A 50,182-nucleotide genomic window follows, 5' to 3' on the forward strand; every position below is an offset into this window, starting at 1 on the left:
CGGCGCGGCCGGCTCAGGCCGCCAGTTCGCGCAGCACGGCCTCGAACTGGTCGACCGCCCAGTCGAGTTCCTCACAGGTCACCACGATCGGCGGCGCCAGCCGGATGGTGGAGCCGTGGGTGTCCTTGGCCAGCACGCCCCGTTCGGCGAGCAGCTCGCAGACCCGGCGCCCCGAACCCAGCCGGGGATCGATGTCGATCCCCGCCCACAGCCCACGCACACGCACGGCATCAACTCCCTGACCGACCAGGGCTTCGAGCCGGCGTCGCAGTTGCTCGCCCAGTTCGCGCGCCCTGGCCTGGTACTGCCCGGTCTCCAGCAACTCCACCACTGCCAGGCCCACGGCGGCCGCCAGCGGGTTGCCGCCAAAGGTCGAACCGTGCTCGCCGGGACGCAGCACGCCCAGAGTGCGTGCGTCCCCGACCACCGCACTCACCGGGACGATGCCACCGCCCAGGGCCTTGCCCAGCAGATAGAGATCGGGCACCACGCCCGCGTTGTCGCACTCGAAGGTGGCGCCGGTCCGTCCCAGCCCCGACTGGATCTCGTCGGCGATGAACAGCACGTTGCGCTCACTGGTCAGCCGTCGGACCTCGGCGAGGTAGCCGTCCGGCGGCAGCACCACCCCGGCCTCGCCCTGGATCGGCTCGACCAGGACGGCCACGGTCTGGTCGGTGATCGCGGCGGCGAGCGCCTCGGCGTCCCCGTACCGGACGCTGACGAAACCCGGCGTGAACGGGCCGAAGTCGTCGCGGGCGGTGGGGTCGGAGGAGAAGCCAACGATGGTGGTGGTACGGCCGTGGAAGTTGCCCTCGGCGACGATGATGGTGGCCTGGTCCTGCGGCACCCCCTTGACTCGGTAGCCCCAGGCGCGGGCGACCTTGATGGCCGATTCGACGGCCTCGGCGCCGGTGTTCATCGGCAGCACCATGTCCTTGCCTGCCAATCGGGCCAGCCGGGCGAGGAACTCCCCGAGCCGGTCGTTGTGGAAGGCCCGGCTGGTGAGGGTCACTCGATCCAGTTGCTCGCGAGCGGCGGCGACCAGGTCGGGGTGCCGGTGCCCGAAATTCACCGCCGAGTAGGCGGCCAGGCAGTCCAGGTACTTGCGGCCGTCGACATCGACCACCCAGGCGCCCTCGCCACCGGCGATCACCACCGGAAGCGGGTGGTAGTTGTGGGCGCCGTAGCGCTCGGCCTGCTCGATGTAGGCGGCGGTCTCGTTCTTGACTGTGGTCACTTTCTCAACTCCAGGGTGCAGCACTTGACCCCGCCACCGCCGAGCAGGAGTTCGGACAGGTCGACCGGGTGGGGGACGTAGCCACGGTCGCGCAATTGGCGCTCGAAGTCCTTCGCGGCCGCGGCGATGACCACATTGTGCCCGTCACTGAAGCTGTTCAGCCCCAGAACGCCGGCGTCCTCCACACCGACATGGATCGCCTCGGGGAACCGCTCGGCCAGCACCGTCCGGGAGGCCTCGTCAAAGGCCTGGGGGAGATAGGCGATGGCCCCCGGCCCACCGGCAGGCTGCAGGACGGCGACAGCAGTGTCGAGGTGGTAGAACCGCGGGTCGACCAGGCGGAGCGACAGCACCTCGCGGCCGAAGACGGCCCGCAGTTCGTCGTGGCTGGCCAGCGAACTGCGGAAACCGGTCCCGGCCAGGATGACGTCGCCGACCGGCAGGAAGTCGCCCTCGCCCTCGTTGACCTCGACCGCCTGATGCGGACGAAAGCCGTGCGCAGCCAGCCACTCCAGGTAGAGCGGGCCCTCTGGTGCGCGTTGCGGGTACTGGAAGCGCGCGCCGTAGGCGATGCCGTCCATCGTGAAACCGCCGTTGGCCGCGTAGACCATGTCCGGCAGGCCGGGGGCCGGGTCGATCAGGTGCACCTGGTAGCCGAGGTCGAGGTAGGTGCGATAGAGCTGCTCCCACTGCCGCACCGCCAGACCGGTGTCGGTCGGCAACTGCGGGTGCATCCACGGGTTGATCCGGTAGCGAACGGTGAAGTGATCGGGACGGCACATCAGGACCGTGGGACGGGTGGCGGTGCCGACGGAACTGGACAGCTCAGGCTCGATCATGGTCATGCCTTCCAGTTTCACAAAGATTCGACGCGGATACTCGCGACCACGCGCAAAATCTTTGCTCGCTCGCGGCTAGTGCGCATGATATCGGCGTACCATGCCACTATGGACGAGCTCGACCGGGGAATCATCAAGCTGCTGCGCGGCAATGCCCGGGCCGGGTACGGCGATCTCGGGGACGCGGTGGGACTGTCGGCCTCCGCGGTCAAACGCCGGATCGACCGCCTCGTGGCAGACGGCGTCATCCGCGGCTTCACCGTGGAACTGGACCCCGGCTACGACGGCCTGGCCATTGAGGCACATGTGGAGGTCTTCTGCCGCGGCATCGTCGCACCCGACGCCCTGCGCCGGATCCTGACGACCATCCCCGAGGTGGTCGAGGCCAGCACCGTCACCGGCGAAGCCGATGCGGTCGTCACCATCCGCGCCCGCGACATGCCCAGCCTCGAACAGGCGCTGGAGCGTCTCCGGGATGCCCCCGGCATCGACCACACCCGCAGCGCCGTGGTGCTCTCGCCGCTGCTGCGGCGCACACCGCGATAAGAACCCGTCGTTACCAAATCGTGAGGAAAGCGCACGTGTAAGCGCTTGCAATTTCCCTATGCAAGCGCTTACCTTAGTGCTGTCCAGGACCACGACGAAGTGGAGGTCTTCCATGTCACACCGACGTCATCTCTCAGTTCCCCTGGCTGCCGGCCTCGCTCTACTGCTCCCGCTGGCTGCTTGTTCGAGCACGACTCCGACTCCTGAGCCGGCCCAGCCATCATCGTCGGGTGCGAGTAGCCCCAGCGGCGATCCCACCTGTGCGGCCTTCGAGCAGTACGGCGATCTGACCGGCAAGACCGTCTCGGTCTATGCGGTGTTCATCGACACCGAGGGGCAGCAGTACGAGCAGTCCTTCGACCTGTTCGAGAAGTGCACCGGCGCCACCGTCGCCTACGAGGGCTCCCGCGACTTCGAGGCCCAGCTCCCCGTCCGGGTGGCCGCTGACGCGCTGCCCGACATCGCGATCTTCCCGCAGCCCGGCCTGCTGAAGACCACCGTCGCCTCCGGCAAGGTGAAGGCTGCCCCGGCGAGCGTCGAGTCCAATGTCGACCAGTACTGGTCGGACTCGTGGAAGGCCTACGGCACAGTGGACGGCACGTTCTACGCCGCGCCGCTGGGCGCTTCGGCCAAGTCCTTCGTGTGGTACTCGCCGTCGATGTTCGCCGACGCCGGGTACACCGTCCCGACCACCTGGGACGAGCTCATCACCCTGACCGAGAAGATCGCGAACGACGGCAAGGCCAAGCCGTGGTGCGCCGGCATCGAGTCCGGCACCGCCACCGGCTGGCCGGGCACCGACTGGGTGGAGGACATGGTGCTCCGCTTCGCCGGCGGCGAGACCTACGACAAGTGGGTGTCCCACGAGATCCCGTTCAACGATCCGGCGATCGTGAACGCGCTGCAGGAGATGGGCAAGATCCTGCGCAACGACAAGTACGTCAACGCCGGCATCGGCAACGTCCAGTCGATCGCCACCGAGCCGTGGACCGACGCCGGCTACCCGATCGTCGACGGCGAGTGCTACCTGCACCGGGCGGCGTCCTTCTACCAGACCAACTGGACCACGCTGGACGAGTCGATCAAGGTCGGCCCCGACGGCGACGTGTGGGTGTTCCCGCTGCCCGGCAAGACCGCCGACTCCAAGCCGGTGATCGGTGGCGGCGACTTCGTCGCGGCGTTCGCCGACCGTCCCGAGGTGCAGGCCTTCCAGACCTACCTGTCCAGCCCGGAGTGGGCCAACGAGAAGGCCACCGCAACTCCGCAGGGCTGGGTGAGTGCCAACAACGGCCTGGACGCCAGCCTGCTGCAGTCCCCGATGGACCAGCTCGCCTTCCAGCTGCTTTCCGACCCCGGTGTCGAGTTCCGCTTCGACGGGTCCGACCTGATGCCGTCCGAGGTGGGGGCCGGGTCGTTCTGGAAGGAGATCACCAACTACTTCGCCCAGGGCAAGTCCGAGCAGGACGTGCTCGGTGCCATCGAGGCCTCCTGGCCCAAGAAGTAGCCACCGGACAGAGGTGACACCGCCCGGGCTCCGTTCCCTGACACAACGGGACCCGGGGCGGTGCCGCCGTCCGGGCTCGAAGGGAGGATGATGGACTTCCTGCTCCACCCCGACGACACTGCCGGGAAGCTACTGGGGATGCTGGTCGCCATCATGGCATTCGTCGCGGTGGTCGGGTTGATCCTGCTGTTGCTGCGCCTGCCCAAGCGGCTACCACGCTGGGTGACCGTCCTGGGAATGCTGGCTCCGGCGCTGGTCGCGATGGCGTTCGGGCTGGTCTATCCGGCGCTGGTCACGATCGACAGTTCGTTCCGCGACCGCCAGGGCACCCAGTGGGTTGGCCTGGCCAACTACGTCCAGGCCTTCACCGAGGGCCAGTTCCTGATCGTGCTGCGCAATACCGTGCTGTGGGTCGTCCTGGTGCCTCTGCTGGCAACCGGCGTCGGCCTGCTGTACGCCGCGCTGGTCGACCGGACCCGGTTCGAGAAGCTGGCCAAGACGATGGTCTTCCTGCCGATGGCGATCTCCATGGTGGGCGCCTCCATCATCTGGAAGTTCGTCTACGACAACAAAGTGGGCCTGCTGTCCGAGGTCTACGTCCAGTTCGCCCGGCTGTTCGGCGCCACCGATCCGACCGCACCCCAGTGGCTGCTGAACTCGCCGTGGAACAACTTCTTCCTGATCATCGTGATGGTCTGGATCCAGGCGGGCTTCGCGATGACCGTCCTGTCGGCGGCGATCAAGGCCATCCCCGACGACATCATCGAGGCCGCCCGGCTCGACGGGCTGGGCGGGGCACGCATGTTCCGCTACATCACCGTCCCGATGATCCGGCCCTCGCTGGTGGTGGTACTCACCACGGTCGCGATGGCCAGCCTGAAGGCCTTCGACGTGGTGCGCACCATGACCGGTGGCAACTACGACACCTCGGTGGTGGCCAACGAGTTCTACACCCAGTCGTTCACCAACCAGAACCGCGGGCTGGGCTCTGCGCTGGCAGTGCTGCTGTTCATCATCATCATCCCGGTGATCGCCTACAACGTTCGTCAACTCAAGATGTCGGAGGACGTCCGATGAGCGCCAGCACAGCAGCCCCACGCCGGCTCAGCCGCCGGGAGCGCCGGGCAGTCGACGCCACCAACCGGCTCGGCTCGCCGTGGGCATCCGCTCTGGCGATGGTGATCGCGATCGCCTGGACGATCCCTACCTTCGGCCTGCTGGTCACCTCCTTCCGCGACAACCGCCGCGACATCAGCCGAACCGGCTGGTGGGAGGCACTGCTGCCGGCCAATTGGGGCAGTTTCGGGCTGAGCAACTACCAGGCCGCGCTGGGGGAGCAGAACCAGCTGGGCAACTATTTCGTGAACTCCATCGTGGTCACCCTGCCGTCGGTGATCATCCCGATCTCGCTGGCACTGCTGGCCGCCTACGCTTTCGCCTGGATCGACTTCAAGGGCCGCAACCTGCTGTTCATCGTGGTGTTCTCGCTGCAGGTGGTGCCGATCCAGGTGACCATGATCCCGCTGCTCACCCAGTACGTGAACTGGGGCCTCAACGGCAGCTACTGGGTGTTGTGGCTGTCCCACACCATGTTCGGCCTGCCGCTGGCGATCTTCCTGCTGCACAACTTCATGAAGGAGATTCCGAACTCGCTGGTCGAGGCAGCCCTGGTGGACGGTGCCGGGCACGTGACCGTCTTCTGGCGGATCATCCTGCCGCTGATGACCCCGGCGATCGCCTCGTTGGGCATCTTCCAGTTCCTGTGGGTGTGGAACGACCTGCTGGTGGCGCTGGCCTTCGCCGGCAATACCCCGAACGTGGCGCCACTGACCGCCCGGTTGTCCGACATGGTCGGCTCCCGCGGGTCGGCCTGGCACCTGCTGTCGGCCGGCGCGTTCATCTCGATGCTGGTGCCGATGGGCGTCTTCCTCGCCCTGCAGCGGTTCTTCGTCCGTGGCCTGCTGGCCGGTTCGGTGAAGGGATGACGGCGATGGTGCTGGCTGCCGGCACACCGCCGGTGCCGGAATGTCTGGCTGCTGCCCGGGCGGTGCTCTTCGACCTGGACGGCGTGCTGCTGTCGACCTCGCAGCTGCACCGCGAGGCCTGGGCAGAGCTGTTCGCCGGCTGGTTCGCCGAGCACGGGATCGTCCCGGCCTACACCGAGGACGACTACTTCCGGTTGCTCGACGGCCGGCCGCGCTACGACGGGGTCCGCGCGGTGCTCGCCTCCCGCGGCGTGGAGCTTCCCTGGGGAGCACCGGTGGACCCGCCGGATGCCGACACCATCTGTGGCCTGGGCAATCGCAAGAACGCCGGCTTCGAGCAGGCCCTCGCCGAGCGCGGTCCCCGGCTGTTCCCCGACACCGTCGCGGTCCTGCTGCGGCTGCTGCGCGAGGGGAAGCGGCTGGCCGTCGTCTCCAGCTCGCGCAACGCCTCAGCGGCGCTTGCCGCTGCCGGGATCGCCGACGCCTTCGACGTCGTGGTGGACGGCCAGGTGGCTGCCGAACAGCGGCTGGCGGGAAAGCCCGCCCCGGACACCTTCGTCCACGCCGCCGCCGAACTGGCGGTGCCGGTCGATCAGGCGGTCGTGGTCGAGGATGCCACCTTCGGTGTGGCAGCCGGACGCGCCGGCGGTTTCGGGCTGGTCGTCGGGGTCGACCGGGGGGCCGGCGCCGAGGCGCTGTTGGCCGCAGGTGCCGATGCGGTGGTCGGCTCGCTGGCCGAACTCGTCGACCCGGCGGCCGGTGGACGATGACTGCCGACCTGACACAGACGGGGGCGGGGTTCGCCGACCCACTTGACCGCGACCGGTTCCCGGTCGACGAGTGGGGGCTGCGGGAGGTGCTGGCGCCGGTGCCCGGGGGGGCGCTTCGCGAGGACGGCGTCAGCGCCACCCTGTTCGGGCTGGCCAATGGTTACCTCGGCGTCCGCGGGGACGGGGACGGTACCCGCGGCCCCGGTCACGGCAGTTTCATCAATGGCTTCCACGAGACCTACCGGATCCGGCACGCCGAGGACGCCTACGGACTGGCGCGTTGCGGCCAGGTGATCCAGGGCGTGCCCGACCTGGCTGGGTTCGCGGTGACCTGCGACGGCGCCCCGCTGGCCCGGCCCGCCGCCACGCTGGTCGAGGCCTCCCGCTGTCTTGACTTCCGGGGTGGCTTCAGCGAGCACACCGCGCTGTGGCAGTTGCCGTCCGGCGAACGCCTGCAGGTCGCCCAGCGCCGGATGGTGAGTCTGGATCAGGCCCACCTGGCCGTGTTCGAGTGCACGGTGACCGCCCTTGACGGCGCCCACGAGGTGGAGGTTGCAGCCCTGCTCGCCGACACCGGGCCAGAAGACGCACAAGCCAGCGCCGGCATGGACCCACGCCGGACCGAGCGCGCCGAGGGGGGCGGGTTGGAGCCGTGCGGCAACTGGTCCACAGACCAGGTCGAGGTACGCGCGTACCGCTGCCGCAACTCCCGGCAGGTGGTGGTACTGGGTAGCACCCAGGTCAGCATCTCCCGCGGCCCGGCGGCCCGGGTGGGGAGGGTCACCCGGACGACGCTGGAGGCTGGGGAGAGCCTGCGGGTCACCACCCTCGCCGCCTACCACAGCTCGCCGTCGGATCCGCTGGGGGTGGCCGGGGACGGGCTGACGCTCGCCGGGCCGGAACCCGACCCCGAGGTGCTGGCCGCCGACTGCCGCGCCACCCTCGAGGCCGCGCTGGCAGCCGGGACGGAGGCGCTGTGGGGAGTGCAGCGGACCTGGCTGGAGCGGTTCTGGGACCGGGCAGATGTCCGCATCACCACCGCCGAAGGTCAGGCTGAACTCCAGCAGGCGGTCCGATGGGCGCTGTTTCAGCTCGCTCAGGCCTCAGCCCAGGTCGCCGGGCACGGGATCAGCGCGAAGGGACTGAGCGGGTCGGGCTACTCGGGACACTACTTCTGGGACACCGAGATCTACGTACTGCCGTTCCTGATCTACACCGACCCTGCGGCAGCCCGGGCACTGCTGGAGTTCCGGCACGCCATGCTGCCGGCCGCCCGCCGGCGGGCTCGTGTCCTGGACGTGGCCGGAGCACTGTTCCCCTGGCGCACGATCAACGGCGAGGAGGCTTCCGCCTACTACCCGGCCGGAACCGCGCAGTACCACATCGACGCCGACATCGCCTTCGCCGTCTGTCAGTATGCGGCGATCACCGGCGACACCGACTTCCTGGCCAACCAGGGTGTCGACCTGCTGGTCGAGACCGCGCGGATGTGGCTCAGCCTCGGCTTCTGGCAGGCCGACGGCGATGGCTGCTTCCACCTCCACGGGGTCACCGGCCCGGACGAGTACACCGCCGTGGTGGACGACAACCTGTACACCAACGTGCTCGCGCGGTTCAACCTGCGCCGGGCCGGCGAGGTGCTCGCCGACCTGGCCGTCACCGATCCGCCCGCCCGGGCCCGGGCCGTCAGCCGGCTCGGCATCGGCGCGGACGAGCCGGTGTCCTGGCTCCGGGCCGCGGAGGGGATGTACGTCCCCTGGGACGAACAGCGCGGTATTCATCCCCAGGACGCCCACTTCCTGAGCCGGCGGCGCTGGGACCTCTCGGCCACATCGGAGCAGCGTCCGTTGCTGCTGCACCACCACTCGCTGGTGATCTACCGGCACCAGGTGCTGAAGCAGGCCGACGTGGTGTTGGCACTGTTGCTGCGCAGCGCCGAGTTCACCGCAGCCCAGAAGCGGGCCGATTTCGACTACTACGACCCGATCACCACCGGTGACTCGACCCTGTCGGCGGTCTCCCAGTCGGTGGTCGCCGCCGAAGTGGGGCACGGTGACCTCGCCCTGGAACAGTTCCGCTCCGCGCTGTTCGTCGACCTGGCCAACCGGCACCACAACACCACTGACGGCGTACACCTTGCGGCTGCCGGCGGTGTGTGGGGAGTGCTGGTCTGTGGCTTCGGCGGGCTGCGGGACTCCGGCGAATCCCCGTCGCTGGATCCCCGGCTACCCACCGGCTGGGACGCGCTGGAGTTCAGCCTCACCATCGGTGGCTCCCGGATCGCGGTGCATGTCGACCACGACGGCCTCACCCTCACCCTGGCCGCAGGCCCACCAGCCGAACTCCGCGTCCACGACCAACTGGTGGCCGTCTCGCCCGGCCTGCCGGTCCGCATCCCCACCCCTGGCTGAGGGTGGGTTTGACGCAGGTTGGGCCGGCTGGCTCGTGGGTCAGACCCTGCGGGGCGCCCCGGTGGACGAGCGGTGCCGCAGGCTGGTCTCGAAGATCACCCGGGAGTCGGCGGCGTCGCCGTCCTGACCGGACAGCGACGCGAGCAGCATGGCCGCTGCCTGGGCGCCCTGCTCGTAGGCGGGCTGGGCAATGGTGGTGAGGTCCATCACGTCGGCCAGGCTGTGGCCGTCGAGGCCGATGATCGACACGTCCACGCCGACCTCCAGCCCGCGTCCCCGAACCGCCTTGATCGCCCCCATCGCCATCTCGTCGGAGGCGGCAAAGATCGCGGTCAGGTCGGGGCGGCGCTGCAGCAGGGCCAGCGCGCTGTCGTGGCCACCCCAGGCGGTGAAGTCGCCCTCGACGTCCAGCCCCTCGGACTCCAGTCCGGCCGCGGCGAGGGTGCGCAACCAGCCCTCGCGACGCCTGGTGGTGGGGGAGTACGGCGCCTGGTCTGCCCGCCGTCCGCCGATATGCCCGATCACCCGGTGTCCGAGGTCGAGCAGGTGCCGGGTGGCCTGCACGGCCGCGGCGCGGTCGTCAATCCCGACGAACCCGAAACCGGGCTGCTGGACGGAGACGAACACCGCGGGCATGCCCAGCGAGCGCAGCCGCTCCACCTCGTCGGCCGAGAACGACAGGCTGGCCACCAGGACGGCGTCCACCCGGCCGCGCAGGACGTCGGGGTCGAACGGCTTGCGCGGCACCGGGCTCTCCGGCAGGGAGTACAGCAAGGCGTCGAAGCCCGCCTGGCGCAGCGTGTGCTCGGCGCCCTCGAAAGCGGTGGCGAAGAACCACCGCGAGACCGACGGAGCGACCAGGCCGACCGTCCGGGTGCGTCCGCTGGCCAGCGCGGAGGCGCTGCGGGACGGGACGTAACCGAGCCGGGCCGCGATCTCCAGTACCGCATCCCGGGTCGCCGGGGTGACATTCGGCAACCCGCGCAGGGCGCGCGACACCGTCGCGGTGGAAACTCCCGCCACCCGCGCGACGTCCTCGATGCTGATCGCCATGTCAGAGCCATTCTGCCCGGTGAAACCTGCCGGGCCAGGGATCTTGCGGCTCGCGTCGCGCACCGGGTCGGCGGGCTGCAGTTCCCCGGCAGGGCTCGCAGCGGATCCGGTCAGAACCCGTGCCTCAGGCGGCTCTCCTGTTCCTGGTTGCGGAAGAGGCTGAAGCGGGGCAGGAACTTGTCCCAGTCGATGGCATGGCCGTCGATCTCGGGACCGTCGATACAGGCATGTTTGCGGACCAGCCGGTCGCCCTCGGTGACCGGGACCATGCAGGCGCCGCACATGCCGGTGGCGTCCACCATGATCGAGTTCAGGCTGGCCACGGTCGGCACCCCGTACGGTTTGGTGAGATCGGAGACCGAGCGCATCATCAGCGGCGGCCCGATCGTCACCACCTCGGCGATCCGCCGGTGCCGGCCCCGGCCGGACCGCTCGGCCTGCAGCATGTCCTCCAGCGGAGCGGTGACGAAGCCCTGCACCCCGAACGAGCCGTCGTTGGTGGCGTAGATGACGTCCAGTTGCTTGCCGAACTCCGACTGCAGCTGGCCAACCCGCTCGTCCGGGGCGTCCCAGAACATCAGGTCGGCGGTGCGGAAGCCGGAGATCAGCGTGACGTGGTTGCCCAGCCGCAGGTGCTCGCGCATGATCGGGTAGACCGGGGGCAGGCCCAGCCCGCCGGCGGTGAACACCACCGTCTGGTCGTCGTCGTACCGCTCCACGTCGCTGGGCCGGCCGAGCGGGCCGGCGATCCCGGCCAGCGCCTGTCCGACGGCCATCTCGTTCAGCGACAAGGTGGTGGTGCCCATGCCCTGGACGACCAGCGTCACCGTTCCCGCCTCGGCGTCCCAGTCGGCCAGGGTGAGCGGGATCAGCTCACCGTGGGGTTCGATCAGTACCCGGACGAACTGGCCGGCCCGCGCCGTCCGGGCGATCACCGGGGCCCGGACGGTGAACTCCTCGATGCCGAAGCTGAGGTGCTGCTTGGCCACGATCACCGGCAACTCGGCCGCCATGTCGGTGTAGGCCGATGCCCGGGTCACCTTGTCGATCACCTCGGCCGGGTCGAACTCGTCCAGGGTGCCGATGATCTCGCGAGCGGCGGTCTGGCCGTCACCGGCGGCCCGGATCGCCGTGGATCCGCCGCGGGCTGCGTCGCCGCCGGTGTAGACCCCGGCCAGCGAGGTCTGCTTGGAGGCGTCGTCGGGCTGCTCGATGGTGCCGTACTTCGACACCTCCAACCGGGGCTCGGAATCCTTGATGATCGGGTTGGCCGAGTTGCCCAGCGCCATGATCACCAGGTCGGCGTCCAGCTTCTCGGTGAGGCCGGTCGGCAGCGGACGGCGCCGGCCGGAGGCGTCCGGCTCGCCCAGGCCCATGGTTTCGCAGACCGCGCTGGTGACGAAGCCTCGCTCGTCCCCGGTGAACTCCACCGGGGAACGCAGTACGGCGAGCTCGATGCCCTCCTCCAGGGCGTGCTCGAGTTCCTCCACCCGGGCCGGCATCTCGGCACGGGTACGGCGGTAGACGATGGTCACGTGGCCGCCCAGCCGGCGGGCGGTGCGGGCGGCGTCCATCGCGGTGTTGCCGCCGCCGACCACCAGCACCTGCCTGCCCCTGACCAGCGGCAGCGGGGTCTCCCGCTCGGCCTTGTGGGCCTGCATCAGGTTCACCCGGGTGAGGAACTCGTTGGCGCTCATCACGTTCAGCAGGTGCTCACCGGGGACGTTCAGGAAGCGGGGGAGCCCGGCTCCGGAGCCGACGAACACCTTGGCGAAGCCGGCGTCCCTCAACTGCTCCAAGGTGGCCGTCTTGCCGACCACGAAGTTGGTGACGAAGCGTCCGCCGAGCAGCCGGATCTTGGCCACCACGTCGTCAATCAGCTGGTTCGGCAGCCGGAACTCCGGAATGCCGTAGCGCAGCACGCCGCCGAGCTCGTGGAAGGCCTCGAAGACGGTGACCGGGAAGCCCTCCTCGGCCAGCAGGTAGGCGGTGATCAGCCCGGACGGACCGGAACCGACGATCGCCACCGGCGGTTTGGTGGCCAGCAGCCACGGGTCGCGGACGTGGGCGAACCGCCGGGTGACGGCGTCCGGATCGGCCAGCTTCTCCCACTCCGGCAGGAACCACTCCACCTGGCCGATGGTCATCGCCTGCTTGTGGATGCACATCCCCTGGCACTGCAGTTCCTGGGGGCAGACCCGGCCGGTGACGTTCGGCAGCGGATTGCAGCCCTCCAGCAGTTGCAGCGCCTCGGTGAACCGACCGTTGCCGAGCAACTCGAACATCTGTGGAATGTGGATCCGCACCGGGCAGCCGCCCTGCGGCTCGCGGTGCCCGGCCAGCAGGACACCCAACTCGCAGGGCGCCTCGGCGCACTGCTTGTCGCGCAGTGCCTCCAGCCAGACGAAGAGCTCGACGTCACGGCGGGTGTAGCCGAGGTCCATATAACCCAGGTAGCCCTTGTTGACCAGCTCGAAGTCTTCGCAGCGGTCCTCGGGCTTGCGGATGTACGGCGGGATCGCCGAGCCGGCCGGCCAGTTGCGGGACAGGCCGGCAAACATCGGGTAGCGGTCGGACAGGTGTGCGTCCAGGGCTCGGATGAAAGCCCGCTTCTTGCCCACCGACAGCCGCCACAGGAAACGCATCAGCACCCGGGCGGCATCGTCGTCGCGGGAGAGCGCCTCCCACAGCGCGAGGGTGAACTCCGCGGACAGGTCGGGCTGCTGGAACTCCCAGGCCACCGCTTCCATGCCGTCGGCGGTGAACAACTCACGGAAGGAGCGGGGATCGGCCGAGAGCCGCCGTTCCAGCAAGCCGAGTTGGTTGGCGAAGGAGATATTGCTCATTGGATGATCTCCGCGTCGCAGGTGGCCTTCACCCGGGCGATCCGGGCTGCCAGTTCGGGCGTCACCTCCAGGTTGTCAAGGCTGCCCTCGCGCATCCGTCCCACCGTTCTCGGCGCACCGTCGATCACCACGGTGGCCTTCTCGAACAGCTGCGGCAGCTCCTGGTAGCAGGTCGCGCAGTCGTTGCAGCGGGGCAGGTCCTCTTCGGCCAGCCAGATCGGCCGCTCGGCAACCGCCGTCGTGGCCGCGGCCGGCACCGCAGCCGGTGCCGGGAACGGACCCGGCATACCCAGGCCGAGCTGGAGCGGTCCGCCGACCGGAGCTCCGCTGGAGGTGGCCAGATCGGCCATGGCCTGGGCGATCGTGTCCAGCGACTGCTCGCGGGCGTCGACGGCTTCGCCATAGCGGGCGGTCAGAGCCTCCAACTCGGCGCGATGCTGCGCGGTCAGCGCGGCCTCGCTCTGCCCGGCGAGGAACTGCAACAGCTGCCAGTGCCGCTTGCGCTCCTCGACCAGTTCGACGATCGCCGCCGAGCAGGCCATCCGGACCAACTGCTTGCGCCGGTCAGTGGAGTAGACGAACGGGATCTTGCCCAGTCGCTGCTCGGGTGCCAACTCGATGAACTCGGCGATCGGGACGGCGGCCGCCTCCTCGTGCACAGCCAGCCAGCGGAACTGCTTGGCGAACCGTACCTCGCCCAGCGCGAACTCGGCCGGGGTGAGCGGCATGGTCATCAGCTGCAGGGTGCGGGTCTCGTCCAGATAGTCCAGCGTGGTGGTGGTCCACAGCTGGTCGACGGCAGGGTTGCCGTCCAGGCTGAACCGCTCGGCCAGGCTGTCGCCACGGCGCGGGTCGTGGACGAACAGCGGGCTCATCCGGCTCTCCACCGCCATCCGGGAACGGGCATTGGCCAGGTCCTCGGCCATCCCGTTCTCGGTATCACAGGGGGCGTAGGTGACCATCAGCGCGGCGCCGTCGGTGTAGCCGAGCATGTCGGCCGCGGCCCGCAGGAAGTGGCCGTGGTAGGCCGAGGCCGTCGAGGCCACGAACACGCCCGGGTGGAAGACCGCCAGGAGACCGAGCTCCTTGCGCGCCTCGCGTTTGCCGGTGTGCGCGCCACCGAACCGGGCCAGGTCGGCGTCCTGGCCGCGGAAGCTTGCCGTGGAGGCCTGGCCGCCGGTATTGGAGTAGCCACCGGTGTCCAGCACCAGCGACTTGATCGGGGTGCCGGAGGCCAGCACCCGCGACATCGCACCGAAACCGATGTCGAAGGCGGCGCCGTCGCCACTGATGGTCAGCACAGCCGGGACGAGCGCCCGCTCGGCCGCGGTGAAGTCGTGCCAGGACAGGGTGCGCAAGGTGGCGTCATGGACTGCCGGGTTGTAGCTGCCGGCCAGTTCCAGCTTCGCCACCCGCAGTGCGCGGACCTCGTCCACCAGCGCGGACACGATGCCCTCGTAGATGCCGGAGGCGAGTGGTTGGGCGTCCTGGAACAGGCCGTTGACCCACGGGTCGAGGTAGGGCGAGAACGGCATCGTCGAGGCGTAGACGCTGGAGCAGCCGGTGGAGTTCGCGATCACCGCCGGTGCCGGCCCGTTGCCGGTCGGGCCGGACTCGTACAGGTACAGCCGGCGTTCCAGTTCGGCAATGGTGGTGTCGACCCGCTTCGCCCGCGGGCTGCCGGCCGGGACGGTCTCCAGCAGGTTGCGGAGTTCCTCGATGGTGTCATCGAGTTCCCGCAGATGAGCCTGCCGGTTGAGCTCGCCCAGGCTGTGGCTGAGGGCGGTCACCAGGTGGATGGCGGTCACCTCGCCGCAGCCCCGGCAGGCACCGTGGCCGCCGGTCATCGAGTAGTAGCTGTCCCGGGCCAGCAGCAGCCGCTTCAGGTCGCCGGCCGGCGCGGTCGCGTCCGCGGTCAGCCGGGCCGGGGTGTCGGGCAACTGGGTGAGCCGGGAGAACCGGGTCTCCAGCATGCCCAGCAGCAGGTCGTCCTGGTCTGCCGGGGTGAGGGCGTCCGGGCCGCAGACCTCGATGCACTGCAGGCAGCCGGTGCACTTCCACGGGTCGACCACTGCGGAGAACAGCACCCCGCTGCCGGGCGATTGCTTCTCCATCGCGTCGAACAGCGGACGGGTGCGGGCCACCGGGAAAGCTGCGACGGCTTCGATCACGGCCTCAATGTGCCGGCCGAGTACCCGCTTGGGCGGAATCAGCTCGGCGGCCTGGCGGGCCAGCGCGGCGAAATCGTCGGCGGCCGAGTCGGCCAGGAACAGTCGGCGGATCTCCAGCGCCCAATCCGTGACCACCTCGCGCACCCGGGCCCGCGCGGTTTCTGGCAGGTCCGTGGCGTCGATCGCGGCGTGCAGCAGGTCGCCGAGCTCGTGGCCGGTGTTCGGAATGGCATTGTCCGGGCAGGCCAGGGCACATTCCATGCAGGCCGTGCAGGCGTCCGGGGTGAACACCGGCAGGGTCCGCCGGAACAGGCCCTTGTTCTTGTCCGCGCCGGTGCCGACCGGGATGAACAGTCCGGTGCCGGGGATGACCGGCGCCTCGTCGATGGTGCCCTCGCGGAACGGCTTGGCGACGATCTCCTCGAAGTAGCCGGGGTCGAACAGACCGGTGGCCCGCTGTTTGCCGACCGCCGGGGTCATCAGCGCCGACAGCGGGACGGAGACCCGCTCGGCGACCGAGACCGTCTCCAGCTGTTCGAATGCCGGGTCGGCGTAGTCCACTGCGACAGCCTGCATGCCGTCCCGGATCACTGCCATATTGGCCTCGACCACCGACAGGCCCTTGCGGCCGAACTTCTTCGACAACTCCGCCTTGACCTCTGCCTCGACCACGTCGAGGTTGGCGCCACGGGCGATCCGGTCGACATGGCCGATGATGGCTCCGATGAAGGCCATGCCCATCATCCGGGTCTCCAGCTCCGGGTTCGGGGCGTGCCGGCGGGCCACGGCGAAGGCGTCGAGGACGAAGAACCGGATATTGCGTTCGCGGATGGCGCGGCGGGCGAAGGCCGGCAACCCGGCCCAGACCTGCTGCGGGTCACCGGTGGACTGCAGGATGAGGGTGCCGCCGGACACCAGGCCCTTCAGTGGATTGGAGTGGGCGAACACCTGGTGGTCGGGGCAGACCACCACCTCGACATCCTCGAGTTCGGCGTTGGTCAGCAGCACCGGTTCGGGGGACAGGGTGACGTAGAAGTTGGTCGGCGCGCCAGACTTCTCCGAGCCGTACTTGGGCGCCGACTTCGAGTGCATCTCCAGCATCGACGCCAGGATGTCGGTCAGCAGCTTCCCGGTCGCGACCGTGCCGTAGCCGCCGACCGAGTGGAACCGGATCCGGAGGGCTTCAGCCGGCAGGACGGCCGGGTTCGGCTCGGTCGGCAACGCCATCAGTTCGGTCTCGGGGTAGGCGGTCCGCAGCCGGTTCTGGATCTCGGCCACCGCCGGGGTCGGGTTCTCGATGAAGAACTGCGAGCCCAGGTAGACCAGCTCGGCGCCGTTTCCGGAAGCCATCTGCTTCGCCGCGGCGACCAGGTGGCGGGGCTGCACGTCGTGGCCGCCCAGGCCGAAGATCGCCGTGGTGAGGGTGGGGAACACCCGGGCGTGGTAGAGCGCCTGGGTGACGAAGCGGGTGAGCGCGGTATCGTCGGAGCGCTCCAGGATGGTGACCGCCTTGGCGTTGCCGAGCGCGGCCACCAGGTCGGCCTCCGGGAAGGGCTGCAGCAGCTTGACCGACACCACACCGACCTTCAGCCCGAGCGAGCGCAGGTAGGGCAGCACGGCCCGGACGTCGTCGGTGATCGAGCCCATCCCGACGAACACGTAGTCGGCATCGGCGGTGTCGTGGGCGACCACCGGGGAGTACTGGCGTCCGGTCAACTCGGCGTACTCGGCCATCGCCCGGCGAACCAGGTCGGGGACGGCGTTGGCGAAGTGGGTGCGATGGTCGGCAGCGCCGGCCTGGAAGTCGGGCTGGTTCTGGACCGGGCCGGTCAGCCCCGGGTTGTGCGGATCGACCAGCGCCGGGACGAGTTGCCGGGTGCCCTTGCGCCAGGCGCCGAGCCACTGCCGGCGCCACTGCCCGTGCAGGTCGGCGGGCAGCCAGACCAGGGTCTGCTCGACCAACTCGCCGGCGTCGTCGGCCTCGACCTGCTCGGCCCGGGCCGCCAGCATGCCGCGCAGCGCTGCCAGATCGTCGGCCAGGATCGCAGCGGCATGCCGGTCGAGGTACTGGTTGAGCTGGAACACCCGTCCCTTGGCGCCGAACAGCAGTTCCTGGGCGACGGTGGGGCAGTCGACCCGTCCGGCCGGGTCACCGAGGTAGGCGGCGAGCAGTTCCGGCTCGGGCAGCAGCGCCTCGCTCATCACGTGGCTGGTGGCGAAGCCGTCCATCGCGTTGGCCACCGGGATCAGCGACAGCGCCGAGGTGCGGTAGGAGATCGCGGCCAGGTCGGCGGCCTCCTGCGGGTTGGAGCCGAACAGAATGGTGTAACCGGTGGGCAGCAGGGCGTAGACGTCGTCATGGCCGGCCATCACGTTGAGCGAGTGCCGGGTGACCACCCGGGCTGCCACCTGCAGGACGAAGCCGCCGATCTTCTTGCCGACCGTGACGTAGTGCGATTCCAGGCCGTACAGGATGCCCTGGCTGGAGGAGGCGTTGGAGATGAAATTGCCACCGGTCAACGCCGCGCCCAGCGCACCGCTCTGCGCGGAGTGTTCGCCCTCGGTCTCGACGAAGAACGGGTGCTTGCCCCAGACATTCAGTTGACCCTCGGCCCGGGCGGCTTCGAACAGCTCGGAGATCTCGGTGGACGGAGTGATCGGGTAGCCGATCACCCCGCCGCAGACGTGCTTCATCACGTGCGCGATGGCGCCATTGCCGTTGATGACGTCGGGGATGCCGGGGAACCGCGGCTGAGTGGTCATGTGGGTGTCCTGTCGAGTGCCACTGCGCCGCGCCAACACTGGAACCACGCGGCTTACTCAGCATTCTTGCCCGGTCCCCCTCCCCGGGTGCCGAAATCGAATAAGAGGAGGAGAATGGCTCGTATTTCAATTTAGCTGCGTCAGGACTTGGCTATTTCGCGCCATTCCGCTCGGGGCAGCTTTGCTGCTCGCCGCAGGTCTGGGAGATCACGACAGGCCCGAGGGAGTTGGGAGGGAGTTGGCCGGACGCGGGGTGGTCCGGCGTGGGAGGCCCGGGACGGGTGAACCGCTCCGGCCACCACCTGTCAGCCGAAGGCGGCTTCGTAGATCGCCCGCAGTTCAGAGCTGGCCGGGCCGGAGACGCCGCACAACGCGATCTCGGCAGCCGCGTCGGGCTGGCCGGCCTCGACCGTGGAGATCAGGTAGTCCTGGCCCTGGACCAGATCGAAGCCCGAGTAGTCGCCGGACTCCGCGGTGGTGCGCTCGACCACCACCTGCCTGCCGGGATCGCCGGTGAAGACCTCGGTGACCTCCAGGGTCGCCTCGCTGCCCTGAACGGCCGTGACCCGGCCGGAGAAGGCCATCGTCAGCGGAGAACTCTTCAGTTGTTCGGCGTCGAGCGCCGGGCAACTGCCGGCGGCCAGGCCAGGATCGTCCGGCATCACCAGCCGGGTCGCCGAAGCGGTGGTGGGGGAGAACACGGCCACCGCGGCGAAGGCCACCGCGGCCAGGCCGGTGGCACCGGTCAGGCCGATCAGCAGCGGTCGCCGCGGTGACCGTGCGGGGGAGGAGGCGGGCTGTGGGTTGCTGGCGGTCGCTGCGTTGATCATGCGAAGGATCCGATCGTCCGGAAGGGCTTCGAGGTCGCGGACCGGATCGGCTGCGCGCAGCCGGGACAGCAGGTCGTCGTCTTCATCTGGCGTGGTCATCGGTCCGTCCTCCTTTCACCCCGGTCATGTCCGGCCAGCTCGGCGCACTTTCGCAATTCGTCCCGGAGCCGGCCTCTGGCCCGGTGGAGCCGGATGTTCACGGCGTTCTCGCTGACGCCGAGCACGCCGGCGAGCTCGCCCGGCGTGAGCTCGTCCCAGGCCCACAGCCGCAACAGTTCGGCATCGGCCGGACGCAGGTTCGCCAGTGCGCAGGCGAGCACCGGATCCCCGCCGTCGGAGTCGGGGCCGGGGACGGTGGACGGGCCTGCGGTGGCGCCGAGCTTGCGCACCAACCTGCCCTGCCGGCGGGCGGCACGTTCGGCATTCGCCAGACAATTGCGAGCCACCACGTATACCCACGGCAGCGGCTCGGCAGGCACGTCGTCCAGCCGGCGCCAGCAGACCAACAAGGTGTCGGCCAGGACATCCTCAGCGGTGGTGGCGTCGGTACGCCGGGCGAGGTAGCGCCGCACCGGTTCGATGACCTGCCTGACGACACCCTCGTACCGGGTGCGGCGGTCAAGGTCGGGCATGGTGCTCACGTCTGTTCATGTCCGGCGGGGAAGCCGGGCTTTCACCCGTCGGCGAACCACGGCCGGCCAGCTCAGGCGACGGTCGGCAGGGACTCTTCGGCCGGGCGGGTGACCCTGGTCAGGACCCGGAAGGAGACCAGCGCGATCAGGGCCGCCAGGGACGCGCAGACCGCGACCACCACGAAACCCGCGTGGTAGCCGGCATTGTCGATCGCCTGGCCGGCGAAACTCGAGCCGAACGCGGCGCCGATCCCGATGCCGGTGCCCATCCAGGCCAGGCCCTCGGTGAGCCGTTCGGCCGGGGCCAGCCGGCCGATCAGGCTGTTGCCGTTGGTCAGGGTGGGGGCGATGGTGAGCCCGATCGCCACGCCGACCGCGGTGAGGGTCACGACGGAGTTGGCCAGCAGCAGACCCCAGGCGGCCACCATGAGGGCAGCGAAGCCGACCACGAAGCGCACCGGGAGTGACCAGTTCCAGTGCCGCGACCCGTAGTAGAGGCCGGCGATCGCGGACGCGAGCGAGAACACGCCGAGCACGATGCCCGACGCGGCGCGGGCATCCCAGGAGGAGGTTGCGGCAACGACGGTGATGTCGATGCTGCCGAAGACCGCACCGATCAGCAGGTTCGCCGCGATCACCGGCCCGACGCCCGGGATCGCCAGCACCAGCCGCTGCAGCGCCGGCTGACCGGACGGGGCCTGCACCCGCGGCAGTACTGGCGGCTCGGTGGCGCGCTGGGAGTAGAACAGCCAGGCCCCGATCAGCGACAGCACGACCGGCAGTACCAGCCCGGAGGCCGGATGCACGGTGGTGGCGAGCGCGGTGGCGACCACCGGCCCGATCACGAAGGTGAGTTCGTCCAGACTGGACTCCAGTGAGAACGCCGTATGGAGTTGATGAGCGTCGTCGGTGACGTGACTCCAGCGTGCCCGCACCAACGCACCGGGGGCACCGCCCGTGGCGCCGCTGATGATGGCCGGAGGGAACAGCGCCCAGACCGGCAACTGCAGGACAGCGAACACGACCATGAGTGCCAGGGCGATGCTGCTGGCGACCACCGCCGGCAGCATCACCCGACGCTGACCGTACCGGTCGACCAGGTTGGACAGCACGGCCGTCCCGATCGCCCAGGCGGCTCCGTTGGCGGCGGCCAGGGCCCCGGCCAGCTCGTAGCTGCCGTACAGCCCGGAGACCATCAGCACCAGGCCGATCCCCATCATGGCACCGCCGGAACGGGCCAACAGGCCGGCTGAGGAGAACTTCAGGGCGCCCGGGATCCGCAGAATCTCAAGGTAAGGGCGCATCAGGAAAGGATTTCACATCCTGAGGGCGAACGCCGAATCGGACGACCAGCCGCACACCTTGTAGGGCGACCGGAGCCACGCCCCGGAGACGTCAACCCCTGCCAGCAAGGCAGCATCCCTGTGCCGCCTCCGGGCCGGGCGCGACGAGCATACCGCCAGCATGGTCGGCGGCATCGGCCGCACGACCAGCAGGTTCGAGGCAAAGGGCGGGCCGGCCACGGGTTCAGCCTCGTGACGCGATTCAGCGCGTCGATGGCGCTGAGACGCGGTTCTGGCCGTCGGCGGGGCATCCAGACGCGGAATTGCGTCATCGCTCCAGCCGGGCTCCGGCATCAACGCTGGGCAGCGGGAAGCTCATCCGCCGGTCGACCGGCCCCGGCCCGGCGATGGTCGTACGGCATTCTCGGCGAATGGCTCGCGGAGCCGACTGCCTCCGCCTATTGTTCACAGCAGGGACACAGCGAACAGCTCCTCGTCCTGGCTCAAGGGGGCGCATCATGAAACAACCCACCGCTCGTCCACACAGGCTCAGCCACCGCACGCTGGCAGCGGCCCTCGCCACCGCTCTGCTGTGGGCCGCGGGTTCGGTGCCGGCGCAGGCGCAGGGCGATCCGTCAGGACCACCGGACGAGGTGACCGCCGCCGGCGCGCCGGTCGGAGTGCAGCAGACCACACCCGTCGCGACCAGCACGGCGGCGGCGCCCGCGGACCAGGCGAAGACCGGTCCTGCCGGTCCGCCCCCGCTGACCGGTCCACGGCATCACCAGCGCGCTGCCGCCCGCACCACCGAGGTGGCCAGGACACAGGTTCAGACCGCGCAGAAAGCCGTCGCCCCGCAACTGGTAGACACCGGTGGCACCGTCTACGGCTGGACCTGGGACGACTACTCGCCACCCCCGCTGGGTGGCATCACGGTCGAACTGTGGCGACAGGACAGCGCCAGCGGCTCACCGGTCGCCTCCGCCGTGACCGACGGCTACGGCTATTACGACTTCGAGCACCTGGCCCCGGGCCAATACCTCCTCAAGTTCTCCGGCCGAGGGCTGGTCACCGAGTGGTGGAATGACGCCAGCAGCCGACAGTCAGCCACCATCATCACGATTGGCGCGGGTGACGCTCCGGTGCGGGCGGACGCAGAGCTGGCGCGGGTCGGCTCGGTCACCGCGACCGTGACCAGTTCGGCGAAGAAGCCGATCAGCGGTCAGGGCCTGGCTCTCCAGGTGTGGGACAAGGACCAGTCCGAATGGGTCCAGGTCGACTACCTCTTCACCGATTCCAAGGGAAAAGTGACCTTCGCCAACCTGCCCTTCAACGTGTACCTGGTGGCCGACTGGGAGTTGCCCAAAGGTGCCCGGCTGGCCGTCGAAGGCAACTATGTGATGCTCCATTCCTACTCGGGAGCCATGATCCCCGACGTGCTCTGGCCGCTACCCACCGGGGAACCCGGGACGGGCATCCCCCAGAAAGTGGATCGCGGTGTGGGCACGTGGAAGAAGACCACCTTCGGCTACCAGTGGCTGCGCGACGGCGCGTCGATCAGCAAGGCCACCGCGGCCACCTACACCCCGGGCACCGCTGATCGCGACCACCAGTTGCAGGTGAAGGTCACCTCGAAGGTCGGCAACAACTCCTTCACCGCGATCTCACCGGTGACCTGGCCGATCATGCAGACCAAGGTGCCCATCATCACTGGACCGGTCGCCGCCGGCTCCACGGTGACGGCGGTCCCGGGCACCTGGGAAGAGGACATGACGTTCAGCTACCAGTGGTATGCGAACGGCAAGGCGATCTCGGGCGCCACCAAGCCGGCCCTGACGCTGACCAGCAGCCAGAAGGGGAAGAAGCTCACGGTGAAGGTCAGTGGTTCCTTCCCCGGTTATCCGGCGAAGGCATCACGGATCAGTGCGGCGACCGGCAAGGTGGCCACGGCCGGGACCCCGACGGTCAGCGGCAGTTACGTGGTCGGCTCGACAGTGAAGGCCAAGCCGGGCAGTTGGACGAAGAAGACGAAGTTCAGCTACCAGTGGCTGCGGGACGGCGTCGCGATCCGCAAGGCGACCAAGGCCAGCTACAAGCTCACCAAGGCCGATGCGGGCAGGCTCATCACCGTGCGGGTCACCGGAAAGCTCTCCGGCTATGCGACAGTCGCCCGGGAGAGCAAACCGGCAGCGAAGGTGCTGCTCGCAGGCACGCCGTCCATCTCCGGCACCGCGGGAACGGGCCTGACCCTGACTGCCCGGCCCGGGACCTGGAGCCCGGGAGCGTCCTTCACCTACCGGTGGTACGCCAACAACAAGGCAATCTCGGGACAGACCCGACAGACCCTGCTGCTGGGATCCGGCCAGGCCGGCAAGAAGATCACCGTCAAGGTGACCGGCACCCTGACCGGCCATGCCACCGCCACGACGACCAGCAAGGCAACAGCCAAGGTACTGGCGGTCGGCACGGTGACCACTACCGGGACCATGGCCGTCGGCTCCACCCTCAAGGCCCGGCCGGGCAGCTGGACGAAGAAGACGAAGTTCAGCTACCAGTGGCTGCGGGACGGCGTCGCAATCCGCAAGGCGACCAAGGCCAGCTACCAGCTCGCCACCGCCGACCTCGGTGCGCTGGTGACTGTCAGGGTCACCGGCAAGCTCTCCGGCTATGCCACGGTGGCCAGCACCAGCAGCAGTTCGATCCCGGTTGTGACGACCGCGCCATGAGCGCAGGGCACGAGGATCCATCCCGCTGAGAAAAGCTGCGGAGACAAGCTGCGGAGACGCTGCGGAGACGCTGGCGCTTGACTGATTCGAACATACGTTCGAAGATGGTGGGGTGTCGGTCCGGGTCGCTGAGCCAGCCAGCAGGGAGCTCCTGCTGCAGCAGTTGCGCGCCACGAGCCGGGCACGCGTGCAGCCTGTGGTGGGTGTCCATCCCGCGTTGGCGGGGCTGCTGCCGGACGGCGTGCTGCGTCCGGGGTGCACCTATCAGGTGAGTGGGGGAGCCCTGCTGTTCGCCCTGTTGGCCGAACCTTCGACAGCCGGGACGTGGTGCTCGGTGGTCGGGATCCCGGAGTTCGGCGTGGAGGCGGCCGCCGGTGCTGGCGTCGCGCTGGAGCGGCTCGCCCTGGTGCCATGGCCGGGGGCGCGCTGGCTCTCGGTGGTGGCGGCACTGGCCGAGGTGATGGGGGTGGTGGCCGTCCGTCCGTCCGGCCGGGTCAACCCAGCCGACGCCAACCGGCTGACTGCCCGGCTGCGGGAACGTGGCTGCGTCCTGCTGACCTGCGGCGCGTGGCCCCGAGTCGAGGCATCGCTCTCCCTCGGCCGTGCCCGCTGGTCCGGCCTGGGCGAGGGCCACGGTTACCTGAGCGGGCGCGAGGTGGAGGTGACCGCCCGCACCCGGCACGGGCTCGTCCGGACGGCCCGGTTGCTGATGCCCGATCAGCGTGGACGGCTGACCGCTCTGCAGCCTGACGCCCTGACCGGTGATTCCGGGAACCATCGCGCCCCTGCAGGAGTATCCCCGGCATCGTTCGGATTGCAGGCGGCCGGCTGATGCCCGGCAGGACGGCACCGGTGCGGTGCCTAGTGTTGTGGTTCCCGGAATGGCCGGTGACCGCCTGGCGGCTGGCCAGCGACGCGCCGGAGGGTCCAGTGGCGGTGATCGAGGCGAACCAGGTGGTCTCCTGCTCCAGCCAGGCACACGCCGAGGGGGTCCGGCCGGGGCAACGGCGCCGGGAGGCCCAGTCGCGCTGCCCGCAACTGACGGTGATCGCTGCCGATCCGGCCCGCGACGAGCACGAGTTCGCCCCGCTACTGCAGTTGGTCGAGCAGGCGGCCCCCGGGGTGCAGTTGATCCGGCCGGGGTTGGTGGCGCTGCGGGCGCGCGGTCCGGCCCGCTACTACGGCGGTGAGCCGCAGGCTGCCGCCGCCCTGCTGGCCGGGAGCGACGAGCTGGGTATCGGCGACGGCCGGGCCGGGGTGGCCGACGGGGTGTTCACTGCCGAACAGGCCGCCCGCGACGGCAACCCGATCCGGGTGGTGCCGGCCGGAGAAGCCGCAGCCTTCCTGGCACCGCTGCCAGTCAACCGGCTGGACGACCCGGAGCTGGCCTCCCTGCTGCCCAGGCTGGGAATCCGCCGGCTCGGCGACTTCGCCGGTATGGACGTCGCCCAGGTGCGCGACCGGTTCGGCGAGCGCGGGGTGCGGCTGCACGCCCTGGCCGGTGGGGCGGATTCCCGTCCGGTCCAGCCGCGCGTCCCACCGCCGGAACTGGCCCGCCAGGTCGACTTCGAGCCACCGCTGGAACTGGCCGAGCAGGTGGCGTTCAGCAGCCGCGCCACCGCCGAGGAGTTCGTCGCTGGCCTGGCGGCAGCCAACCTGGTCTGCACCGAACTGCGGGTCACCCTGAGCGCCGAGCAGGGCGAACGCAGCGAGCGAGTGTGGCTGCACCCGGCCTGTTTCGACGCGGCGGCCGTGGTCGACCGGGTGCGCTGGCAGTTGCAGGCCGCTGCCGGTGACACGATCGGCAGCCCGCTGGTCCGGGTCCGGCTCGAACCGGTGGCGACCGACGCGATCTCCCACCATGCACCGGGGCTGTTCGGCCCGGGCGGCGACGAGTTGGTGCACCACGCACTCACCCGGGTGCAGGCAATGCTGGGCCACGAGGGCGTCGCCACCCCGGCGGTGGGTGGCGGCCGTTGGCTGGACGAGCGGCAGGTGCTGGTGCCCTGGGGTGACCGTCCGGTGCTGCCGCAGCCACTGGACAGACCCTGGCCGGGCAGCCTGCCCGACCCGCTGCCGGCCACCGTCTTCCCACCACGGAATCGCAGAGTCGAGCTGCTCGATGCCGACGGCGTCCGGGTACGGGTGGACGACCGACTGCTGCTGACCGGCGAACCCGCCCAGCTGGTGGTGGGCTCCGCCCGGCTGCGGACGGCGGGCTGGGCCGGGCCGTGGCCGGTGGCCGAACGCGGCTGGGATCCGGACCGGGCCCGCAACGGCTGCCGCTTCCAGGTCGCCGACGACACCGGTGGCGCCTGGCTGCTGGTGCTCGACCCGGACGGCGGCTGGTGGGCCGAGGGGAGGTACGACTGATGGGCTACCACAACCCGCCGGTCACCTGGTCACAGCTGGAGGGGACGCTGTCCGGCCGCCAGCTGCCGGAACGGGATGTGCCGTTCTCCCGGAAGCGGAAGCCTTACCAGCCACCGCCGATCGTCCGTCCGTCCGATGCGGTGCCGTACGCCGAACTGCACGCCCACTCGTCCTACTCCTTCCTGGACGGCGCCTCCGACCCGTTCGCCCTGGCCGAACAGGCCGAGCGGCTCGGGCTGCACGCCCTGGCTCTGACCGATCACGACGGGTTGTACGGCATCGTCCGGTTCGCCGAGGCGGCCGAGCCCACCGGCGTGAAGACGGTCTTCGGTGCCGAGCTGTCGCTGGAGTTGCCCGCCCCGCAGAATGGCGTCCCTGACCCGGTCGGCAGTCACCTGCTGGTGCTGGCGGCGGGGGAGGAGGGCTACCACCGGCTGGCCGGGGCGCTCACCCACGCCCAGCTCGCCGGGCAGGAGAAGGGCCGGCCGCACTACGACCTCGACGAGTTGGCCGAGCGCTCCGGCGGGCACTGGGTGGTGCTGACCGGCTGTCGCAAGGGAGCGGTGCGGCAGGCGTTGGTTGCCTCCGGCCCGGACGCTGCCGCGCGTGAACTGCACGAGCTGGTCGACCGGTTCGGCCGGGTCTATGTCGAACTGACCGACCATGGCTATCCGCTGGATTCGGCGCACAACGACGCGCTGGCGGCGATCGCTGGACGGGCCGGGGTGCCGGTGGTGGCCACCGGCAACGTCCACTACGCCACCCCGGCCAAGCATCAACTGGCCCAGGTGGTGGCGGCGATCCGCGCCAACCGCAGCATGGAGGCCCTGGACGGCTGGTTGCCGGCCGCCGGCACCGCCTTCCTGCGTTCCGGGGCGGAGATGCGGGCCCGGTTCGCCCGCTACCCGGGGGCGGTGGAACGCACCGTGGAGGTGGCCGACGAACTCGCCTTCCCGCTGCGCCGGGCCAAGCCCGCCTTGCCCAAACAGGAGGTACCCGAGGGACACACCCCGATGTCCTGGCTGCGCGAACTGGTCTGGCGGGGTGCGGCCGAGAAGTACCCGGATCTCGACCAGGCCGGACGGCAGCGGATCGAGCACGAGCTGGACGTGATCGAGGCCAAGGACTTCCCGGGCTATTTCCTGATCGTCCACGACATCGTCGCCCAGGCCAAACAGTGGGGGATCCTGTGCCAGGGGCGTGGCTCAGCCGCCAACTCGGCGGTCTGCTACCTGCTGGGCATCACTGCTGTCGACGCGATCTACTACGGCCTGCCGTTCGAGCGCTTCCTGTCGTCCATGCGTGACGAGGAGCCGGACATCGACGTCGACTTCGACTCCGATCGCCGCGAGAAGGTCATCCAGTGGGTCTTCGAGAAGTACGGCCGCAACAATGCCGCTCAGGTCTGCAATGTCATTCAATACCGTCCCAAGAACGCCGTCCGGGATGTCGCCAAGGCGCTGGGCTACAGCCCCGGGCAGCAGGACGCCTTCGCCCGTCAGATCGAGCGCTGGAACGCGCTGGCCGAGGCCGGCGAGGACGAGAGCGGCATCCCGCTGCCGGTGCGGCAGCTTGCGACAGAACTGCTCAAGGCTCCCCGGCACCTGGGCATCCACTCCGGCGGCATGGTGCTCACCGAGCGTCCGGTGGGGGAGGTGGTGCCGATCGAGCACGCCCGGATGAAGGACCGGACGGTGATCCAGTGGGACAAGGACGACGCCGCCTGGATGGGCCTGGTGAAGTTCGACCTGCTGGGGCTGGGCATGCTGGCTGCGCTGCAGTACTGCTTCGACCTGATCCGCACCTCGACCGGCGAGGACTGGGAGCTCTCCACCCTCCCCAAGGAGGAGCAGGCGGTCTACGACATGCTCTGCCGGGCCGACTCGATCGGGGTCTTCCAGGTCGAGTCCCGTGCCCAGATGGGGCTGTTGCCCCGGTTGCAGCCACGGACGTTCTACGACCTGGTGATCGAGATCGCGCTGATCCGGCCGGGCCCGATCCAGGGCGGGGCGGTGCACCCGTTCGTCCGTCGCAAGCTGGGGCAGGATCCGGTCACCTACCCGCATCCGAAGCTGAAGCCCGTCCTGAAGCGGACGCTGGGAGTGCCGATCTTCCAGGAACAGCTGATGCAGATGGCGATGGTGATCGGCGAGTGCTCCGGCGAGGACGCCGACCTGCTGCGCCGGGCGATGGGCTCCAAGCGCGGCGTGGAGCGGATCGAGTCGGTCAAGGAGCGGCTCTACCAGGGGATGGCGCGCAACGGACTGACCGGGGACGCTGCCGACACCATCTACCGCCAGATCATGGCGTTCGCGAACTTCGGCTTCGCCGAATCGCACTCGCTGAGCTTCGCGCTGCTGGTCTATGCCAGCGCCTGGATCAAGCTGCACTACCCGGCAGCCTTCCTGGCCGGGCTGCTGCGCGCCCAGCCGATGGGCTTCTACTCCTCCGAGACGCTGACCGGTGACGCTCGCCGCCACGGCGTCGAGGTTCGGCGTCCCGATCTGCTGCGCTCCGGCGTCCATCCCACCCTGGAAGCTGTCGTTCCCACGCCTTCCGTGACCGGCAGGGATTCCTGCCTCCGCCACAACCACGAAGCGCTCCCCGAGTTCGACCCCACCGCCCCGGACGAGAGCCCCGCGCACCGCCGGGACGGCAACGTCGTCGTCCGGCTGGGGCTGGCCGGGGTGCGGGGGATCGGCGAGGACGTGGCCACGCGGATCGTCGCCGAACGCGACGCGAACGGTGCCTACACCTCCATGGAGGACCTCGCCCGGCGGGCCGGGCTGACCGAGGCGCAGTTGTCCACCCTGGCCACCGCCGGAGCCCTGGAGTGCCTCGACCTGAGCCGGCGGCAGGCGCTGTGGCGGGCCGGGACGGCGGCTCTCGACCAGGCCGACACGCTGCCGGACACCATCACCCCGCTGCAGCCACCACTGTTCGCCGACCCGACCGGCTTCGAGGTGCTGGCCGACGACCTGTGGTCGACCAGCATCTCCACCGACGACCACGTGATCAGTCACCTTCGCGACCGGCTGGCGGCGCGGGGCGTCCTCACCTCGGCCGAGCTTCGCACCGCCGAGCCGGGACGGCGCTACGAGGTGGCCGGACTGGTCACCCACCGGCAGCGCCCGTCCACCGCCTCTGGCATCACCTTCGTCAACCTGGAGGACGAGCACGGCCTGATCAACGTGATCTGCTCACCGGGGGTGTGGTCGCGGCATCGCCAGGTGGCCCGCGGCTCGGCCGCGCTGATCGTCCGCGGCACCCTTGAACGCTCACCCGAGGGGGTCAGCAATCTGGTCGCCGACCGGATCGAGTCCCTTGCGATCGGCATCCGGCACACCTCTCGCGACTTCCGCTGAGATCAGTTGGCGAAGCCGAAGAACCACACCAGGGCTGCGAAGCCGAGCACCGCCACGGCGACCCCGAGGACGAACGGCACCCGGCCGCCGCGGCGGGCGAGGAAGACCACCAGGGGAATGCCGGCCAGCAGTCCGGGAAGGCCGATCATGCCGCCGATCAGCGCCCCGACGCCGTCGAGGAAGTCGTCGTGCCGCGACAGGTCGGAGATCACCAGCAGCAGGCCGAAGCCCAGGGTGCCAACGCAGACGACCAGCAGGATGATCGCGACCGACTGGGCCCACGGCGGACGCCAGCGCGACGGTGTCGGGCTAACGGCGGACGGCGAGAACTGCTGCACGTTGGTCCTCCTTCAGGTACTTGACCGCTTCCCGGACGGTGACTCCCGAGGCCCGTGCGGCGCGGGGCAACAGCCAGTCGAACACCAGTTCCGGGCGCAGTTTGCCAGTGTCGCGCAGCACCCAGCCGATCGCCTTGCGAACGAAGAACTCCTTCTCTTCCAGCATGGTGTCGGCGTAGCGTCCGAAGCGCTCAAAGTCACCACCGCCGCGGCGCAACGGCACCAGCAAGGCCAGCAGCGCCGCGCGCCGCAGCCAGAAGTCGTCGTCGGCGGCCCAGCGATCCAGGGCGCTGCCAAGCCCCGGCTCGCGCGCGAGCAGCGGGCCCACCGCCGAGGCCGCCAGCGAATCGACCAGCGCCCAGGTGCGAGACTCCCGCAACAACCGCTCCAGCAAGGTGATGTCCGAGGCCTGCAACAGGTCCACCTTCGCCACCAGCAGTTCCGAGGCGGCCACCCGCCGCTCGTGCACCGGCGCCGCCCACAACGCGCCGGCCAGCGCCACCACCTCGTCGTGGGTGAGCTTCGCGGGCCTGGTTTCCGTCCGCACGATCCGGCGGATGACCGGCAGCGCGGTGCCGTAGTGGTCGAGGTCACTCTTCAGGTAGGCCTTCTCGCCGGCCGCCCGTTCCGGGACGGCGCGCTCCCGCAACGCGGCATCGATCGCCGCCACCAGCGCAGGAACCTCGATCACGTGCCGATCCTCTCATCCGACCTGCCCGCCGGGACACGGCCTGGCATGGGCCGGTTTCCTCAGGTCCGGGTGAGCAGCAGGTAGGTCAGGTACACCACATACCCGGCCACGAACAACACTCCCTCGGTCCGCGAGAGCCGTTTGCCGGTCAGGAACAACGGCACGCACAGCAGGGAGACCGCCACCATGACCGGCAGATCGATGTGCAGCAGTTGGGCGTCGATCGGCCCCGAGCCGTCCGCAACCAGCACTGGCACACCGAGGATCAGGGTCAGGTTGTAGACACTCGAGCCGATCAGGTTGCCGATCGCGATGTCCCGGTCACCTCGAATGGTCGAGATCACCGTGGTCACCAACTCCGGCGCCGAGGTGCCGATCGCGACAATGGTCAGGCCGATGAACGCGTCGGAGACGCCGACGATCCGGGCCAGTTCGACCGAGCCGTGGACCAGCCAGTCCGCACCCACCACGATCACCGCGATGCCGGCGATCAGCAGCACACCGAACCAGGCCAGCAGTCGTCCGCCGTGCTGACTCGGCTCGGCGGGGAACTCGTGCTCGTACTCGGCGGCGAGATGCTGGTCGCGGGCGTTCTCCCCGCGCGTCCACAGCACCAGCAGCACGGTGTAGGCGACCGCGAAGCCGATCAGCGGAAAACCCATCCAGCGATCCAGCCTGCCGCCCAGGGTGAATACGAAGAGCAGGACGGCGGCCACGGCCATCCCGGGCAGATCGAGCAGCCGGGTCCGTCGTTCGATGGCGATCGGACGCACTGCCGCGCTCAGCCCCAGGATCAGCAGCAGGTTGACCACGTTCGTGCCGGCGATGTTGCCGATCGCCAGCGAGCCGGCATTCGCCCGCATGGCGTCCACTCCGACCGCGAGTTCGGGGATGCTGGTGCCGATCGAGACCACCGTCAGCCCGACGATCATGGGTGGCACCCCCAGCCGCCGCGCGAGCCGGGAACCGTAACGCACCACCAGTTCAGCGCCGACGATCAACGCGGCCAGGCCGGCGAGCACGGAAAGGACGGGAGCCATGCTTCACCCTAGCGGTGGCCGGCCGCTGCTTCGGGGCGACTCCGGCCGGTTCTCAGGTCACCCTCAGGCTGGATGGGCCAGGTCCCAGCCGATCTTCACCGCGAACGCCGCCACCACCACGATGAACACCACCCGGATGAACCGGACCCCTTTGGCCACCGCCACCCGGGCACCGACGTAGCCTCCGGCGAGGTTGGCGGCAGCGATCATCAGGCCGTACTTCCACATCACCGCGCCCTGCGGGATGAAGATCACCAGAGCGGCCAGGTTGGTGGCGAAGTTGGCGATCTTGGCCTTCGCACTGGCCTCGAGGAAGGCATAGCCCAACCAGCCGACCAGGGCGAACACCAGGAACGACCCGGTTCCCGGACCCAGCGCACCGTCGTAGAAGCCGATGCCGGCGCCGGTGACCGCTGCCGCGAGGTAGTGCCGCCGTCCGCTGTGCCGCAGTTGTTCCACCCGGCCCACCTCGGGCTTGAAGATGACGTAGGCACCGACCACCAGCAGGGCGATCAGCACGATCGGGTTGAACGCCGCGCGCGGGATCTGGGACGCCACCACCGCGCCCAGCGCCGATCCGGCGAAGGCCGCCACCGCCAGCGGAAGCGCGGTCCTCAGGTCCGGGTGAACCCGCCGATAGTAGGTGATGCTCGAGGTCGAGGTGCCGGCGATTGACCCGAGCTTGTTGGTGGCCAGCAACTGGACGGGGGCAGCCCCGGGGAAGGCCACCATCAGCGCGGGCAGCTGGATCAGCCCGCCACCGCCCACCACGGCGTCGACCGTGCCGGCCAGGAAGGCCGAGACGATCAGCAGCAGGAGACCCTCCAGGCCGAGTTCGGGCACTGGAACACCTTAGAGGGTGGTTCGCAGACGAAGCGTAGGCTGTCCCACCGTGGCCGGACTCAGAGCACTCCTGGCTGACACCACACCGTTGCAGACCCCTACCTTCCGTCGGCTGTGGGTCGCCAACATCATCACTGTCATCGGTGCACAGCTCACCGTGGTCGCGGTGCCTGCGCAGCTGTACGCGATCACCAACTCCTCGGCGTACGTGGGCCTGGCAGGGTTGTTCGGGCTGGTGCCGCTGATCGTCTTCGGGTTGTGGGGCGGGGCCCTGGCCGACCACTTCGACCGCCGGATGCTGCTGATCGTCACCACCGCCGGCCTGATCCTCACCAGCGGCTGCTTCTGGGCGCAGGCCGCGGCCGGCTTGAACAATGTCTGGTTGCTGCTCGGGGTGTTCTCCTTGCAGCAGGCCTGCTTCGCGGTGAACCAGCCCACCCGGACAGCGGTGCTGCCGCGGCTGCTGCCGGACGAGCAACTGCCGGCCGCGAACGCGCTGAACATGACGGTGATGACGGCCGGCGCCATCGCCGGACCGCTGGTCGGTGGCGCGCTGATCCCGGTGGTCGGCTTCTCCTGGCTCTATCTGATCGACACGATCACACTTTTCGCCACCCTCAGTGCCGTGATCCGGCTGCCCAGGCTTCCCGTCCAGGGACGCACTGGTTCGCCCGGGCTGCGCTCGATCATTGAGGGAGTGCGGTTCCTGCGCTGGCACGTGGTGGTGCTGGTCAGCCTCGGCGTCGATCTGGTGGCGATGATCTTCGGCATGCCGCGGGCGCTGTTCCCCGAACTGGCTCATGTGTCCTTCGGTGAGCGCGCCGAGGGTGGGCTGGTCTACGCGCTGCTGTTCGTCGGCATCCCGCTGGGATCGCTGGTGGGCGGCATCTTCTCCGGGTGGTATTCCCGGGTGCGTCGCCAGGGCCTGGCGGTGATCGTCTGCATCCTGATCTGGGGTGGCGCGATCGCGCTGTTCGGTGTCGCGGTGGGACTCGCTCCGGTCTGGCGGACGCCGATGCTGGTCGTGGCCATTGTCATGCTTGCCGTGGGCGGTGCCGCCGACATGGCCTCGGCCGCCTTCCGCCAGACCATGCTGCTGGCGGCGACCGACGATGCCGTCCGCGGACGGGTGCAGGGCGTGTTCATCGTGGTCGTGGCCGGCGGGCCGAGACTGGCGGACGTCTTCCACGGCCTGGCTGCGGAATGGTTGGGTGCACCGCTGACAGCGGCGATCGGCGGCGTCTTGGTGGTGGTGACCATGCTGCTGATCGGCGCGCGCGTGACACCCTTCCGGAACTACACCGTCACCCTGCCGGAGCCAGCCCGGACCGACTGAGCCAGCTGCCTCATCGAGCGCCCGCCCTGCCGAACTGAGCGCCTGCCTTCGCGCCGAGCGCCCGTCCCCTGGGACGAGCGCTCGACGTCAAGGGTGGCGGTCGATGGGGGGTGGTGGGGGTGGCTCAGCTGAGGGCGGCGCGTACTTTGGCCGCCACCACGGCGCCCTCGGCGCGGCCCTGGGCGCGAGCGTTGACGGCCTTGATGACCTGCCCCATCTGCTTCATGGTGGGCGCCTGGCCCAGCGCCGCCGCTGCTGCGGCGACCTCCTCGGCGACGATCGCGTCCACCTCGTCCTCGGTGAGGGCGGCCGGCAAATAGGCCTGCAGGACCGCAGCCTCGGCCAACTCCTTCTCGGCGAGTTCGGGACGCCTGCCATCGGTGTAGGCCTGCGCGGAGTCCTTGCGCTTGGCCACCTCCCGGACGAGCACCGTGCGCACCTCGTCGTCGCTGAGTTCGCGGGCCACGTCCCCGGCCACCTCCTCGAGCTGGATGGCGGTCAACGCCATCCCGAGGGTGTTCTTGGCGATCTCGTCGCGCGCCTTCATCGCCGCGACCCGATCCGTCCGCAGCCTGTCCTTCAACTCCGCCATCTGTCCTCCTGCTCGGCCGTCGCCATTGTCCCACGCCCGGGCTGGGTAGTCTGTGCGAACACCGAGGAACCGTCCCCCGGCCCACCACCAGCCGGGACACCGGAACCGTCCCCGGTCCCGGCCGAGCACCACGAAAGGAGGCACCGCATGCCCGCAGGATCTATCGGGGTCGTCGAGACCCAGCACGTCCAGCTCTTCACCGCCGAGGAGCCGCTGCGAATGCTGAACGGTGCCTCGCTGGGCCCGGTGGCGGTCGCCTACGAGACCTACGGCGAACTCAGCCCGAACCGGGACAACGCGGTGATGGTCTGTCACGCCCTCACCGGGGACGCCCACGCCGCCGGCTTCCACTCCGGTGCCGAACGGCCCGGCTGGTGGGACAACCTGATCGGGCCGGGCAAACCGCTGGACACCGACCGGTTCTTCGTGATCTGTGCGAACCTGCTGGGCGGCTGCCAGGGCACCACCGGCCCGGCCTCGGTCAACCCGGAGACCGGACGCGCCTTCGGCCTGGACTTCCCGCTGATCGCGATGACCGACCTGGTCGCGGTGCACCGCGCCCTGCTGGCCCACCTGGGGATCGAGCGGCTGCTGGCTGCCCTGGGCGGCTCACTGGGCGGGATGCAGGTGCTGCAGTGGGCGCTCGACCATCCCGAACAGGTCGCCAACGCGTTGGTGGTGGCCGCCTCCAGCCGGCTGAACGCCCAGAACATCGCCTTCTCGGCGGTGGCGCGACGGGCGATCATGACCGACCGGTTCTTCAAAGACGGTCGCTACGCCGAGGAGGGCGTCAGTCCGGCAACCGGTCTGGCGATCGCCCGGATGATGGCGCACATCACCTACCTCTCCGAGGCCGCACTGGAGGAGAAATTCGGCCGCGAACCGAACCGCCGCCAGCCGTCTGTGGGCGGCCCGGGCTTCGGCATCGACTTCGCGGTCGAGAGCTACCTCGACCACCAGGGACAGGTCTTCCTGGAGCGGTTCGATGCGCTGAGCTACCTCTACCTCACCCGGGTGATGGACTACTTCGACCCGTTCGCCGACCCGGGCTCGCTGACGGCGGTGCGCGCGCACCCGGTGAACTGGCTCGTGGTGTCGTTCGAGAGTGACTGGCGGTTCGGCACCGACCACTCCCGGCGGATCGTCCGCAAGCTCGAGGGCGCCGGCCAGCCGGTGACCTTCCGCGAGATCCCGTCCACCTGGGGGCACGACTCCTTTCTGCTGCCGGTCGAGCGGTACCACCAGACTGTGCGGGCCTTCCTCGACCGCGCGCTGGAGGAGGGACTGCGATGAGCCTTCGCAAGGATCTAGCCCTGGTCGCCAGCCTGATCCCGGACGGCAGCCGGGTGCTCGACCTCGGCTGCGGCTCGGGCAACCTGCTGTCCCACCTGATGCGCGAGCAGCGCTGTCGCGGCACCGGCGTCGAGATCGACCCGGACAAGGTGCTGGCGGCGATCCGGCTGGGCGTCCCGGTGATCGAACTGGACATCAACCGCGAGCTGGACGAGTTCACCGGCGACTCCTACGACGTCGTCGTGCTCTCCCGCACCCTGCAGACCGTGCGCTACCCGGACCGCGTGCTGCGGCACATGGCCCGGATTGCCGACCGGCTGATCGTCTCGGTGCCGAACTTCGGCTGGTACCCGCACCGGCTACGGATGCTGCGCGGCCGGCTGCCGATGGGCAAGGATCTGCCCTACAGCTGGTACGACTCGCCCAACGTCCGCTACACCACGCTGTACGACCTGCAGGTGCTGTTCGACGAGGTCGGGTTGGAGGTTGAGCGGACGATCCCGCTGGGAGCCGCCGGCGACCCTGTGAAGGTCTCCCCGAAGCTGGCGAACCTGCTGGCCTCGACCGGGGTCTACGTGCTGCGACCGGCGAGGGCCTGAAGCAGCCGGTCCGCGCTGCCACCCAGGCCGAGCGTACCGGCCAGGACGGTGAACGCCGCCGGATCGGGCGGCGCGGCGGGCAGCGTCAGGTCGAGGGCAGGCAGTGGCACGTCGGTGGCCACCGCCACCACCGTCCGGGCCGGGCCGAGGTAGTCGGCAGCGTCCTGGAGCCGGCGGGTGACGGCGGCAGCCAGGTCGCCGCGGTCGGCCGCCGCGACGATCCCGGCCAGGTCGTGGTGATCCCCGATCAGAGCAGCTGCGGTCTTCTCGCCGATCCCCGCGACACCAGGCAGGCCGTCGGACGGATCCCCGCGCAGCACGGCGAAGTCGACGTAGCCGGCCCCGGTGATCCCGTACCTGGCGGTCAGCCAGGCGTCATCGACCCGGTCGTGCCGCGACACGCCGCGGGCGCAGTAGAGGACGCGGTGGGCGCGGCCGTCATCGACCAGCTGGAAGAGATCGCGGTCGCCGGTGACCACCTCCACCGGCCCGTCCCAGCTCGTCGCGAGGGTGCCGATCACGTCGTCGGCCTCGTAGCCGTCCACGCCGACCACCGGCAGGCCGGCAGCGGCCAGCACCTGCCGGATCAACGGCACCTGCATCTCCAGCCCGTCCGGCACCTGCTCGGCGAACCCGTCCGCACTGTCGGTGGCGACAGCCGCAACCCGGTGCGCCTTGTAGGACGGCAGCAGTTCCACCCGCCACGCCGGACGCCAGGAGTTGTCCCAGCAGCAGGCCAGGTGGGTGGGGGAGTACTCCGCGACGAACCGGGCGATGAAGTCCAGCAGTCCGCGGACGGCGTTGACCGGCGTACCGTCGGGCGAGCGCAGCGTGTCGGGTAGCCCGTAGAAGGCACGGAAGTACAGCGAGGCGGTGTCCAGCAGCATCAGGCGGGGCGCATCCATGGCCCCATGGTGCCAGCCGCCGCGTCCCGGTTCGAGCCTGCCCCGCCGGGCTGACTATGCTCGCCTGCGTGATCGATCGGGTGGCCAGGCTGCAGCTGGGCCTGCGGGTGGGCCTGGCCATCGGCTTCGGGGTGGTCACCGGGCTGGGCTTCGAACCCTTCGCCTGGTGGCCGCTGCTGATTCCTGGAACAGCCGGGCTCTCCCTGCTGGTGCTCGGTGCCGGGCGCTGGTGGCAGGCGCTGCTGCTCGGGCTGGGCTACGGGCTCGGCTTCATGGGACTGGGCCTGGACTGGATGAACGCGATCTTCCTGGAGGCCTACCTCGGGATCGTGCTGGCCACCACCTTCTTCTACGTGCTGCTGGCCGGCCTGGCCTGGTTCGTCCGGGGACGCGCCTGGTGGCCACCGGTGATCGCCGCCTGCTGGGTGGGCGTCGAGGCACTGGTGTCCCGCTGGCCATTCGACGGCTTCGGCTGGATGCGGCTGGGCTACGCGCTGGTCGACTCGCCCCTGACCGGGCTCTACCCGCTGGTGGGCGTCGCGGGCGTGACCTTCGCCATCGCCCTGGTCGGCCAGGGCCTGCTGTGGCTGGTGGACCGCCCGGGACGGGCGCGCGTCCTGGTCGCCGGCCTGGTCACCGTGGCACTGCTCGGCGTCTCGTGGGCGGGCAGCCTGATCCCTGCCGGGACGGCCGGCGAACCGGTCAACGTCGGCTGGGTACAGGGCGGAGCGCCCGGGGGCGGCGTCTACGGCATCGGACCGGCCCGCACCACGACGAAGAACCACCTGGCCGGCACCGTCACGCTCATGGACGACGTCGCGGCCGGACGGGTGCCCCGTCCGGACTTCATCGTCTGGCCGGAGAACGGCACCGACATGGACCCCTACCATGACGCCCAGACCGCCCAGGCCCTGGTCGACGCCCTCCAGGTGGCGCAGGTCCCGCTCTTCGCCGGCACCATCCTCGACGGCCCCGGACCCGACGAACGCCAGACCGCCTCGCTGTGGCTGGATCCGTCCCGTGGCGAAGTGACCAGGTACACCAAGCGGGGGATCGTCCCGTTCGGGGAGTGGATCCCGTACCGCGACGTGCTGCTGCCGCTGATTCCCAAGCTGGGCTATGTCGGGGCACAGTCGATCCCCGGCACGGAGCCCGGGGTGCTGCAGGTGAGCGTCGCCGGCCAGCCACTCAACCTCGGGGTGATGATCTGCTACGACGTCTCCTTCGACGCGATCAGCTACGACACCGTCCGCTACGGCGGCCAGGTGCTGGTGGTGCAGAGCAGCAACGCGATGTATCAGGGCACCGGGCAGATCGAACAGCAGTTCGCGATCACCCGGGCGCGCGCCGCCGAACTGCGCCGGGAGATCCTCGTGGTCACCACCAGCGGGGTGTCCGGGCTGATCGGCCCGGACGGATCGGTGACGTGGGAGGTGACCGATCCGGGGGCCGCGACCGGCGTTGTCAGCCTGGCGCGCCGCACCGGCGTCACGCCGGTGGTGAGCATCGCGCCCGTCCTCGAACTGACGCTGGCCGCCGCCGGCGGATTGCTCGTTCTCGGCTCGGCTCTTTGGCGGCGTAGGGCAGAATGAAGAAGCCCGATTCACCGATCGATGGAGCTTTGATGAGCGACCCCACGGCCACCCTGGGGCAGGTGCTGGTCATCATCCCGACCTACAACGAGGCGGAGAACGTGGGCCCGATCACAGCCCGGCTCCGCGCCGCCGTCCCGCAGGCGGACATCCTGATCGTCGACGACAACTCCCCGGACGGCACCGGCGACCTTGCTGACCGGCTCGCCGCGGACGACCGCCACATCAAGGTGCTGCACCGGCCGGGCAAGCAGGGTCTGGGCGCCGCCTATCTCGCCGGGTTCGCCTGGGGGCTGGAACACGGCTACGACGTGCTGGTCGAGTTCGACGCCGACGGCTCCCACAAGCCCGAACAGCTACCGTCGCTGTTGCAGCGGCTGCGGACCGCCGATGCGGTGAAGGGTTCCCGGTGGGTGCCGGGCGGCCGGGTGGTCAACTGGCCGAAGTCACGCGAGTTGCTCTCCCGCGGCGGCAACCTGTGGGTGAAACTGTGGCTCGGACTGCCGCTCGGCGATGCCACCGGCGGATTCGCCGCCTGGCGAGCCAGTACCCTGCGTGGGATGGATCTGGACGGCGTCCAGGCCGCCGGCTACGGCTTCCAGGTCGACCTGGCCTGGCGGGCGGTCAAGCACGGCTTCACTGTTGCCGAGGTGCCGATCGAGTTCGAGGACCGGCAGTACGGGGAGTCGAAGATGAGCCAGAAGATCGTCCTCGAAGCGATGCTGCTCACGACCCGGTGGGGAATCGCACACCGGGTCGCGCAACTGCGATCGGCGTTGACTCGCAGAAAGGTGCCGGCATGACCAGCTCCGCCAGTTCGCCTGCCCGCCAGCACCCGCCCCTGCTGCTGTGGGGGATCGTGGCGCTCTTCGTCGTGATCCCGATCATCGAGGTGTGGCTGCTGATCAGCGTCGGGCACTGGGTGGGGCTCTGGCCGACCGTGGCCGTTCTGCTCGTCAGCGCCGGGTTGGGCGCCTGGTTGATGAGCCGGGAGGGCAGCCGCGCCTGGCACGCCCTGGTCGAGGCGATGAAGGGCGGCAGGCTGCCCACCGGACGGCTCGCGGACGCCGCCCTGATCCTGGTCGGCGGCATCCTGCTGATGCTCCCCGGCCTGGTCACCGACCTGCTCGGACTGCTGTTCCTGCTGCCGGCGACCCGGCCGCTGGTGCGGCGGGCAGTGGGGTTCGTCGTGGCCAGGCAACAGGCCACCCGACGGACCGGTGAGCCGGCGGACACGGTCATTCCGGGTGAGATCGTGGAGCCGGGGATCGAGGAGCAGCCGGACTGAGCCCGGGCACTGCGGCCGGTTCAACGGCCGGGCATCACCGGCTCAGGAGTTCTCGCCGCGGATCTCCTCCAGCCGCTCGGCCAGCAGATCCTCCAGTTCCTCGATGGAGCGGCGTTCCCGCAGCATGTCCCAGTGGGTGCGCGGCGGCTTGGTCTGCTTGACCTCGGGCTCGGCACCGTCCGAACGACGGGCCGGCTCACCGCACTTGGGGCACTCCCACTCGGTGGGCAGCTCCGCCTCCTCGGCGAAGACGATCTCGAAGTGATGGCCCTTCGGGCAGTCGAAGCCGATCTGGAGCCGGGGGGCAAGTTCCACTCCCTGGCCGTCGGCAAAGCTCTTCGATCCGAGCCCGGATCCTCGCAGCGCGCGATCTGCCATGGTCTGCTCCTACCTCCCGTGGATTACCTCAACCGTAGCCGAGGACGCAACCGGAGCGGCAGGGGCCCCGCACGCCACAGCTCGGAACCGGCCCCGGTTCAGGCGTGGACGAATCGGGGCAGTTTCACCAGCAGCAACAGCACCAGCCCCACCAGCAGCACGATCGCCAGCCCGAGAATCCCCCAGTAGGTGGCGCCGAACCAGCCGATGAACGCCCCCCACAACAACGGCGACATCCAGCTGACCACCCGGCCGGTGGTGGCGTACAGACCGAAGATCTCCCCCTCCATGCCGGCCGGCGTCACCCGGGCGAGCAAGCCGCGGCTGGCCGCCTGCGCCGGCCCGACTGCTGCCGACAACACGATCCCGCCGATCCAGAAGATGGTCTTGCCGCCCTCGCGGAAGAAGAACACGAACAGGCAGCTCAGCACCAGGACCACCAGGGCGGTGACGATCACCGCACGTGGGCCGAACCGGTCGTCGAGTCTCCCGGCGAGGATGGTGGCGATACCGGCGACCAGGTTGAGGGCGACACCGAAGACGATCACCTCGGTGGGGGTGAAGCCGAACGCCGCTGTCGCCAGGACTCCACCAAAGGCGAAGACCCCCGCCAGCCCGTCGCGGTAGACCGCGCTGGCCAGCAGGAACCAGAAAGCCGGACGGGAGGTGCGGAAGAGCCGCGCAATGTCCTTGACCAGCACGACGTAGCTGGTGAAGAAGCCGACCTTCGGCCGGTCCGGACGGGCAGGTGACTCGGGGACGTGAATGATGAACGGGAGCGCGAACAGCACAGTCCAGACCGCGCAGCCGACGGCGATCAGCCGATAGGCCAGGCCGTCACCGGTATCCAGTCCGAACCAGTCCTCCTGGTTGAGGACCACCACGATCACCAGTGCGACGATGCCGCCGATGTAGCCCATACCCCAGCCGAGGCCGCTCACTCGTCCGACAGTCTTCGGCGTCGACACCTGAACGAGCATCGCGTTGTAGTTCACGCCCGCGATCTCGGACGTGACCGCACCCAGGGCGAGCAGAACCGCACCCAGCCAGAAGTAGACCGGTTCAGCATGGACGAAGAACAGTGCGAACTGCAGCAGCGCCAGTACCGCGGTGCAGCCGAGCACCCAGCGCTTCTTGTTGCCGTCGATGTCCGCCCGCTGCCCGAGGACCGGAGCGAGCAGCAGGATCAGGATGCCGGCCGCGAAGGTGACCCAGCCGTACCAGCTGGAGAGGTCGGCCAGCCCCAGGCAGTAGGACGTCGACTCCGTGGCGGCTGTCGAACAGCCGACACTTCCAGGATCCTGGGCGGCAATCTCGGGCGCCAGAAAGTCCTTCGAAACCAGGTAGAGGGGCACCCAGACGAAGGTCAGGATCACCGAGTTGAACGGCTGGGTGGCCCAATCCCACAGCGCCCACGAGAACACCTGACGACGGGGAACCACCCGATCCGCCGTTTCCTGGCCGGCCCGACTGCTCATGCTTCGCCTTCCCAGAGTCCGCGTGCACACAGAACGTCCTTGAGTACCACGACATCGTCGCTCACGATGCCGTCCACGCCCAGATCGATCAACCGGTTCATCTCGGCAGCGTCATTGATCGTCCAGACGTGCACCCGCCGGCCGGTACGGTGAGCGGCCTCGACAAAGCGCCGGGTGACCACCGGCAGCAGGCCGGCGGCGACTCTCGCCGGTACCTGCGCGGCGTTGCCGAGGGCCCAGCCTGCCGTACCCAGCCCGCTGAGAGCGAGCAGAACCACCGAGCCGGGAGCCATCCCGGTGGCGACCCGGTCGCCGGTCAACTTCCGGAAGGCGGCGAGCCGAGCCGACGAGAAGGACGCCACGCACACCCGGTCGTAGGCCTGGTACTCCTCCAGCAACCTGGCCAGCGGCGCGATCCCGCCCGCCGATTTCAGGTCGATGTTGAACCGGGCCTGCGGGAAGGTCTCGAACAGTTCAGCCACGGTGGGGATCGGGTCGGTGCCGCCGATCCTGACCTCGGCCAGATCGGCGGCGGTGTGGTCGGTGATCTGGCCGTGACCGTCGGTCACCCGCTCCAGCGAGGTGTCGTGGAAGGCCATCAGCACGCCGTCGGCGGTGGCGTGGACATCGGTCTCGACGTAGCGGTAGCCGAGTTCGAGGGCGCGGGCGAAAGCCCGCAAGGAGTTCTCGCCGATTCCGGGGTGCTGGCCGCCGCGGTGAGCCAGGGCCTGGAACCGGGTGTCGAAGAACGCGTAGTCACTGGCCCTCACACTCCGCAGTATGGCAGGCCGGGCGGATTGGACGTCCATGAACAGCCAGCCCGGGGCGCGTCCTGCCGGTCCGTCCCGCGGGCAGGACGGGAAGCCGCGCGGGTCTTGGCCACAATGTGTCGGTGACCACAATCCTGTCGATCCAGTCCTCGGTGGCCTACGGCCACGTCGGCAACTCCGCCGCCACCTTTCCGCTGATGCGGATGGGCGTGGAGGTGTGGCCGGTGCTCACTGTCCACTTCTCCAACCACACCGGTTACGGCGCCTGGCGCGGCCCGCTGCTCGCCGCCGACGACATCGCGGCCGTGGTCCAGGGCATCGACGAGCGGGGCGTACTGGGGCAGGTGGACGCCGTCCTGTCCGGCTACCAGGGCGGCGAGGCGGTCGGCGCCGAGATCCTCAAGGCGGTCGCGCTGGTCAAGCAGCGCAACCCCGAGGCGATCTACTGCTGCGACCCGGTGATGGGCGATGTCGGGCGCGGCATGTACGTCCGCGAGGGGATCCCGGAGTTCATGCGCGACCACGTCGTGCCATCCGCGCAGGTGGTCACCCCGAACCAATTCGAGCTCGACTACCTCACCGGCCGCCAGACCCACACCCTGGAGGAGGTGCTGGCCGCCGCCCACGCGCTGCGCGCCAACGGGCCGGACGTGGTGCTGGTGACCAGCGCCATCCTGGACGACGTCGACTCCGACGTGGTCACCATGCTGGTCGTGAGCGGCGACGGTGCCTGGACGGTCGCCACCCCGCTGATCGACCGCACCTTCACCGGTTCCGGTGACATCACCGCGGCGACCTTTCTCGCGCACTACCTCCGCACCGGCGACCCGGGGCTCGCGCTGGCCCGAACGGCGAGCGTGGTCTACTCGGTTCTGAAGGCGACCGCCGACGCGGACTCGGCGGAGTTGCTGCTGGTCGGTGCCCAGGAGGACATCGTCCACCCCAGCCACGAGTTCGAGGCCACCCGCCTGTGACCCAGACAGGGACGGTAGGAGTCAGTCCTTGAAGACCTCGATGTGCGCACCCAGGGCGTTGAGCCGGTTGGGTAGATCCTCGTAGCCGCGGTTGATCACGTAGACATCCCGCAGCACCGAGGTGCCGCGGGCGGCCATGGCCGCCAGCAGCAGGCAGACCGCCGGACGCAGCGCCTGTGGGCAGACCAGTTCCTGGCCGCGCCAGCGGGTCGGTCCGGTGACGACGATCCGGTGCGGGTCGAGCAACTGCACGTCGGCGCCGAGCTTGGTCAGGTCGACCAGGTGAATCGCGCGGTTCTCGTAGACCCAGTCGTGGATCATCGTCCTGCCCTCGGCGGCGGCAGCAATCACGGCGAAGAACGGCAGGTTGTCGATGTTCAGTCCCGGGAACGGCATCGCATGGATCTTGTCCGCAGCCGCGTGCAGGTCGGACGGCAGCACGGTCAGGTCGACCAGCCGGGTGCGACCGTTCTCGGCGGCGTACTCGGGGGACAGGTGATACTTCAGGCCCATCTCGGCCAGGATCGCCAACTCGATGTCGAGGAACTCGATCGGTGCCCGGCAGATCGTCAACTCGCTGCGGGTGACGATCGCTGCGGTCATCAGGCTCATCGCCTCGATCGGGTCCTCAGACGGGGCGAAGGTGATGTCGGAGTCGATCCGGCTCAGCCCCCGCACCTCGAGCGTGGTGGTGCCGATGCCCTCGATCCGGACGCCGAGTTGCTGCAGGAAGAAGCACAGATCCTGCACCATGTAGTTCGCGCTGGCGTTGCGGATCACCGTCGTCCCGGGGAACTGCGCGGCCGCCATCAGAACGTTCTCGGTCACCGTGTCGCCACGCTCGATCAACGTGATCGAGCGCCGGTTGCCACCCGGCTCCTGGACGCTGGCATGGTAGAAGCCCTGGGTGGCCCGCACCTCCAGCCCGAAATGGCGCAGCGCGTGCAGGTGGGGGGTGATCGTCCGGATCCCCAGGTTGCAGCCACCGGCGTAGGGCAGATCGAAGCTCTGCTGCTCGTGCAGCAACGGGCCCAGGAACATGATGATCGACCGGGTCCGGCGTGCGGCGGCGGCGTCCATCGCCGCCAGGTCGAGTTCGGCAGGGCGGACCAGTTGGAGTTCGGTGCGGTCGTCCGACCAGGTGGCCGAGACCCCGATGCTGGTCAGCACCTCGATCAGCCGGTTGACCTCCTCGATCTGGGCGATCCCGCGCAGCACCGTCCGGCCGTGGTTGAGCAGCGAAGCGCACATCAGCGCCACTGCCGCGTTCTTCGAGGAGCGCACCACGATCGACCCGCTCAGCGTGGTCGGGCCCTCCACTCGCAAGTGGGTGGGGCCGCTCGGTCCGGCGCTGATCAACGGGCTCTCCAGCGCGGACGCGATCCGGTTGATCATCTCCAGGCTGAGGTTCTGCCCACCGGACTCGATCCGGTGGATGGCGCTCTGGCTGGTGCCCAGCTCGGTTGCCAACTGCTGTTGGGTGAGCCCGCGTTGCTTGCGCGCATCGCGGATCAGGGTACCGATGCTGCTGGGGAGAAGATCTGCCACGTCCGTCACTTTAACTCACATGAGAGATAGACGCACGCTGGATGGCCCCATCACCAGGACGGGGCGGTGTCCGGCGAGGCCGTTTCGTTCCACCCGTCCCATCGAAGCGGCGTTGCCGCAGGGAATAGAGTGTCGGCCATGACCACACACTTCGACGTCGTCGTGCTGGGCGCCGGGCCCGGCGGTTACGTAGCAGCGATTCGTGCGGCCCAGCTGGGCCTGAACACCGCCATCATCGAGAAGCAGTGGTGGGGCGGTGTCTGCCTCAACGTCGGCTGCATCCCGACCAAGGCGCTGCTGCGCAATGCCGAACTCGCGCACATCTTCAACGCCGAGGCGGACCTGTTCGGCATCGAAGGTGAGGTCAGCTTCAACTTCGGCAAGGCTTTCAGCCGCAGCCGCTCGGTCAGTGACCGGATGGTCAAGGGCGTCCACTTCCTGATGAAGAAGAACAAGATCACCGAACTCAACGGCTGGGGCACCTTCACCGACGCCCACACCATCCAGGTGGCCGGCGACAACGGCGAGCAGCAGACCGTCACCTTCGACAACTGCATCATCGCCGTCGGCGCCACCACCAAGATGCTGCCAGGCACCGCCGTCTCGGAGAGGATCTACACCTACCAGGAACAGATCCTCTCCGACACCGTCCCGGGATCGATCGTGATCTGCGGCGCGGGCGCGATCGGCACCGAGTTCGCCTACGTCCTGGCCAACTATGGCGCCAAGGTGACCATCGTGGAGTACCTCGACCGGATGGTGCCCAACGAGGACGCCGAGGTTTCCGCCGAACTCGCCAAGGCCTACCGCAAGCTCGGCGTCGAGGTGCTCACCGGCACCAAGGTGGAAAAGATCGAGGAGGGCCCGGACGGCGTGCGGGTCACCGTCAGCCCGGCAGCCGGTGGCGAGTCGCGGGTGCTGGAGGCCGACCGGGTGCTGGAATCCCTCGGGTTCGCGCCCCGCACCACCGGCTACGGGCTGGAGAACACCGGGGTCGCGCTCACCGATCGGGGCGCGATCGCGATCGACGACTACATGCGCACCAATGTCCCCAACATCTACGCGATCGGCGACGTCACGATGAAGCTGATGCTGGCCCACACCGCCGAGGCCCAGGGCGTGGTGGCCGCCGAGACGATTGCCGGCGCGGAGACCATGCCGATCAACTACGACATGATCCCGCGGGCCACCTACTGCCAGCCGCAGATCGGCTCCTTCGGCTACACCGAGGAGCAGGCGAAGGCGAAGGGCTACGACGTGAAGGTGGCGAAGTTCCCGTTCTCGGCCAACGGCAAGGCGCACGGTCTGGGCGATGCCACCGGCTTCGTCAAGATCGTTGCCGACGCCCGCTACAACGAACTGCTGGGCGCGCACATGATCGGCCCGGACGTCTCCGAGCTGCTGCCGGAGCTCACGCTGGCGCAGCAGTGGGATCTGACCGCTGACGAGGTCGGCCGCAACATCCACGCCCACCCGAGCCTGTCCGAGGCGCTCAAGGAGACCGTCGAGGGCATCGCCGGTCACATGATCAACCTGTGACGCTGGTCTGGTGACGCTGGGCTGAGCCCACAGGCACCGGCTGAAGCGCTCCCGGCGGGTGGCCGGCACCGGCCTCAGTTCGGCTGGAACCGGCCCACCACCGCCCGCGGCCGGCCGGTCAGGTCGTCCACGGTGCGAACCTGGGTGAAACTGGCTGCGGCTGCCAGTTCCCGGACGGCCGCGTCCTGGACCTCGGCATGCTCCATCACGAACAGCCCGCCGGGCTTGAGCAACCGGGTAGCGGCGGTGATCACCGCGCGCGGGATGTCCAGACCGTCCAGACCGCCGCCGTAGAGCGCCAGGTCCGGGTCGTGGTCGCGGACCTCCGGCTCGACCGGCACGGCGTCCGGCGGGATGTAGGGCGGGTTGCTGACCACCACGTCCACAGTGCCGTCGAGGTCGGCCAGCAGCAGTGGATCGCGGACGTCGTCCTGCTCCAGCCGGAGCGCTCCGACGCCTGCCGCGAGAGCGTTTCTCCTTGTCAACGCGATAGCGGCGGGGGAGAGGTCCACCGCCGTGACCAGACTTCCCGGTACTTCGGTGGCGACGGAAATGGCGATCCCCCCAGCCCCGCAGCACAGGTCGACCACAGTGGGGGAGAGCCCCAGCGCCGCAAGCCTGTCCGCCTCGTCGATGGCCACCTGTGCGACCACCTCGGTCTCCGGCCGGGGGACGAACACCCCCGGTTCGACAGCCAGAGTGAGGTAGCGGAAGCCCGTCGAGCCGACAATGTGCTGCAGCGGCTCGCGCAGCCGACGGCGCTCGACCAGGCCGGCGTAGCGGGCGGCCTGCCCGGCGCTGACCGGACTGTCGCTCAGGACAGGCAGCCGTTCCACCCCGAGCACGAACGCCGCCAGCGCGCGTGCGTCCGAGGCAGGGGAGGGGACAGCGGCCTGGTCCAGGATCCGGGTCGCGCCCTCGACCAGGGCCCGCAGATCGGGCACCGGACGGGACGGCGGAGGCTCGGTCGACACGCCCCCGATCATCGCACAGGGAATGTCGGCGCCGCGGCGGCGTTATGGCTGGGCGTGAAGAAGATCGGGTTCCTCTCCTTCGGCCACTGGTCGTCCTCGCCGGGTTCGCACACCCGCACGGCAGCCGACTTCCTGCAGCAGTCCATCGACCTGGCCGTTGCGGTCGAGGAGTTGGGTGCGGACGGGGCGTACTTCCGGGTGCACCACTTCGCCCGGCAAGCCGGCTCGCCGTTCCCCTTGCTGGCGGCGATCGGTGCCCGCACCTCCCGGATCGAGATCGGCACCGGCGTGATCGACATGCGGTACGAAAATCCGCTCCACTGCGCGGAGGATGCCGGTGCCGCCGACCTGATCTCCGGCGGCCGACTGCAACTCGGGGTGAGCCGGGGGTCGCCCGAGCAGGTGGTGGACGGCTGGCGCTACTTCGGCTACCAGCCGGCCGAGGGGGAGTCAGACGCCGACCTGGCCCGCCGGCACACCGAGGTCTTCCTCCAGGTCATCGAGGGTGAGGGGTTCGCCCAGCCCAGCCCCCGTCCGATGTTCCCGAACCCGCCCGGGCTGCTACGGATCGAGCCCCACTCACCGGGCCTGCGGCGACGGATCTGGTGGGGTGCCGGCTCGGACGCGACCGCCCGGTGGACGGCCGAGAAGGGCATGAACCTGATGAGCTCCACCCTGAAGGACAACGAGAGCGACAAGCCCTTCCACGCCCAGCAGGCCGACCAGATCCAGGCCTTCCGGGACGCCTGGCAGGCTGCCGGCCATGACTGGGAGCCGCGGGTGTCGGTCAGCCGCAGCATCTTCGCCCTGGTCAACGACACCGACCGGCGCTACTTCGGCGACGACCGTGACAGCAGCGACACCGTCGGCTGGATCGACGCCAGGACGCAGGCCATCTTCGGTCGCTCCTATGCCGCCGACCCGGACGTCCTGGTCGAGCAGTTGAAGCAGGACGAGGCGATCGCGGCCGCTGACACCCTGCTGCTGACCGTCCCGAACCAGCTCGGCGTGGAGTACAACGCGCACGTGGTGGAGAGCATCCTGACGCACGTGGCCCCGGAACTCGGCTGGCGATAGGGGCAAGACAGGCTTCCGCCGCATGGGGCGGAAGCTCACAACAGCAGCCAACCTGCCGCCGCAGCCCCCAGCACGAGGGCCCAGACCGGTGCCCGCCACGCCACCAGTGCGACAAAGACGGTCGCGGCAATCACGAAACTGTTCACTCCGGTGATACCCGCGGTGAATACCGGATCGTAGAGCGCCGCTGCCAGCAAGCCGACCACACCGGCGTTGACGCCCATGAGCATGCGGCGCGTCCGCGGTGCCCGGCGAACCCGGTCCCAGAACGGCAACACGCCGATCACCAGCAGCGCTGACGGCAGGAATACCGCCACCAGCGCGAGGCCGGCACCGAGCGCTCCCGACGGCCCGCCGGTGGTCACCGCACCCAGGAAGGCCGCGAACGTGAACAACGGCCCCGGAACGGCCTGCGCCGCCCCGTAGCCAGCGAGGAAGATGCCCGGATCGATCAATCCGGTCTGCACCGTCTCGGCCTGCAGGAGCGGCAGGACGACGTGCCCGCCACCGAACACGAGCGCGCCGGCACGATAGAAGGTGTCGACCAGGCCGAGTGCACCGTTGCCGGTGGCGGCGGCCAGGATCGGAAGCCCGGCCAGCAGCGCAGCAAACCCGGCGAGGCTGGCCAGTGCACCACCTCGGGAGAGACGGATCGGGAAGTGATCGGAGCCTCCCTCGGGCATGCTGGGCGCGGTGAGCCAGCACAGGCCGGCAATCCCGGCCAACACCAGCGCTCCGATCGTTGCCAGCGGGCTCGGCACCAGCAGCACCACGATCATGGCCCCCACCGCGATGGTCGCTCGCCGCCCGTCCGGCGTCACCGATTTCGCCATCCCCAAGACGGCGTGTGCGACGACCGCAACCGCAGCGGCTTTCAGTCCGAGCACCCACCCGGCCCGGGACAGATCGCCCAGCGCAGCCACCCCCATGGCGAACCCGAACAGCAGCAGCGCCGACGGCAGCGTGAAGCCAATCCACGCGGCGAGCAGACCGAGCAGCCCGGCACGCTGCAGCCCGATGGCCATGCCGACCTGGCTCGACGCCGGGCCGGGCAAGAACTGGCACAACGCCACCAGATCGGCATAGGCGCGGTCACTGAGCCATTTGCGTCGTTCCACGAATTCTGTGTGGAAGTACCCCAGGTGGGCGACCGGCCCGCCGAAGGAGGTCAGCCCAAGCCGGAGAAACACGAGGGCGACCTGCACCAGAGAACCCGGATGCCGATCATCACGGACTGCTGTGGCGGTACTCACTTTGGAATCCTGCCGTGAACTGGCGCCGAACCGGAACAGGCACGCGTCAGGCTTAACCTTCTGTTCACCACGGTGGGAGGATTCTGCGGCACCGGTGAAGCCACGCACCTCGCGAGCCGATCTCGAGATACCCAGGAGGCCATGCAACATCCGAAGAGCGTTTGTCCGATAAGCAACATTATGTCAATTTGCTGCCGCAGCCACCTCCTCCGATCCACTCCACCTCCCTGTCCCTCAACCCCGGTTCCACCCCGACCGCTGTGCTGGCACCACGTCAGGCTTGGCCCGGCGCTGTCGGCAGGAACGCGACGGCAGCATGCGTCACCACAGCTGCCTCGAC

39 protein-coding genes are annotated in these 50,182 nt (G+C 69.4%); 19 read left to right on the forward strand and 20 right to left on the reverse strand.

Annotated elements, in window-relative coordinates; all coding sequences use genetic code 11:
- Positions 1 to 13 precede the first annotated feature (13 nt).
- Together rocD and ddaH are read right to left on the reverse strand one after the other, a co-directional pair.
- A complete protein-coding gene (gene rocD / locus VB080_RS14940) occupies positions 14 to 1,237 on the reverse strand; it encodes an ornithine--oxo-acid transaminase (protein ID WP_323419246.1) in 1,224 nt (407 codons plus the stop codon).
- The gene (gene ddaH, locus VB080_RS14945; protein ID WP_323419247.1) at positions 1,234 to 2,082 is read right to left on the reverse strand and encodes a dimethylargininase; all 849 of its coding nucleotides are present in this window, start codon (positions 2,080 to 2,082) and stop codon (positions 1,234 to 1,236) included. Before ddaH ends, rocD begins: the two co-directional genes overlap by 4 nt.
- Before the next feature lie 102 nt (positions 2,083 to 2,184).
- Between ddaH and VB080_RS14950 the strand changes: the two genes are divergently transcribed.
- The 6 genes from VB080_RS14950 to VB080_RS14975 all read left to right on the forward strand — a co-directional run bounded on the left by VB080_RS14950 (position 2,185) and on the right by VB080_RS14975 (position 9,292).
- Positions 2,185 to 2,622, forward strand: coding sequence for an Lrp/AsnC family transcriptional regulator (locus VB080_RS14950; protein WP_323419248.1), 438 nt, complete (start codon positions 2,185 to 2,187; stop codon positions 2,620 to 2,622).
- A gap of 112 nt (positions 2,623 to 2,734) precedes the next feature.
- Positions 2,735 to 4,126: an ABC transporter substrate-binding protein gene (locus VB080_RS14955; protein WP_323419249.1), complete on the forward strand. Its 1,392-nt coding sequence runs from the start codon at positions 2,735 to 2,737 to the stop codon at positions 4,124 to 4,126.
- A gap of 90 nt (positions 4,127 to 4,216) precedes the next feature.
- On the forward strand, positions 4,217 to 5,203 hold the full coding sequence (locus VB080_RS14960; protein ID WP_323419250.1) for a sugar ABC transporter permease: 987 nt from the start codon (positions 4,217 to 4,219) through the stop codon (positions 5,201 to 5,203).
- On the forward strand, positions 5,200 to 6,111 hold the full coding sequence (locus VB080_RS14965) for a carbohydrate ABC transporter permease (protein WP_323419251.1): 912 nt from the start codon (positions 5,200 to 5,202) through the stop codon (positions 6,109 to 6,111). Before VB080_RS14960 ends, VB080_RS14965 begins: the two co-directional genes overlap by 4 nt.
- Positions 6,112 to 6,116: 5 nt before the next feature.
- The gene (locus VB080_RS14970; protein ID WP_323419284.1) at positions 6,117 to 6,881 is read left to right on the forward strand and encodes an HAD-IA family hydrolase; all 765 of its coding nucleotides are present in this window, start codon (positions 6,117 to 6,119) and stop codon (positions 6,879 to 6,881) included.
- Positions 6,878 to 9,292 carry a glycoside hydrolase family 65 protein gene (locus tag VB080_RS14975; protein ID WP_323419252.1) on the forward strand — a complete coding sequence of 805 codons (2,415 nt, stop codon included), beginning with the start codon at positions 6,878 to 6,880 and terminating at the stop codon, positions 9,290 to 9,292. Before VB080_RS14970 ends, VB080_RS14975 begins: the two co-directional genes overlap by 4 nt.
- Before the next feature lie 39 nt (positions 9,293 to 9,331).
- Here the strand turns inward: VB080_RS14975 and VB080_RS14980 are convergent, their stop codons facing one another.
- From VB080_RS14980 to VB080_RS15005, 6 genes are all read right to left on the reverse strand, one after another.
- Positions 9,332 to 10,345 carry a LacI family DNA-binding transcriptional regulator gene (locus tag VB080_RS14980; RefSeq protein ID WP_323419253.1) on the reverse strand — a complete coding sequence of 338 codons (1,014 nt, stop codon included), beginning with the start codon at positions 10,343 to 10,345 and terminating at the stop codon, positions 9,332 to 9,334.
- Positions 10,346 to 10,455: 110 nt separating this feature from the next.
- Positions 10,456 to 13,191 (reverse strand): sulfide/dihydroorotate dehydrogenase-like FAD/NAD-binding protein, encoded by a 2,736-nt coding sequence (locus VB080_RS14985; protein WP_323419254.1) that lies wholly within the window; start codon positions 13,189 to 13,191, stop codon positions 10,456 to 10,458.
- Positions 13,188 to 18,125, reverse strand: a complete 4,938-nt coding sequence (locus VB080_RS14990) for a 2-oxoacid:acceptor oxidoreductase family protein (RefSeq protein ID WP_323419255.1) — start codon at positions 18,123 to 18,125, stop codon at positions 13,188 to 13,190. Before VB080_RS14990 ends, VB080_RS14985 begins: the two co-directional genes overlap by 4 nt.
- Before the next feature lie 305 nt (positions 18,126 to 18,430).
- On the reverse strand, positions 18,431 to 19,054 hold the full coding sequence (locus tag VB080_RS14995; RefSeq protein WP_323419256.1) for a hypothetical protein: 624 nt from the start codon (positions 19,052 to 19,054) through the stop codon (positions 18,431 to 18,433).
- Positions 19,051 to 19,587 carry a sigma-70 family RNA polymerase sigma factor gene (locus VB080_RS15000; protein WP_323419257.1) on the reverse strand — a complete coding sequence of 179 codons (537 nt, stop codon included), beginning with the start codon at positions 19,585 to 19,587 and terminating at the stop codon, positions 19,051 to 19,053. The genes VB080_RS14995 and VB080_RS15000 overlap by 4 nt, the downstream gene beginning before the upstream one ends.
- Before the next feature lie 71 nt (positions 19,588 to 19,658).
- Positions 19,659 to 20,891, reverse strand: coding sequence for an MFS transporter (locus VB080_RS15005; protein ID WP_323419258.1), 1,233 nt, complete (start codon positions 20,889 to 20,891; stop codon positions 19,659 to 19,661).
- A gap of 497 nt (positions 20,892 to 21,388) precedes the next feature.
- Between VB080_RS15005 and VB080_RS15010 the strand changes: the two genes are divergently transcribed.
- The 4 genes from VB080_RS15010 (at position 21,389) to VB080_RS15025 (ending at position 29,334) form a co-directional block, all read left to right on the forward strand.
- Positions 21,389 to 23,596, forward strand: a complete 2,208-nt coding sequence (locus VB080_RS15010) for a hypothetical protein (RefSeq protein ID WP_323419259.1) — start codon at positions 21,389 to 21,391, stop codon at positions 23,594 to 23,596.
- A gap of 112 nt (positions 23,597 to 23,708) precedes the next feature.
- A complete protein-coding gene (locus tag VB080_RS15015; protein WP_323419260.1) occupies positions 23,709 to 24,428 on the forward strand; it encodes a hypothetical protein in 720 nt (239 codons plus the stop codon).
- Positions 24,429 to 24,484: 56 nt separating this feature from the next.
- Complete coding sequence (locus VB080_RS15020; RefSeq protein WP_323419261.1) at positions 24,485 to 25,969, forward strand: DNA polymerase Y family protein; 1,485 nt, start codon at positions 24,485 to 24,487, stop codon at positions 25,967 to 25,969.
- Positions 25,969 to 29,334 carry an error-prone DNA polymerase gene (locus VB080_RS15025; protein WP_323419262.1) on the forward strand — a complete coding sequence of 1,122 codons (3,366 nt, stop codon included), beginning with the start codon at positions 25,969 to 25,971 and terminating at the stop codon, positions 29,332 to 29,334. Before VB080_RS15020 ends, VB080_RS15025 begins: the two co-directional genes overlap by 1 nt.
- A 2-nt stretch (positions 29,335 to 29,336) precedes the next feature.
- Here the strand turns inward: VB080_RS15025 and VB080_RS15030 are convergent, their stop codons facing one another.
- The 4 genes from VB080_RS15030 to VB080_RS15045 form a co-directional block, all read right to left on the reverse strand.
- The gene (locus VB080_RS15030; protein WP_323419263.1) at positions 29,337 to 29,672 is read right to left on the reverse strand and encodes a hypothetical protein; all 336 of its coding nucleotides are present in this window, start codon (positions 29,670 to 29,672) and stop codon (positions 29,337 to 29,339) included.
- The gene (locus tag VB080_RS15035) at positions 29,644 to 30,363 is read right to left on the reverse strand and encodes a DNA alkylation repair protein (RefSeq protein WP_323419264.1); all 720 of its coding nucleotides are present in this window, start codon (positions 30,361 to 30,363) and stop codon (positions 29,644 to 29,646) included. The genes VB080_RS15030 and VB080_RS15035 overlap by 29 nt, the downstream gene beginning before the upstream one ends.
- 59 nt (positions 30,364 to 30,422) lie before the next feature.
- On the reverse strand, positions 30,423 to 31,403 hold the full coding sequence (locus VB080_RS15040; RefSeq protein WP_323419265.1) for a calcium/sodium antiporter: 981 nt from the start codon (positions 31,401 to 31,403) through the stop codon (positions 30,423 to 30,425).
- Between the two features lie 63 nt (positions 31,404 to 31,466).
- Entirely contained in the window at positions 31,467 to 32,246 is a 780-nt protein-coding gene (locus tag VB080_RS15045) for a sulfite exporter TauE/SafE family protein (RefSeq protein ID WP_323419266.1), read from the reverse strand.
- A gap of 49 nt (positions 32,247 to 32,295) precedes the next feature.
- On the opposite strand from VB080_RS15045, the gene VB080_RS15050 reads away from it, so the two are divergent.
- Complete coding sequence (locus tag VB080_RS15050) at positions 32,296 to 33,582, forward strand: MFS transporter (protein WP_323419267.1); 1,287 nt, start codon at positions 32,296 to 32,298, stop codon at positions 33,580 to 33,582.
- A 124-nt stretch (positions 33,583 to 33,706) separates the two neighbouring features.
- On the opposite strand, the gene VB080_RS15055 is transcribed toward VB080_RS15050, so the two are convergent.
- Positions 33,707 to 34,174 carry a GatB/YqeY domain-containing protein gene (locus tag VB080_RS15055; protein ID WP_323419268.1) on the reverse strand — a complete coding sequence of 156 codons (468 nt, stop codon included), beginning with the start codon at positions 34,172 to 34,174 and terminating at the stop codon, positions 33,707 to 33,709.
- Between the two features lie 147 nt (positions 34,175 to 34,321).
- On the opposite strand from VB080_RS15055, the gene metX reads away from it, so the two are divergent.
- Together metX and metW are read left to right on the forward strand one after the other, a co-directional pair.
- Entirely contained in the window at positions 34,322 to 35,467 is a 1,146-nt protein-coding gene (metX, locus tag VB080_RS15060) for a homoserine O-acetyltransferase MetX (protein WP_323419269.1), read from the forward strand.
- On the forward strand, positions 35,464 to 36,066 hold the full coding sequence (metW, locus tag VB080_RS15065) for a methionine biosynthesis protein MetW (RefSeq protein WP_323419270.1): 603 nt from the start codon (positions 35,464 to 35,466) through the stop codon (positions 36,064 to 36,066). The genes metX and metW overlap by 4 nt, the downstream gene beginning before the upstream one ends.
- On the opposite strand, the gene VB080_RS15070 is transcribed toward metW, so the two are convergent.
- Positions 36,039 to 36,971: a 5'-3' exonuclease gene (locus VB080_RS15070; protein ID WP_323419271.1), complete on the reverse strand. Its 933-nt coding sequence runs from the start codon at positions 36,969 to 36,971 to the stop codon at positions 36,039 to 36,041. The two genes, metW and VB080_RS15070, sit on opposite strands and share 28 nt — an antisense overlap.
- A gap of 68 nt (positions 36,972 to 37,039) precedes the next feature.
- Between VB080_RS15070 and lnt the strand changes: the two genes are divergently transcribed.
- From lnt to VB080_RS15085, 3 genes are read left to right on the forward strand one after another with little or no spacing between them, the layout of a single operon-like run.
- The gene (gene lnt / locus VB080_RS15075) at positions 37,040 to 38,563 is read left to right on the forward strand and encodes an apolipoprotein N-acyltransferase (protein WP_323419272.1); all 1,524 of its coding nucleotides are present in this window, start codon (positions 37,040 to 37,042) and stop codon (positions 38,561 to 38,563) included.
- Between the two features lie 32 nt (positions 38,564 to 38,595).
- On the forward strand, positions 38,596 to 39,366 hold the full coding sequence (locus VB080_RS15080) for a polyprenol monophosphomannose synthase (protein ID WP_323419273.1): 771 nt from the start codon (positions 38,596 to 38,598) through the stop codon (positions 39,364 to 39,366).
- Complete coding sequence (locus VB080_RS15085) at positions 39,363 to 39,851, forward strand: FxsA family protein (protein ID WP_323419274.1); 489 nt, start codon at positions 39,363 to 39,365, stop codon at positions 39,849 to 39,851. Before VB080_RS15080 ends, VB080_RS15085 begins: the two co-directional genes overlap by 4 nt.
- A 42-nt stretch (positions 39,852 to 39,893) precedes the next feature.
- On the opposite strand, the gene VB080_RS15090 is transcribed toward VB080_RS15085, so the two are convergent.
- The 3 genes from VB080_RS15090 to VB080_RS15100 all read right to left on the reverse strand — a co-directional run bounded on the left by VB080_RS15090 (position 39,894) and on the right by VB080_RS15100 (position 42,477).
- Positions 39,894 to 40,229 carry an RNA polymerase-binding protein RbpA gene (locus VB080_RS15090; protein WP_323419275.1) on the reverse strand — a complete coding sequence of 112 codons (336 nt, stop codon included), beginning with the start codon at positions 40,227 to 40,229 and terminating at the stop codon, positions 39,894 to 39,896.
- Positions 40,230 to 40,327: 98 nt separating this feature from the next.
- Positions 40,328 to 41,707 carry an MFS transporter gene (locus VB080_RS15095; RefSeq protein WP_323419276.1) on the reverse strand — a complete coding sequence of 460 codons (1,380 nt, stop codon included), beginning with the start codon at positions 41,705 to 41,707 and terminating at the stop codon, positions 40,328 to 40,330.
- Positions 41,704 to 42,477 carry a glycerophosphodiester phosphodiesterase gene (locus VB080_RS15100; RefSeq protein ID WP_323419277.1) on the reverse strand — a complete coding sequence of 258 codons (774 nt, stop codon included), beginning with the start codon at positions 42,475 to 42,477 and terminating at the stop codon, positions 41,704 to 41,706. Before VB080_RS15100 ends, VB080_RS15095 begins: the two co-directional genes overlap by 4 nt.
- A 122-nt stretch (positions 42,478 to 42,599) precedes the next feature.
- Here VB080_RS15100 and pdxY point away from each other — a divergent pair, with 122 nt between their 5' ends.
- Positions 42,600 to 43,451: a pyridoxal kinase PdxY gene (gene pdxY / locus VB080_RS15105; RefSeq protein ID WP_323419278.1), complete on the forward strand. Its 852-nt coding sequence runs from the start codon at positions 42,600 to 42,602 to the stop codon at positions 43,449 to 43,451.
- Positions 43,452 to 43,472: 21 nt separating this feature from the next.
- Here pdxY and VB080_RS15110 read toward each other — a convergent pair whose 3' ends face one another.
- On the reverse strand, positions 43,473 to 44,999 hold the full coding sequence (locus tag VB080_RS15110; RefSeq protein ID WP_323419279.1) for a UDP-N-acetylglucosamine 1-carboxyvinyltransferase: 1,527 nt from the start codon (positions 44,997 to 44,999) through the stop codon (positions 43,473 to 43,475).
- Positions 45,000 to 45,137: 138 nt separating this feature from the next.
- Between VB080_RS15110 and lpdA the strand changes: the two genes are divergently transcribed.
- Positions 45,138 to 46,538: a dihydrolipoyl dehydrogenase gene (lpdA, locus tag VB080_RS15115; protein ID WP_323419280.1), complete on the forward strand. Its 1,401-nt coding sequence runs from the start codon at positions 45,138 to 45,140 to the stop codon at positions 46,536 to 46,538.
- 74 nt (positions 46,539 to 46,612) lie between these two features.
- Here the strand turns inward: lpdA and prmC are convergent, their stop codons facing one another.
- On the reverse strand, positions 46,613 to 47,512 hold the full coding sequence (prmC, locus tag VB080_RS15120; protein ID WP_323419281.1) for a peptide chain release factor N(5)-glutamine methyltransferase: 900 nt from the start codon (positions 47,510 to 47,512) through the stop codon (positions 46,613 to 46,615).
- 54 nt (positions 47,513 to 47,566) lie between these two features.
- On the opposite strand from prmC, the gene VB080_RS15125 reads away from it, so the two are divergent.
- Positions 47,567 to 48,589 (forward strand): LLM class flavin-dependent oxidoreductase, encoded by a 1,023-nt coding sequence (locus VB080_RS15125; RefSeq protein ID WP_323419282.1) that lies wholly within the window; start codon positions 47,567 to 47,569, stop codon positions 48,587 to 48,589.
- 35 nt (positions 48,590 to 48,624) lie between these two features.
- On the opposite strand, the gene chrA is transcribed toward VB080_RS15125, so the two are convergent.
- On the reverse strand, positions 48,625 to 49,950 hold the full coding sequence (gene chrA / locus VB080_RS15130) for a chromate efflux transporter (protein ID WP_323419283.1): 1,326 nt from the start codon (positions 49,948 to 49,950) through the stop codon (positions 48,625 to 48,627).
- Between the last annotated feature and the right edge of the window lie 232 nt (positions 49,951 to 50,182).

It is taken from the genome of Propionicimonas sp. (assembly GCF_034927565.1).
In the GTDB taxonomy this organism is placed as follows: domain Bacteria; phylum Actinomycetota; class Actinomycetes; order Propionibacteriales; family Propionibacteriaceae; genus Propionicimonas.

Excerpts from the sequence above, each read along its gene's own strand:
- VB080_RS15090 (WP_323419275.1), bottom strand. The coding sequence starts at position 40,229 with ATGGCAGATCGCGCGCTGCGAGGATCCGGGCTCGGATCGAAGAGCTTT.
- VB080_RS14950 (WP_323419248.1), top strand. The coding sequence starts at position 2,185 with ATGGACGAGCTCGACCGGGGAATCATCAAGCTGCTGCGCGGCAATGCC.
- VB080_RS15095 (WP_323419276.1), bottom strand. The coding sequence starts at position 41,707 with ATGAGCAGTCGGGCCGGCCAGGAAACGGCGGATCGGGTGGTTCCCCGT.
- metW (WP_323419270.1), top strand. The coding sequence starts at position 35,464 with ATGAGCCTTCGCAAGGATCTAGCCCTGGTCGCCAGCCTGATCCCGGAC.
- VB080_RS14975 (WP_323419252.1), top strand. The coding sequence starts at position 6,878 with ATGACTGCCGACCTGACACAGACGGGGGCGGGGTTCGCCGACCCACTT.
- VB080_RS15080 (WP_323419273.1), top strand. The coding sequence starts at position 38,596 with ATGAGCGACCCCACGGCCACCCTGGGGCAGGTGCTGGTCATCATCCCG.
- VB080_RS14980 (WP_323419253.1), bottom strand. The coding sequence starts at position 10,345 with ATGGCGATCAGCATCGAGGACGTCGCGCGGGTGGCGGGAGTTTCCACC.
- VB080_RS14960 (WP_323419250.1), top strand. The coding sequence starts at position 4,217 with ATGGACTTCCTGCTCCACCCCGACGACACTGCCGGGAAGCTACTGGGG.
- metX (WP_323419269.1), top strand. The coding sequence starts at position 34,322 with ATGCCCGCAGGATCTATCGGGGTCGTCGAGACCCAGCACGTCCAGCTC.
- VB080_RS14970 (WP_323419284.1), top strand. The coding sequence starts at position 6,117 with ATGGTGCTGGCTGCCGGCACACCGCCGGTGCCGGAATGTCTGGCTGCT.
- VB080_RS15000 (WP_323419257.1), bottom strand. The coding sequence starts at position 19,587 with ATGCCCGACCTTGACCGCCGCACCCGGTACGAGGGTGTCGTCAGGCAG.
- VB080_RS14995 (WP_323419256.1), bottom strand. The coding sequence starts at position 19,054 with ATGACCACGCCAGATGAAGACGACGACCTGCTGTCCCGGCTGCGCGCA.
- VB080_RS15055 (WP_323419268.1), bottom strand. The coding sequence starts at position 34,174 with ATGGCGGAGTTGAAGGACAGGCTGCGGACGGATCGGGTCGCGGCGATG.
- lpdA (WP_323419280.1), top strand. The coding sequence starts at position 45,138 with ATGACCACACACTTCGACGTCGTCGTGCTGGGCGCCGGGCCCGGCGGT.
- VB080_RS14965 (WP_323419251.1), top strand. The coding sequence starts at position 5,200 with ATGAGCGCCAGCACAGCAGCCCCACGCCGGCTCAGCCGCCGGGAGCGC.
- VB080_RS14985 (WP_323419254.1), bottom strand. The coding sequence starts at position 13,191 with ATGAGCAATATCTCCTTCGCCAACCAACTCGGCTTGCTGGAACGGCGG.
- VB080_RS14955 (WP_323419249.1), top strand. The coding sequence starts at position 2,735 with ATGTCACACCGACGTCATCTCTCAGTTCCCCTGGCTGCCGGCCTCGCT.
- VB080_RS15025 (WP_323419262.1), top strand. The coding sequence starts at position 25,969 with ATGGGCTACCACAACCCGCCGGTCACCTGGTCACAGCTGGAGGGGACG.
- VB080_RS15040 (WP_323419265.1), bottom strand. The coding sequence starts at position 31,403 with ATGGCTCCCGTCCTTTCCGTGCTCGCCGGCCTGGCCGCGTTGATCGTC.
- VB080_RS15005 (WP_323419258.1), bottom strand. The coding sequence starts at position 20,891 with ATGCGCCCTTACCTTGAGATTCTGCGGATCCCGGGCGCCCTGAAGTTC.
- VB080_RS15070 (WP_323419271.1), bottom strand. The coding sequence starts at position 36,971 with ATGGATGCGCCCCGCCTGATGCTGCTGGACACCGCCTCGCTGTACTTC.
- ddaH (WP_323419247.1), bottom strand. The coding sequence starts at position 2,082 with ATGACCATGATCGAGCCTGAGCTGTCCAGTTCCGTCGGCACCGCCACC.
- VB080_RS14990 (WP_323419255.1), bottom strand. The coding sequence starts at position 18,125 with ATGACCACTCAGCCGCGGTTCCCCGGCATCCCCGACGTCATCAACGGC.
- VB080_RS15085 (WP_323419274.1), top strand. The coding sequence starts at position 39,363 with ATGACCAGCTCCGCCAGTTCGCCTGCCCGCCAGCACCCGCCCCTGCTG.
- VB080_RS15010 (WP_323419259.1), top strand. The coding sequence starts at position 21,389 with ATGAAACAACCCACCGCTCGTCCACACAGGCTCAGCCACCGCACGCTG.